General features: G+C 60.3%; 58 protein-coding genes (2 of these 58 cut by a window edge). 30 read left to right on the top strand and 28 right to left on the bottom strand.

All coding sequences use genetic code 11. The features are described 5' to 3' along the window. The 3 genes from alr to dadA all read right to left on the bottom strand — a co-directional run. On the bottom strand, nt 1-1,017 hold the 5' portion of the coding sequence (alr, locus tag AO388_RS04665; protein ID WP_046718808.1) for an alanine racemase. It extends 57 nt beyond the left edge of the window; only the first 1,017 of its 1,074 coding nucleotides appear in the window; the start codon lies at nt 1,015-1,017; the stop codon falls past the left edge of the window. A 74-nt stretch (nt 1,018-1,091) separates the two neighbouring features. Next, a complete protein-coding gene (locus AO388_RS04660) occupies nt 1,092-1,445 on the bottom strand; it encodes a RidA family protein (RefSeq protein WP_003432191.1) in 354 nt (117 codons plus the stop codon). Next, nucleotides 1,417-2,718, bottom strand: coding sequence for a D-amino acid dehydrogenase (gene dadA, locus AO388_RS04655; RefSeq protein WP_003367454.1), 1,302 nt, complete (start codon nt 2,716-2,718; stop codon nt 1,417-1,419). Before dadA ends, AO388_RS04660 begins: the two co-directional genes overlap by 29 nt. A 157-nt stretch (nt 2,719-2,875) precedes the next feature. Between dadA and dadR the strand changes: the two genes are divergently transcribed. Next, nucleotides 2,876-3,364, top strand: a complete 489-nt coding sequence (gene dadR, locus AO388_RS04650; protein WP_003314011.1) for a transcriptional regulator DadR — start codon at nt 2,876-2,878, stop codon at nt 3,362-3,364. A 7-nt stretch (nt 3,365-3,371) separates the two neighbouring features. Here dadR and AO388_RS04645 read toward each other — a convergent pair whose 3' ends face one another. Then, on the bottom strand, nt 3,372-3,725 hold the full coding sequence (locus tag AO388_RS04645; protein WP_003314010.1) for a YkgJ family cysteine cluster protein: 354 nt from the start codon (nt 3,723-3,725) through the stop codon (nt 3,372-3,374). A 105-nt stretch (nt 3,726-3,830) separates the two neighbouring features. Between AO388_RS04645 and AO388_RS04640 the strand changes: the two genes are divergently transcribed. Continuing rightward, nucleotides 3,831-5,144: an NAD(P)/FAD-dependent oxidoreductase gene (locus AO388_RS04640; RefSeq protein WP_058416120.1), complete on the top strand. Its 1,314-nt coding sequence runs from the start codon at nt 3,831-3,833 to the stop codon at nt 5,142-5,144. Between the two features lie 2 nt (nt 5,145-5,146). Here the strand turns inward: AO388_RS04640 and AO388_RS04635 are convergent, their stop codons facing one another. Beyond that, nucleotides 5,147-5,398 (bottom strand): DUF1127 domain-containing protein, encoded by a 252-nt coding sequence (locus AO388_RS04635; protein ID WP_058416119.1) that lies wholly within the window; start codon nt 5,396-5,398, stop codon nt 5,147-5,149. Nucleotides 5,399-5,573: 175 nt separating this feature from the next. Here AO388_RS04635 and AO388_RS04630 point away from each other — a divergent pair, with 175 nt between their 5' ends. After that, nucleotides 5,574-6,995 (top strand): aminotransferase-like domain-containing protein, encoded by a 1,422-nt coding sequence (locus AO388_RS04630; protein ID WP_003432187.1) that lies wholly within the window; start codon nt 5,574-5,576, stop codon nt 6,993-6,995. Between the two features lie 72 nt (nt 6,996-7,067). Next, nucleotides 7,068-8,648: a phospholipase D family protein gene (locus AO388_RS04625; RefSeq protein WP_003432186.1), complete on the top strand. Its 1,581-nt coding sequence runs from the start codon at nt 7,068-7,070 to the stop codon at nt 8,646-8,648. Here the strand turns inward: AO388_RS04625 and AO388_RS04620 are convergent. Together AO388_RS04620 and AO388_RS04615 are read right to left on the bottom strand one after the other, a co-directional pair. After that, nucleotides 8,645-9,793 carry an MFS transporter gene (locus AO388_RS04620; protein WP_003367465.1) on the bottom strand — a complete coding sequence of 383 codons (1,149 nt, stop codon included), beginning with the start codon at nt 9,791-9,793 and terminating at the stop codon, nt 8,645-8,647. The genes AO388_RS04625 and AO388_RS04620 overlap by 4 nt on opposite strands. A gap of 282 nt (nt 9,794-10,075) precedes the next feature. Then, nucleotides 10,076-11,569: an aldehyde dehydrogenase gene (locus AO388_RS04615; protein ID WP_044309715.1), complete on the bottom strand. Its 1,494-nt coding sequence runs from the start codon at nt 11,567-11,569 to the stop codon at nt 10,076-10,078. A 239-nt stretch (nt 11,570-11,808) separates the two neighbouring features. Between AO388_RS04615 and AO388_RS04610 the strand changes: the two genes are divergently transcribed. Beyond that, nucleotides 11,809-12,177: a cupin domain-containing protein gene (locus tag AO388_RS04610; protein WP_044309682.1), complete on the top strand. Its 369-nt coding sequence runs from the start codon at nt 11,809-11,811 to the stop codon at nt 12,175-12,177. Between the two features lie 77 nt (nt 12,178-12,254). Beyond that, on the top strand, nt 12,255-12,458 hold the full coding sequence (locus AO388_RS04605) for an I78 family peptidase inhibitor (RefSeq protein ID WP_003367470.1): 204 nt from the start codon (nt 12,255-12,257) through the stop codon (nt 12,456-12,458). 164 nt (nt 12,459-12,622) lie between these two features. On the opposite strand, the gene rpmG is transcribed toward AO388_RS04605, so the two are convergent. Next, nucleotides 12,623-12,778, bottom strand: a complete 156-nt coding sequence (gene rpmG / locus AO388_RS04600; RefSeq protein WP_002551515.1) for a 50S ribosomal protein L33 — start codon at nt 12,776-12,778, stop codon at nt 12,623-12,625. Between the two features lie 11 nt (nt 12,779-12,789). Continuing rightward, a complete protein-coding gene (gene rpmB, locus AO388_RS04595; RefSeq protein WP_002551514.1) occupies nt 12,790-13,023 on the bottom strand; it encodes a 50S ribosomal protein L28 in 234 nt (77 codons plus the stop codon). A gap of 364 nt (nt 13,024-13,387) precedes the next feature. Between rpmB and AO388_RS04590 the strand changes: the two genes are divergently transcribed. Next, on the top strand, nt 13,388-14,974 hold the full coding sequence (locus AO388_RS04590; RefSeq protein ID WP_044309681.1) for an ABC transporter substrate-binding protein: 1,587 nt from the start codon (nt 13,388-13,390) through the stop codon (nt 14,972-14,974). A 165-nt stretch (nt 14,975-15,139) separates the two neighbouring features. On the opposite strand, the gene radC is transcribed toward AO388_RS04590, so the two are convergent. Next, entirely contained in the window at nt 15,140-15,814 is a 675-nt protein-coding gene (radC, locus tag AO388_RS04585; protein ID WP_003432182.1) for a RadC family protein, read from the bottom strand. A 135-nt stretch (nt 15,815-15,949) separates the two neighbouring features. On the opposite strand from radC, the gene coaBC reads away from it, so the two are divergent. The 4 genes from coaBC to argB are packed head-to-tail and all read left to right on the top strand — an operon-like array spanning nt 15,950 to nt 21,191. Beyond that, on the top strand, nt 15,950-17,158 hold the full coding sequence (coaBC, locus tag AO388_RS04580) for a bifunctional phosphopantothenoylcysteine decarboxylase/phosphopantothenate--cysteine ligase CoaBC (RefSeq protein ID WP_003367473.1): 1,209 nt from the start codon (nt 15,950-15,952) through the stop codon (nt 17,156-17,158). A gap of 6 nt (nt 17,159-17,164) precedes the next feature. Then, nucleotides 17,165-17,620 carry a dUTP diphosphatase gene (gene dut, locus AO388_RS04575; RefSeq protein ID WP_003367474.1) on the top strand — a complete coding sequence of 152 codons (456 nt, stop codon included), beginning with the start codon at nt 17,165-17,167 and terminating at the stop codon, nt 17,618-17,620. Between the two features lie 51 nt (nt 17,621-17,671). Continuing rightward, nucleotides 17,672-20,257: a phosphomannomutase/phosphoglucomutase gene (locus tag AO388_RS30000; RefSeq protein ID WP_058416118.1), complete on the top strand. Its 2,586-nt coding sequence runs from the start codon at nt 17,672-17,674 to the stop codon at nt 20,255-20,257. Between the two features lie 28 nt (nt 20,258-20,285). Next, nucleotides 20,286-21,191 (top strand): acetylglutamate kinase, encoded by a 906-nt coding sequence (argB, locus tag AO388_RS04565; protein ID WP_058416117.1) that lies wholly within the window; start codon nt 20,286-20,288, stop codon nt 21,189-21,191. A gap of 350 nt (nt 21,192-21,541) precedes the next feature. On the opposite strand, the gene AO388_RS04560 is transcribed toward argB, so the two are convergent. Then, nucleotides 21,542-22,174 (bottom strand): hypothetical protein, encoded by a 633-nt coding sequence (locus AO388_RS04560; RefSeq protein WP_003367476.1) that lies wholly within the window; start codon nt 22,172-22,174, stop codon nt 21,542-21,544. A 10-nt stretch (nt 22,175-22,184) separates the two neighbouring features. Beyond that, nucleotides 22,185-22,826: an orotate phosphoribosyltransferase gene (gene pyrE / locus AO388_RS04555; protein WP_002551506.1), complete on the bottom strand. Its 642-nt coding sequence runs from the start codon at nt 22,824-22,826 to the stop codon at nt 22,185-22,187. Between the two features lie 82 nt (nt 22,827-22,908). Between pyrE and AO388_RS04550 the strand changes: the two genes are divergently transcribed. Then, nucleotides 22,909-23,688, top strand: coding sequence for an exodeoxyribonuclease III (locus AO388_RS04550; protein WP_002551505.1), 780 nt, complete (start codon nt 22,909-22,911; stop codon nt 23,686-23,688). Between the two features lie 68 nt (nt 23,689-23,756). Here the strand turns inward: AO388_RS04550 and AO388_RS04545 are convergent, their stop codons facing one another. Further along, nucleotides 23,757-24,125 carry a DUF4870 domain-containing protein gene (locus tag AO388_RS04545; protein WP_003367477.1) on the bottom strand — a complete coding sequence of 123 codons (369 nt, stop codon included), beginning with the start codon at nt 24,123-24,125 and terminating at the stop codon, nt 23,757-23,759. 20 nt (nt 24,126-24,145) lie between these two features. Beyond that, nucleotides 24,146-24,868, bottom strand: a complete 723-nt coding sequence (rph, locus tag AO388_RS04540) for a ribonuclease PH (RefSeq protein ID WP_058416131.1) — start codon at nt 24,866-24,868, stop codon at nt 24,146-24,148. 313 nt (nt 24,869-25,181) lie between these two features. Here rph and AO388_RS04535 point away from each other — a divergent pair, with 313 nt between their 5' ends. The 6 genes from AO388_RS04535 (at nt 25,182) to AO388_RS04510 (ending at nt 30,477) form a co-directional block, all read left to right on the top strand. Beyond that, nucleotides 25,182-26,045: a YicC/YloC family endoribonuclease gene (locus AO388_RS04535; RefSeq protein WP_003432173.1), complete on the top strand. Its 864-nt coding sequence runs from the start codon at nt 25,182-25,184 to the stop codon at nt 26,043-26,045. A 13-nt stretch (nt 26,046-26,058) separates the two neighbouring features. Beyond that, nucleotides 26,059-26,703 (top strand): guanylate kinase, encoded by a 645-nt coding sequence (gene gmk, locus AO388_RS04530; protein WP_003344442.1) that lies wholly within the window; start codon nt 26,059-26,061, stop codon nt 26,701-26,703. 147 nt (nt 26,704-26,850) lie between these two features. After that, entirely contained in the window at nt 26,851-27,114 is a 264-nt protein-coding gene (gene rpoZ, locus AO388_RS04525; protein WP_003320174.1) for a DNA-directed RNA polymerase subunit omega, read from the top strand. 60 nt (nt 27,115-27,174) lie between these two features. Continuing rightward, entirely contained in the window at nt 27,175-29,280 is a 2,106-nt protein-coding gene (gene spoT / locus AO388_RS04520) for a bifunctional GTP diphosphokinase/guanosine-3',5'-bis pyrophosphate 3'-pyrophosphohydrolase (RefSeq protein ID WP_003367484.1), read from the top strand. A gap of 24 nt (nt 29,281-29,304) precedes the next feature. Continuing rightward, the gene (locus tag AO388_RS04515; protein ID WP_003367486.1) at nt 29,305-29,685 is read left to right on the top strand and encodes a RidA family protein; all 381 of its coding nucleotides are present in this window, start codon (nt 29,305-29,307) and stop codon (nt 29,683-29,685) included. A 54-nt stretch (nt 29,686-29,739) separates the two neighbouring features. Continuing rightward, entirely contained in the window at nt 29,740-30,477 is a 738-nt protein-coding gene (locus AO388_RS04510) for a hypothetical protein (RefSeq protein WP_054081211.1), read from the top strand. A gap of 52 nt (nt 30,478-30,529) precedes the next feature. Here the strand turns inward: AO388_RS04510 and AO388_RS04505 are convergent, their stop codons facing one another. Further along, complete coding sequence (locus AO388_RS04505; RefSeq protein WP_054081210.1) at nt 30,530-31,378, bottom strand: NAD-dependent epimerase/dehydratase family protein; 849 nt, start codon at nt 31,376-31,378, stop codon at nt 30,530-30,532. A gap of 209 nt (nt 31,379-31,587) precedes the next feature. Here AO388_RS04505 and exbB point away from each other — a divergent pair, with 209 nt between their 5' ends. The 6 genes from exbB to AO388_RS04475 all read left to right on the top strand — a co-directional run bounded on the left by exbB (nt 31,588) and on the right by AO388_RS04475 (nt 38,300). Continuing rightward, nucleotides 31,588-32,541, top strand: a complete 954-nt coding sequence (exbB, locus tag AO388_RS04500) for a tonB-system energizer ExbB (RefSeq protein WP_003367491.1) — start codon at nt 31,588-31,590, stop codon at nt 32,539-32,541. 3 nt (nt 32,542-32,544) lie between these two features. Continuing rightward, a complete protein-coding gene (exbD, locus tag AO388_RS04495; protein ID WP_002551495.1) occupies nt 32,545-32,970 on the top strand; it encodes a TonB system transport protein ExbD in 426 nt (141 codons plus the stop codon). Continuing rightward, nucleotides 32,967-33,713, top strand: coding sequence for an energy transducer TonB (locus AO388_RS04490; RefSeq protein ID WP_054081208.1), 747 nt, complete (start codon nt 32,967-32,969; stop codon nt 33,711-33,713). Before exbD ends, AO388_RS04490 begins: the two co-directional genes overlap by 4 nt. Before the next feature lie 92 nt (nt 33,714-33,805). Continuing rightward, complete coding sequence (locus AO388_RS04485; RefSeq protein WP_002551493.1) at nt 33,806-34,729, top strand: hydrogen peroxide-inducible genes activator; 924 nt, start codon at nt 33,806-33,808, stop codon at nt 34,727-34,729. A gap of 11 nt (nt 34,730-34,740) precedes the next feature. Further along, complete coding sequence (recG, locus tag AO388_RS04480; RefSeq protein ID WP_003367498.1) at nt 34,741-36,816, top strand: ATP-dependent DNA helicase RecG; 2,076 nt, start codon at nt 34,741-34,743, stop codon at nt 36,814-36,816. Between the two features lie 86 nt (nt 36,817-36,902). Further along, the gene (locus tag AO388_RS04475) at nt 36,903-38,300 is read left to right on the top strand and encodes an aminoacyl-tRNA deacylase and HDOD domain-containing protein (RefSeq protein ID WP_003432160.1); all 1,398 of its coding nucleotides are present in this window, start codon (nt 36,903-36,905) and stop codon (nt 38,298-38,300) included. Nucleotides 38,301-38,362: 62 nt separating this feature from the next. Here the strand turns inward: AO388_RS04475 and AO388_RS04470 are convergent, their stop codons facing one another. Next, nucleotides 38,363-38,764 carry a GFA family protein gene (locus tag AO388_RS04470; protein WP_058416116.1) on the bottom strand — a complete coding sequence of 134 codons (402 nt, stop codon included), beginning with the start codon at nt 38,762-38,764 and terminating at the stop codon, nt 38,363-38,365. A gap of 296 nt (nt 38,765-39,060) precedes the next feature. Here AO388_RS04470 and AO388_RS04465 point away from each other — a divergent pair, with 296 nt between their 5' ends. Beyond that, the gene (locus AO388_RS04465) at nt 39,061-40,368 is read left to right on the top strand and encodes a CitMHS family transporter (protein ID WP_003432156.1); all 1,308 of its coding nucleotides are present in this window, start codon (nt 39,061-39,063) and stop codon (nt 40,366-40,368) included. 68 nt (nt 40,369-40,436) lie between these two features. Here AO388_RS04465 and AO388_RS04460 read toward each other — a convergent pair whose 3' ends face one another. Next, entirely contained in the window at nt 40,437-41,930 is a 1,494-nt protein-coding gene (locus tag AO388_RS04460; RefSeq protein ID WP_058416115.1) for a YifB family Mg chelatase-like AAA ATPase, read from the bottom strand. A gap of 178 nt (nt 41,931-42,108) precedes the next feature. On the opposite strand from AO388_RS04460, the gene AO388_RS04455 reads away from it, so the two are divergent. Further along, nucleotides 42,109-42,651, top strand: a complete 543-nt coding sequence (locus tag AO388_RS04455) for a GNAT family N-acetyltransferase (RefSeq protein ID WP_058416114.1) — start codon at nt 42,109-42,111, stop codon at nt 42,649-42,651. A gap of 13 nt (nt 42,652-42,664) precedes the next feature. On the opposite strand, the gene AO388_RS04450 is transcribed toward AO388_RS04455, so the two are convergent. Beyond that, nucleotides 42,665-43,399: an SDR family oxidoreductase gene (locus AO388_RS04450; RefSeq protein WP_058416113.1), complete on the bottom strand. Its 735-nt coding sequence runs from the start codon at nt 43,397-43,399 to the stop codon at nt 42,665-42,667. A gap of 235 nt (nt 43,400-43,634) precedes the next feature. Between AO388_RS04450 and AO388_RS04445 the strand changes: the two genes are divergently transcribed. Continuing rightward, a complete protein-coding gene (locus tag AO388_RS04445) occupies nt 43,635-44,552 on the top strand; it encodes an AraC family transcriptional regulator (protein ID WP_054082346.1) in 918 nt (305 codons plus the stop codon). A gap of 15 nt (nt 44,553-44,567) precedes the next feature. Here the strand turns inward: AO388_RS04445 and AO388_RS04440 are convergent, their stop codons facing one another. From AO388_RS04440 to AO388_RS04400, 9 genes are all read right to left on the bottom strand, one after another. Continuing rightward, nucleotides 44,568-45,185 (bottom strand): hypothetical protein, encoded by a 618-nt coding sequence (locus tag AO388_RS04440; protein WP_058416112.1) that lies wholly within the window; start codon nt 45,183-45,185, stop codon nt 44,568-44,570. 113 nt (nt 45,186-45,298) lie between these two features. Next, nucleotides 45,299-46,453 carry an acetylornithine deacetylase gene (argE, locus tag AO388_RS04435; protein ID WP_003367518.1) on the bottom strand — a complete coding sequence of 385 codons (1,155 nt, stop codon included), beginning with the start codon at nt 46,451-46,453 and terminating at the stop codon, nt 45,299-45,301. Continuing rightward, nucleotides 46,450-47,127 (bottom strand): DUF1028 domain-containing protein, encoded by a 678-nt coding sequence (locus AO388_RS04430; RefSeq protein WP_058416111.1) that lies wholly within the window; start codon nt 47,125-47,127, stop codon nt 46,450-46,452. The genes argE and AO388_RS04430 overlap by 4 nt, the downstream gene beginning before the upstream one ends. A 12-nt stretch (nt 47,128-47,139) precedes the next feature. Continuing rightward, on the bottom strand, nt 47,140-47,556 hold the full coding sequence (locus AO388_RS04425) for a RidA family protein (protein WP_003408344.1): 417 nt from the start codon (nt 47,554-47,556) through the stop codon (nt 47,140-47,142). Nucleotides 47,557-47,587: 31 nt separating this feature from the next. Further along, nucleotides 47,588-48,883 (bottom strand): flavin-containing monooxygenase, encoded by a 1,296-nt coding sequence (locus AO388_RS04420; RefSeq protein WP_058416110.1) that lies wholly within the window; start codon nt 48,881-48,883, stop codon nt 47,588-47,590. Between the two features lie 126 nt (nt 48,884-49,009). Continuing rightward, nucleotides 49,010-49,741: a class II aldolase and adducin N-terminal domain-containing protein gene (locus AO388_RS04415; protein WP_003367530.1), complete on the bottom strand. Its 732-nt coding sequence runs from the start codon at nt 49,739-49,741 to the stop codon at nt 49,010-49,012. Between the two features lie 58 nt (nt 49,742-49,799). Beyond that, nucleotides 49,800-50,633 carry a transporter substrate-binding domain-containing protein gene (locus AO388_RS04410; protein WP_003434993.1) on the bottom strand — a complete coding sequence of 278 codons (834 nt, stop codon included), beginning with the start codon at nt 50,631-50,633 and terminating at the stop codon, nt 49,800-49,802. A 26-nt stretch (nt 50,634-50,659) separates the two neighbouring features. Continuing rightward, on the bottom strand, nt 50,660-51,532 hold the full coding sequence (locus tag AO388_RS04405; protein WP_003434995.1) for a phytanoyl-CoA dioxygenase family protein: 873 nt from the start codon (nt 51,530-51,532) through the stop codon (nt 50,660-50,662). Between the two features lie 24 nt (nt 51,533-51,556). Then, nucleotides 51,557-53,077, bottom strand: coding sequence for an amino acid ABC transporter permease/ATP-binding protein (locus AO388_RS04400; protein WP_003435000.1), 1,521 nt, complete (start codon nt 53,075-53,077; stop codon nt 51,557-51,559). Nucleotides 53,078-53,603: 526 nt separating this feature from the next. Between AO388_RS04400 and AO388_RS04395 the strand changes: the two genes are divergently transcribed. Further along, nucleotides 53,604-54,467, top strand: coding sequence for a LysR family transcriptional regulator (locus AO388_RS04395; protein ID WP_044310527.1), 864 nt, complete (start codon nt 53,604-53,606; stop codon nt 54,465-54,467). A 171-nt stretch (nt 54,468-54,638) separates the two neighbouring features. Here AO388_RS04395 and AO388_RS04390 read toward each other — a convergent pair whose 3' ends face one another. Continuing rightward, complete coding sequence (locus AO388_RS04390; RefSeq protein WP_003437363.1) at nt 54,639-54,914, bottom strand: accessory factor UbiK family protein; 276 nt, start codon at nt 54,912-54,914, stop codon at nt 54,639-54,641. A 416-nt stretch (nt 54,915-55,330) separates the two neighbouring features. Here AO388_RS04390 and glnK point away from each other — a divergent pair, with 416 nt between their 5' ends. Together glnK and AO388_RS04380 are read left to right on the top strand one after the other, a co-directional pair. Next, the gene (gene glnK / locus AO388_RS04385) at nt 55,331-55,669 is read left to right on the top strand and encodes a P-II family nitrogen regulator (protein ID WP_002555808.1); all 339 of its coding nucleotides are present in this window, start codon (nt 55,331-55,333) and stop codon (nt 55,667-55,669) included. A 33-nt stretch (nt 55,670-55,702) separates the two neighbouring features. Beyond that, a protein-coding gene (locus AO388_RS04380) for an ammonium transporter (RefSeq protein ID WP_003435008.1) crosses the window boundary here: on the top strand, nt 55,703-55,776 show its 5' end (the start). 1,264 nt of this gene lie beyond the right edge of the window; 74 of the gene's 1,338 nt are visible here — the first part of the coding sequence; it begins with the start codon at nt 55,703-55,705; its stop codon lies beyond the right edge, outside the window.

The raw sequence follows: 55,776 nt of genomic DNA, 5'->3' as shown, positions 1-55,776 counted from the left end.
AATGGTTTCTGCACGCTGGGCCACTTCACTGGCGAGCACCTGCTTGCCCCACAGCTCGACACGGCTGCCGAGCCCGGCCTGCGGCACATCGGTGAGGTCGACGCTGAGCATGTCCATGGACACCCGTCCGAGCAGTCTGGACGGCTGGCCGTCGATCTGCACGGGCGTGCCGGTCGGCGCGTGACGCGGATAGCCGTCGGCGTAGCCCATCGCTACTACGCCGATACGCAAAGGCCGGTCACAGACAAATGTCGCGCCATAGCCCACGGGCTCACCAACGGGCAGTTCACGCACGCTGATGATCTTCGATTCCAGGGTCATCACCGGTTGCAGGCGATCCGCCAGCGGGTGCACCTGATCAAACGGCGTAGCACCGTAGAGCATGATGCCCGGACGCGACCAGTCGCTCGGGATCTGTGGCCAGCCCAGCACCGCCGGGGAGTTTTTCAGGCTGGTTTCCGCTGCCAGTCCCTTGCGAAAGGTCTCGAATACGGCGAGCTGCTCATCACTGCAGGCGCTGTTCAGCTCATCGGCGCGGGAGAAGTGGCTCATCAGAACGATTCTGGCCACTTTGCCGGTTGCCAGCAGACGCTGATAAGCCGCCTGGTACTCGTGAGGATGCAGGCCAACCCGGTGCATGCCGGTGTCGAGCTTGAGCCAGACGGTTATCGGCTTGCCCAGGCGCGCCTGCTCGATGGCCTCCAGTTGCCAGACTGCGTGCACAACAGTCCACAGGTCATGCTCGACAATCAGCGCCAGCTCGTCGGCCTCGAAAAAGCCTTCAAGCAGCAGGACCGGCGCACGAATGCCTGCCGCACGCAGCTCCAGAGCTTCTTCAATGCAAGCCACTGCAAAACCGTCGGCCTGTGACTCCAGTGCCTGTGCGACGCGCACCGCGCCGTGACCATAGGCATCGGCCTTGACGACGGCGAGCGCTTTGCCGCCGCTGTTTTCACGGGCCAATTGGTAGTTGTGACGCAGTGCCTGAAGATCGATAAAGGCGCGGGCTGGACGCATGATGACGTTACTTGCCTGAAAGGATGGAAAGGGAGAGGACGAACCCGACGCAGGAACGCGCCGGGCAAAAAGGCTCAAGGCAGCGCGGCGACCACCGACAGTTCAACAAGCATTTCGGGCTGGCACAGCTTGGCCTCGACCGTTGCGCGTGCAGGCGCGAAACCCTTGGGCAGCCATTTGTCCCAGACGCTGTTCATGCCGGCGAAGTGGGCATTGATGTCTTTCAGGTAAATGGTGACCGACAGGATACGCGTCTTGTCGGTGCCGGCCAGGTCAAGCAGGCGCTCGATGCTGTTCAGAACCTCTCGGGTCTGCTGCTCGACATCCGCAGTCATGTCATTGCCGACCTGGCCCGACAGATAGACGGTGCCATTGTGGACAACGACCTGACTCATGCGCTCATTGGTGAGCTGGCGCTGGATTGACATGCTGTGCATTCTCCTGAGTGTTGCCGTAACGAGAGATATCAAGGCCTTCAGCACTGATACGGGGTGTCTTGCGGGCAATGAGGTCTGCCAGCAAGCGACCGGAACCACACGCCATCGTCCAGCCCAGAGTGCCATGGCCGGTATTGAGGAACAGGTTACGGAACGGTGTTGCACCCACAATCGGTGTGCCATCGGGCGTGGTCGGACGCAACCCGGTCCAGAAATCGGCCTGGGTCAGGTCGCCGCCCTGAGGATAGAGGTCACCGACGATCATCTCCAGTGTTTCGCGTCGACGCGGATTGAGCGACAGGTCAAAACCGGCTATTTCCGCCATGCCACCGACGCGGATCCGGTTGTCGAAACGGGTGATCGCGACTTTATAGGTTTCATCGAGAATGGTCGAAGTCGGTGCCATGTCCGGGTTGGTGATCGGCACGGTCAGCGAGTAGCCCTTCAGCGGATAGACCGGTGCCTTGATGCCCAGCGGCTTGAGCAACTGCGGCGAGTAACTGCCCAGCGCCAGCACGTAACGATCGGCGGTTTCGAGCTTGCCGTCGATCCACACGCCATTGATGCGGTCGCCAGCGTGGTCGAGGCGTTCGATGTTTTGCCCGTAGCGAAACTCAACACCCAGTGCCACGGCCATTTCCGCCAGGCGCGTGGTGAACAACTGACAGTCACCCGTCTGGTCATTGGGCAGGCGCAATGCACCGCTGAGGATGCCGGTCACACCGGCCAGCGCGGGCTCGACACGGGCGATGCCTTCGCGATCCAGCAGTTCGTAAGGAACACCGGACTGCTCGAGCACAGCGATGTCCTTGGCGGCGTTGTCCAGCTGGGCCTGGGTCCGGAACAACTGCGTGGTGCCCAGGCTGCGCCCTTCGTAGGCGATGCCGGTCTCGAGGCGCAGTTCATCCAGGCAATCGCGACTGTATTCGGAGAGGCGTACCATGCGTTCTTTATTGACGGCGTAACGGCTGGCCGTGCAGTTGCGCAGCATTTGCGCCATCCACAGGTACTGATCGATATCCGCCGTCGCCTTGATCGCCAATGGCGCATGGCGCTGCAGCAGCCATTTGAGCGCTTTGAGCGGAACACCCGGCGCAGCCCATGGCGAGGCATAGCCCGGAGAAACCTGGCCGGCATTGGCAAAACTGGTTTCCATGGCGGCAGCAGGCTGACGGTCAACGACGGTCACCTGGAAACCGGCACGCGCCAGATAATAAGCACTGGTTGTACCGATAACGCCACTACCCAGGACCAGAACGCGCATGTCGATGACCTCATCGCGGATATCCGCTGATAATTCGAAGTTTTAAGCAAGGATGTGCGCAGTATATTGAGCAATGGGCAGTGCTTCTCACTGTATAAAGATCTATATTTGGTGTTTATTCGCGGCGATAAACGCTTTGCTAGAGGGGAAATGACCCGTGCGCACTCAACACCAGTCAAATCGTGAGCTGGACAAGATCGATCGCAATATTCTGCGCATCCTGCAGGCCGACGGGCGCATCTCGTTCACCGAGCTTGGCGAGCGGGTCGGCCTGTCAACTACGCCCTGTACAGAGCGGGTGCGCAGGCTGGAACGCGAGGGGATCATCATGGGCTACACCGCCCGGCTGAATCCGCAAAGCCTCAAGGCCAGCCTGCTGGTATTCGTCGAGATCAGCCTGGACTACAAGTCTGGCGACACCTTTGAAGAATTCCGCCGTGCCGTGCTGAAGCTTCCCCATGTGCTGGAGTGCCATCTGGTGTCCGGCGACTTCGACTACCTGGTCAAGGCGCGGATTTCCGAAATGGCGTCCTACCGCAAACTGCTGGGCGATATCCTGCTCAAACTGCCGCACGTGCGTGAGTCCAAGAGCTACATCGTCATGGAGGAAGTCAAAGAGAGCCTGAATCTGCCGATTCCCGACTGATTGCCTGCTATACGAGTACCTGGCGAGTCGAGGCCATGTACTCATGAATCTGCTTTTCGACCCGTGGATGGATCAACTCGACCGGCCGACGGCCATTCGGGCAGGGCAGGCTTGCGGTGGTGCCGAACAGGCGGCAGATCAGCGGGCGTTCGTCATACACGGTGCAGCCTTGCGGACCAAGGTGTACGCAATTGAGTTCGTCCAGTGCAGCGTCCTGTTCGGCGGCCGTCTTGCGCGGCAGACGCGACATTTCTTCGGGCGACGTGGTCACCGGCCCACAGCAGTCGTGGCAGCCGGGCACACACTCGAACGAAGGAATCTGGCGACGCAGATCCGCTATTTTCTGACGGTTGCAGCTCATTGACTCGACCACTCATACATAAGGCCGCAAGTTTGCCTCAGTTGGCAGGCTCATGACAGCGGCTTATCCTCCGGACACGCCATCCGCCACCAACAGGACACGCTCATGAACGCCCGCGTTCAGCACCCGACTCGTCACGATCAGTACCCTGCTTCCTACTACGCCGCCAGCAGTCATGCGCAAGCGGATCATCCTGCGCTGCAAGGTGAGGTGAAGGTGGATGTGTGCGTGGTAGGCGGTGGATTCTCTGGACTCAACACCGCCATCGAACTGGCCGAGCGCGGGTTCAGCGTGGCGCTGCTCGAAGCGCGCAAGATCGGTTGGGGGGCCAGCGGGCGCAATGGCGGTCAGTTGATTCGCGGGGTCGGTCATGGCGTCGAACAGTTCGCCAATGTCATCGGCAGCGAAGGCGTGCGGCAGCTCAAGCTGCTGGGCATCGAGGCCGTCGAGATCGTACGTCAGCGCATCGAACGGCATGCTATCGATTGCGACCTGAAATGGGGTTATTGCGATCTGGCCAACAAACCGCGCGACCTGCACAGCCTTGCCGAAGATGCAGAAGAGTTGCGCAGCCTGGGTTATCGCCATGCACTGCAGTTGCTGCAACCCGAAGAGATGCACAGCGTGGTGGGCTCCTCACGCTATGTCGGTGGCCTGATCGACATGGGCTCGGGGCATTTGCATCCGTTGAACCTTGCCTTGGGCGAGGCGGCTGTGGCGCAGTCGCTTGGCGTCCAGTTGTACGAACACTCAGCGGTGACGAACATCGATTATGGCCCGCAGGTCCGGGTGCATACAGCGGGCGGTTCGGTGCAGGCGCAGACCCTGGTGCTGGGTTGCAACGCCTACCTCAATGACTTGAATCCGGAAATCAGCGGCAAGGTGTTGCCTGCCGGAAGCTACATCATCGCCACCGAGCCATTGAGCGACGCGCAGGCCCGTGAAGTGTTGCCGCAGGACATGGCGGTCTGCGATCAGCGGGTGACGGTGGATTACTACAGGCTGTCTGCCGACCGCCGTTTGCTGTTCGGCGGCGCCTGCCATTACTCGGGGCGTGACCCTGAGGATATAGCCGCGTACATGCGACCGAAGATGCTCGATGTGTTTCCACAACTGGCCTCAGTGAAGATCGATTACCAGTGGGGCGGGATGATCGGCATCGGCGCCAATCGCCTGCCGCAAATTGGCCGGCTCAAGCAGCATCCCAACGTGTTTTATGCTCAGGCCTACTCGGGCCACGGTCTGAATGCCACGCATCTGGCAGGCCGACTGCTGGCCGAAGCCATCGCCGGACAACACAGCGATGGTTTCGAGTTGTTCGCCAAAGTGCCGCACATGACCTTTCCCGGCGGCAAGCACTTGCGCTCGCCTCTGCTGGCATTGGGCATGCTCTGGCACCGCCTTAAAGAGCTGCGCTAGGCTCAGGGCCTCCAGAACGGCTTCATCGCCTCGACCCGCGCCTGACGGAAATCCAGCCCGATGTCGCGCAACTGGTCGTCCGTCAGTGTCAGCAAGGTACGGCGTGACAACCAGCGATGGCGATACAGTGCCCAGCGCCCCATGCCTGCCAACAGATCGGCCTTGTTCGAGCGGAGCGTTTTGACCGCCGCTGGCCGATACTCATTCAATTCATGGCTGTGAAGCGCAAGGCGCACATCGCTGAACCCGTTCATGTCCTGCTCCCTCATCCTGGGTGGGTGTGGGTTCATGATGAAGCGAACAGCAAAACCAATACAGATTCAAAAGTCCTTTATATTTTCCATACAGAAGATTCAAAAACGCCACTGAATGCTATATTTTCCGCCAATCTGTATTGCTTTACCGCATTCGACTTTCTGAGAGTACGCCATGACGCTCTACGTCAACCTCGCCGAACTGCTCGGCTCGCGCATCGAAAACGGCTTCTATCGCCCCGGCGACCGCCTGCCCTCGGTGCGCGCGTTGAGCGTCGAACATGGCGTCAGCCTGAGTACCGTGCAGCAGGCGTACCGGGTGCTGGAAGACAATGGCCTGGCCGCGCCGAAACCCAAGTCCGGCTATTTCGTCTCGGTCAGCCGAAAAGCCCCTGCGCTGCCAGCGGTCGGCAGGCCTGTGCAGCGGCCTGTGGATATCTCTCAATGGGATCAGGTACTGGACCTGATTCGCGTGGCACCTCTTGAAGCCGTCACGCAACTGGGGCGCGGCATGCCCGATGTCACCAGCCCGACCCTGAAACCGCTGATGCGCGCGCTGAGTCAGTTGAGTCGCCATCAGGACATGCCGGGCCTGTATTACGACAACATCTACGGCGTGCGCAGGCTGCGCGAGCAGATTGCCAGGCTGATGCTCGACTCGGGCTGCAACCTGACCGCCAATGACCTGATCGTCACCAATGGCTGTCATGAAGCGCTGTCAGCGAGTGTCCGGGCCATCTGCTCGCCGGGGGACATCGTGGCGGTGGACTCGCCAAGCTTCTTCGGCGCCATGCAAACGCTCAAGGGCGTGGGCATGAAAGCCATGGAAATCCCTACCGACCCGTTGACCGGCATCAGCCTCGAAGCACTGGAACTGGCGCTGGAACAATGGCCGATCAAGGTCATTCAGCTGACGCCCAACTGCAACAACCCGCTGGGTTATGTCATGCCTGAAGCACGCAAGCGGGCACTGCTGACCCTGGCGCAGCGCTTCGACGTGGCGATCATCGAAGATGATGTGTATGGAGACCTGGCCTACAACTACCCTCGCCCGCGCACCATCAAATCCTTCGACGAGGACGGTCGCGTGCTGTTGTGCAGTTCGTTTTCCAAGACCCTGGCGCCCGGGCTGCGAATCGGCTGGGTAGCGCCGGGCCGCTATCTGGAGCAGGTGCTGCACATGAAATACATCGGCACCGGCTCGACCGCCCCGCAGCCACAATTGGCCATCGCCGACTTCATCGAAGGCGGCCATTACGAGCCACATGTGCGGCGCATGCGTAGCCAATATCAGCGCAGTCGCGACCAGATGATCGACTGGGTGATGCGCTACTTCCCTGAAGGCACCCGCGCCAGCCGGCCACAAGGCGGCTTCATGCTGTGGGTGGAACTGGCCGAAGGCTTCGACACCCTGCGCCTGAACCGCGCCTTGCTGGGCAAGGGTGTGCAGATCGCTGTGGGCAGTATCTTTTCGGCATCGGGCAAGTACCGCAACTGCATGCGCATGAACTTCGCGACCAAACCCAACCGCGAAATCGAGAGCGCTGTGCGTATCGTGGGCGAGACAATTGCACTACTGAATGCGCAAACTGACTGATGCGGGCAAATCTTTCCCGGTTTTGCGGGTCATATCGCCAAGTCGAGCCATGTCCAGACGCGGAAGATCAATTTGAATAACTCATGGGCCTTGCCCTTTTGCTTGCTGGTTGCGTTATGCGTCAGCGGTTGCGCGCATCAACAGGTCGCCAGTGAGCCAAGCCAGGCCATGCCGTCTTCAGGCTCCGCGTTCGGCCGTTCGATCCAGGCCATGGCCATGCCCCACGAGGGACGTTCTGGCTTTCGTCTGTTGCCTGACAGCAGTGACGCTTTCAAGGCTCGCGCCGAACTGATCCGCAATGCCAAAAGCAGCCTTGATCTGCAGTATTACATCGTCCACGACGGCCTGAGCACGCGCGCCCTGATCGATGAACTGCTCAAGGCGGCAGACCGTGGCGTACGCGTGCGTATCCTGCTGGACGACACCACCAGCGACGGTCTGGATCAGGCCATCGCCACCCTGGCCGCTCACCCGAACATTCAGATTCGCCTGTTCAACCCGCAAAACCTGGGGCGCGAGACCGGCATCACCCGCAGCCTCGGGCGCCTGATGAACCTGTCGCGCCAGCACCGGCGCATGCACAACAAGCTATGGCTGGCCGACAGCAGCGTGGCCATCGTCGGCGGGCGCAACCTGGGCGATGAATACTTCGATGCCGAGCCGAACCTGAATTTCACCGATATCGACATGCTCAGCGTGGGGCCGGTGGCCGAGCAGCTCGGCCACAGCTTCGACCAGTACTGGAACAGCACACTCAGCAAGCCTATCGATGAGTTCATCTATTTCCGGCCAGACGGAGAGGATCTGGCCGAGGCCCGGCGCAAGCTGGACGATTCTCTGGAGCAGGCGCACCAGCAGCACAAGGCGCTGTATGAGCGATTGATGGCCTACAAGACCCAGCCGCGCATGAAAACCTGGCTCAACGAGCTGGTCTGGGCGTACAACCAGGCGCTGTGGGATGCACCGACCAAGGTACTGGCGCAGGGCGAGCCTGATCCGCACCTGCTGCTGACCACGCAACTGGCGCCTGAACTGCTGAACACGCACAAGGAACTGATGCTGATCTCGGCCTACTTTGTGCCGGGCCAGGAAGGCTTGCTGTACCTGACCGGGCGGGCCGATGCCGGTGTCAATGTCAGCCTGCTGACCAACTCCCTGGAAGCCACCGACGTGCCTGCCGTGCATGGCGGCTATGCGCCGTACCGCAAGGCACTGCTGGAGCATGGCGTGAAGCTCTTCGAGCTGCGCCGACAGCCTGGCGATACCGAGACGATGCGCGGCAGCGGTCCGCATCTGTTCAAGAAAAGCCATTCTCTGGTCAGTTCCGAATCGAGCCTGCACAGCAAGGCGATGATCTTTGATCGGCAGAAGGTCTTTGTCGGCTCATTCAACTTCGATCCGCGCTCTGTGCTGTGGAATACCGAAGTGGGCGTATTGGTCGACAGCCCGCAACTGGCCGAACAACTGCGCGAACTGACCTTGCAGGGCATGGCCCCGTCGCTCACCTACGAAGCGCGGCTGGAGGACGGCAAAGTGGTGTGGGTGACCGAAGACAACGGGCAGATCCACACCCTGTATACCGAACCGGGCGACTGGTGGCGGCGTTTCAATGCGTGGATGAGCCGCGCCATCGGCCTGGAAAGAATGCTTTAAGCGGGCGCAGCCTGCGCATCGCCGAACGCGCCGCGTCGCCGGATCAGTATCAGCAGGCCCAAGGCACCTGCAGCCATCATCAGCGGCAAGGCCTCACCGCTGACCCACTGGCTGCCCGCGCCGGCTATCAAAGGGCCGAGCAGGCAGCCGATGCCCCACAGTTGAGCGACATGCGCGTTGGCGCGGACCAGCGAATCATCGCGATAGCGTTCGCCGATCAGAATCAGCGACAGGGTAAACAGCCCACCGGCACTGGCACCGAAGACGGTCCACAGCGGCCAGATCAGAACAGTGTCGATCAGCAATGGCACCAGCAGACTGGACGCCAGCAGCAAGGCGGCACAGCCGGTGAACATCGCGCGACGTGAAATGCGGTCGGCGAGCATGCCGATCGGCAGTTGCAGCAGCGCGTCACCGACCACCACCACGCTGACCATGATCAGGGCGATTTCCGGGGTGAAGCCGTGGCGTATGCAGTAAAGCGGCAACAGGGTGAGGATCAGCGCTTCGAACGCAGCAAACAGGGCGACCGCCCAGGCGATGGCAGGCATGCCGCGACAGAAGCCGGACAGGTCGGCAAACGTCACGTTGCAGGATTCGGTCGACGGCGCACCGGTGCGCCCCAGCAGCAGAAACGGTGAGCCGACCAGCAGCGCCACGCCAATCCAGAAACCGTAGTCGGCCTCGGTGCCGATCACGCCCAGCAGCAGCGGACCTGCCAGTTGGCTCAATGCGTAGGTGCTGCCATACAGCGCCACCAGACGCCCGCGCAGGCGCTCGATGACCAGCTGATTGATCCAGCTTTCACCCAGCACGAAGACGATGGTCAGAATGACCCCGAGGGTCAGGCGCAAGACCAGCCAGATCCAGTAATACGGTAGCAGCGCCAGCGCACCGACCGAAAACGCCCCGGCCCACAGACACAGGCGCATCAGATTGGCCGTGCCGAAGCGCGCCGCCAGACGACTGGCCAGCGCCGCGCCGAGCAGCACGCCCACCGCAGGCATCGCCGCCATGATGCCAATGGCGAACGAGCCATAGCCCCAGCCTGCCAGCCGCAATGAAACCAGCGGCATGCTGACGCCCATTGCCAGACCAACGCCCAGCACGGACGCCAGCACAGCAAAATAAGTACCCCAACGCATTTTCAAGCTCCTGCCTGCCCTCACTGCACAATCAAGACCGGACGCAGAGCGTCCAGAACGGCATGCGACGCGGAGCGTCGCACGATAGTTAAGGTTATCGTTCCTCACGCTCCAGCGTGGGAATGCCGTGCGTGACGCTCCGCGTCACAAATCTGCGCCGCGCCGCAAACGCAAGCCAGGACGCGGAGCGTCCANTCTGCGCCACGCCGCAAACGCGAGACCGGACGCGGAGCGTCCCAGAACTACACGCCCACGCAGAGCCTGGGAGCGATAGGCAAATGACTAAAGCTTGATCCAGGTCGCCTTTAGTTCGGTGTATTTGTCGAACGCATGCAGCGACTTGTCACGACCGTTGCCCGACTGCTTGAAGCCGCCGAACGGTGCGGTCATGTCGCCGCCGTCGTACTGGTTGACCCATACACTGCCTGCGCGCAAAGCCTTGGCGGTCAGATGTGCCTTGGAGATGTTCGCGGTCCATACGGCAGCCGCCAGGCCATACTGCGTGTCGTTGGCGATCTGAATCGCCTCTTCGGCAGTATCGAACGTCAGCACCGAAAGCACCGGACCAAAGATTTCTTCCTGAGCGATTTTCATCGCGTTGTTCACACCGTCGAAAATGGTCGGCTCGACATAGGTGCCGCCGGTCTCCTGCAGAATGCGCTTGCCGCCCGCAACCAGCTTGGCACCATCGGAGTGCCCCGCCTCGATGTAGGACAACACGGTATTCATCTGCTGGGTATCGACCAGCGCGCCCACGGTGGTCGCAGGGTCCAGCGGGTTGCCGGGCTTCCAGGCGCTCAGCGCCTCGATCACCATCGGCAGAAAGCGATCCTTGATGGAACGCTCGACCAGCAAGCGTGAACCGGCGGTGCAGACTTCGCCCTGGTTGAAGGCAATCGCGCTGGCGGCGGCGCTGGCGGCGGCCTGCAGATCAGGCGCGTCGGCGAAGACGATATTCGGGCTCTTGCCGCCGGCTTCCAGCCACACGCGCTTCATGTTCGATTCGCCCGCATAGATCATCAGCTGCTTGGCGATTTTGGTCGAGCCGGTGAAGACCACGGTGTCCACGTCCATATGCAGGGCAAGCGCCTTGCCGACGGTGTGGCCATAGCCAGGCAGCACGTTGAGTACGCCCGCAGGAATACCCGCCTCAATGGCCAGTTGTGCGATACGAATGGCCGTCAGCGGAGATTTTTCCGATGGCTTGAGGATGACCGAGTTGCCAGTGGACAGCGCAGGGCCCAGCTTCCAGCAGGCCATCATCAGCGGAAAATTCCACGGCACGATGGCGGCCACGACACCCACCGGCTCGCGCGTTACCAGACCCAGTTGGTCATGAGGCGTTGCCGCGACTTCGTCATACAGTTTATCGATGGCCTCGCCGCTCCAGCTCAGGGCTCTGGCGGCACCGGGAATGTCGACGCCGAACGAGTCGCCAATCGGCTTGCCCATGTCCAGGGTTTCAAGCAAAGCCAGTTCTTCGGCATTGTGCTTGAGCAGCTCGGCGAAACGGATCATCGTTTCCTTGCGCTTGGCCGGAGCCAGTCGCGACCAGGCACCGGAGTTGAAGGCGCTGCGCGCACTGTCGACCGCGCGTTGTGCGTCAGCGGTATCGCAGCTGGCAACCTTGGCAAGCATCCGGCCATCGACCGGGCTGATGCAGTCAAACGTCTCGCCGGAGGAGGCTGCGGTGTATTCACCTTGAATGAAGGCACGGCCTTCGATCTTCAAATTCTGGGCGCGTTGCTCCCAGTCAGCACGAGTCAGGGTGGTCATTTGCATGTCCTCCTCTTGTTGAATGTGGGTGTGTCATGGTTGATTAAAGACACAATCTGAAATTTTTCAGGACGGCCGTTACCCTAAACCAGCGGCCCGACAAAACCAATATATTTGACATAAATAGCCGCTACGGTGCCTTTATGTTGATTTTATTAAACAGCTCAGCACGCGCGCCGAGGCACTAACGCACTGCACGCACGTCAAACCTTCAACGCATTCAGGACAAGGGCCCCCTCATGAGCATCGAAAGCATCGTCGACTTCAGTGAAGCCAGCACCGCCGCCGAGCACTATCGCCCTGCACCGGAAAAGGTCTTCAAGGGCGATCCGGCACAAACCCTCTACAACCACTACAACAGCCCCTGCGGACAGATGAGCGCGGGCGTCTGGAATGGCGAGCCCGGGCAGTGGCAGGTGAGTTACTCGGAGCATGAGTATTGCGAGATTGTGCAGGGCGTTTCAGTCCTGCGCGACGAGCAGGGCAACGCGAAAACCCTGCGCGCAGGCGACCGCTTTGTGATTCCGGCCGGTTTCAAGGGCACCTGGGAGGTGCTGGAAACATGCCGCAAGATTTATGTGGTGTTTGAGGCGGCTCCAGATAAATAAGTACCGCATCACATCGGGTTTTCTGGAGGATTCTGAGCGCGTCCAGTGAGGACATTCACTCAAAAAGGATTTTGAAAATGACCAACGAAGTTATCGCCCAAGCGCTTCAGTACCTTGTAGGCAGCCGCTATGTGCCTACCGTCAAAGCCTATATCAGCGAAATTACCGGTCTTCAGAAGGTGATCGGCCCTGGCGACATCACGACCCAGGACCTCAACCCGAACCGTCTGTACGTCAATGTCGACAAGGACGGTCTGGTGGCCGGCTTCAGCTTCGGCTGATCAGGCGACCGTACCTTCGTCGCCCGACAGCAGCTTCACATGCTTGAAACGCCCGGCGCATCGCGTCGGGCGTTTTGCTGCCTGGATACTGCTGGCAGCTACGCCAGGAACGCAGGCACAAAAAAACCCGCCAAGGCGGGTTTTTTTGTAGCCGACAGAATCAATTACTTGATTTTGCCTTCTTTGTAGATCACGTGCTTGCGTACAACCGGATCGAATTTTTTGATTTCGATTTTATCCGGGGTAGTACGTTTGTTCTTGTCGGTGGTGTAGAAATGGCCTGTACCAGCGCTCGACACCAAACGGATCAATTCACGCATGATTTTCTCCCTTAAATTTTGCCGTCGCGACGCAGTTCAGCGAGCACAACTTCAATGCCACGCTTGTCGATGATACGCATGCCTTTAGCAGATACGCGCAGACGAACAAAACGCTTCTCGCCTTCAACCCAGAAGCGGTGATGCTGCAGGTTTGGCAGGAAACGACGACGGGTTTTGTTGTTTGCGTGGGAAATGTTATTCCCAGTCACCGGACCCTTACCGGTAACTTGACATACTCTCGACATGCCTCAGCCCTCTAAAACCACATGCCCAACCCGGCATGGGTTGGCCGCTTAATCTCTCAGTCATTTGGCGCCAGGCGCCGCGTTTCTTTAAGGGTCTTACCGGCTACACCTACAGTGAAGGAACCGGGCCCCTAGAAAAGAGCGCTGCTTTATACCAGAAAGCCTTTGGCACAACAACAGGCAAAGCACTTTGCCCCGAATGATCACGCCTCGCGCAGCGGCATGCTCAAGCACTGCGGGGGCACAGGCAAATCGACCGCTCGTCGCGCCGAGACGATTGTTCTGCGCCAGTACATGGTCTAGGGTTAGTCCCTCACCAGACTGCGCCGGCAGATGGGGCCCTTTCTGAACAGGAAATAACGCCATGCGCCTAGCTGCACTCCCATTTCTACTCGTTCCACTCCTGCTTCCCGTCGCTGCCCAGGCATCGAACCTTGTGGTCTGCACCGAAGCCAGCCCCGAGGGCTTCGACGTTGTACAGTACAACTCGCTGACCACCACCAACGCATCGGCCGACGTGCTGATGAACCGCCTTGTGGACTTCGATGCCAAGAGCGGCAAGCTGGTGCCGAGCCTGGCAGAAAGCTGGACCGTGTCCAAAGACGGCCTGACTTACGACTTCAAGCTGCGCGCCGGAGTGAAATTCCACACCACTGACTATTTCAAGCCGACTCGCGAGCTGAGCGCGGATGACGTGCTGTTCAGCTTCCAGCGCATGCTCGACCCGCAGAACCCGTGGCACAAGATCGCCCAGAGCGGTTTTCCGCATGCGCAATCCATGCAGTTGCCCGCGCTGATCAAGAGTATCGAAGCGCCCGATGCACACACCGTGCGCTTTACGCTCAACCATGCGGACTCGACCTTCCTGGCCACGCTGAGCATGGGTTTCGCCTCGATCTATTCAGCCGAATATACCGCGCAGCTGTTGAAGGCGGGCACGCCGGAAAAACTCAACAGCCAGCCGATCGGCACCGGGCCGTTCGTGTTCAAGCGCTTCCAGAAAGACGCCGCGGTGCGCTATGAGGCGTTCGACGATTACTTCGCCGGCAAGTCTGATATCGACACGCTGGTGTATGCCATCACGCCGGACGCCAATGTGCGCCTGCAGAAAATCCGTCAGGACGAATGCCAGATAGCGCTCTCGCCCAAGCCTCTGGATATTCAGGCAGCCAGCAAGGACGACTCGCTCAAGGTCGAGAAGACTGAAGCGTTCATGACCGCGTTTGTCGCGATCAACAGCCAGCACCCGCCGTTCGACAAGCCGGAAGTTCGCCAGGCCATCAACCTGGCGTTCGACAAGGATAATTACCTGAAAGCCGTGTTCGAAGGCACCGCTGAAAAAGCCAATGGTCCTTATCCGCCCAATACCTGGAGTTACGCCAAGGACCTGCCTGGCTATCAGCACGATGTTGCCAAGGCCAAGGCGCTGTTGGCCAAGGCCGGTGTAAAGGAAGGCTTCAAGACCACTATCTGGACGCGACCTTCCGGGAGCCTGCTGAACCCGAACCCGAGCCTGGGCGCTCAATTGTTGCAGGCTGACTTGAAGCAGGTCGGCATTGATGCCGAGATCAAGATCATTGAGTGGGGCGAACTGATTCGCCGCGCCAAGGCTGGCGAGCATGACCTGCTGTTCATGGGCTGGGCAGGCGACAATGGCGACCCGGATAACTTCCTGACCCCGCAGTTCTCGTGTGCAGCCGTGCAGTCGGGCACCAATTTCGCCCGTTATTGCGACAAGACACTGGACAAGCTGATCGCAGACGGTAAATCAGTCAGTGACCAGGCCGAACGCAGCAAGCTGTATCACCAGGCCCAGCAGCAGATTCAACAGCAGGCACTGTGGATCCCCCTCGCCCATCCGACGGCTGCAGCCCTGGTACGCAAGGACGTCACTGGCTATCAGGTCAGCCCGTTCGGCAGGCAGGATTTCTATAAAGTGCAGGTCAAGTAAGGCCCCTGGCTGACCTGAGGCTCTCTGGGTGACGTCGTGCCAATGCCTGCATTGGCACGACCCTCTGGAGACCGGACGCAGAGCGTCCAGAACGGCATTACCACGCAGAGCGTGGGAGCGATAATCCGGGTGCCCGCCCCATCGCGCGCATTGCTCGTCAGCTCTTTACATCAAACCGCGTTCCACCATCGACAGTGGCTCACCGTCTCCCACGATCACGTGGTCAAGCACATGAACATCCACCAGCATCAGCGCTTCCTTGAGGCGCTTGGTCAGGTCGATGTCGGAACGGCTGGGCGTAGTGATACCGGAAGGATGGTTGTGGCAGAGGATCAGACTCGCAGCGTTATGCGCCATCGCTCGTTTTACCACCTGGCGCGGGTGCACGTAGGACGCGTTGATCGTCCCGCGAAACAATATCTCGAAGGTCATGACCCGGTGTTTGTTATCGAGAAACAGGCAGCCGAAGACTTCGTGCGGCTCATGCCGCAGGAGGGCCTTGAGATAGCTGCGAACCTGGGTCGGATTTTCCAGCGCTGACTCACGGCGCAAGGACTCGGCCATATGCCGACGCGCCATTTCCATGACCGCCTGCAACTGAGCGAACTTGGCGGGCCCAAGCCCCAGTTGCGAGGTGAATGCCGACAGATCCGCATCCAGTAACGGTCTGAGCCCGTCAAATTGATTCAGCAGATGACGCGCAAGGTCTACGGCGCTTTTTCCAGCCACGCCGGTGCGTAAAAAGATAGCCAGCAACTCGGCGTCGGAAAGGCTTGCCGCCCCCAACTCCAACAAGCGTTCCCGGGGGCGTTCAGCCGCGGGCCAACTGCGAATACTCATAGCACCTCCATGTGATTGGGCACCGCTGTTCCGGTGCGGTCGCTGTGCTATCTTAGCCCATCTTTTTTGCACGACGATCTGGCCTGGGGAGGCGTCATGGCCGTTGTGTGTTCACTTGACCAAAAAGGCAGGTCTATGCAGCGGCTGTATCGAAAACGCATCGTTCTTGGCGTCGGCGGCGGCATCGCGGCCTACAAGGGCGCTGAGCTGGTCCGCCGCCTGCGCGATCAGGGCGCTGAAGTGCGTGTAGTCATGACCCGGGGCGGTGCAGAGTTCATCACCCCGCTGACCATGCAGGCCCTGTCCGGGCACCCGGTGCACCTGGACCTTCTCGACCCGGCCGCCGAGGCCGCGATGGGCCATATCGAACTGGCCAAGTGGGCCGATCTGATCCTCATCGCACCGGCCACCGCCGACCTCATCGCGCGCCTGGCGCAAGGCATCGCCAACGACCTGCTGACCACCATCGTGCTGGCCACCGACGCGACCGTCGCCATTGCCCCGGCGATGAACCAGGCAATGTGGCGTGACGCCTCGGTGCAGGCCAATACCCGTCTGCTCGAAGAACGCGATTTTCGTGTGTTCGGGCCGGCGTCCGGCAGTCAGGCGTGTGGCGATGTCGGCTTCGGGCGCATGCTGGAGGCCGACGACCTGGCCCAGTGCGCGGCCGACTGCTTCCAGCGCCTGACGCTGACCGGCAAGCATGTGCTGATCACCGCAGGCCCGACCCAGGAAAACATCGACCCGGTGCGCTACATCACCAACCACAGCTCGGGAAAAATGGGCTTTGCTCTGGCCGAAGCGGCTGTGGAGGCCGGCGCTCGCGTCACGTTGATCACCGGGCCGGTCAACCTGCCTACGCCTGATCGCGTCTCGCGCATCGATGTGGTCAGCGCCCGCGACATGCTGGCAGCGTGCGAGGCGGCCATTCCCTGCGACCTGTTCATCGCTTCTGCAGCCGTGGCTGACTACCGTCCGGAAGTCGTTGCCCCGCACAAATTGAAGAAAGATCCTTCGAACGGTGACGGCTTGCTGCTGCAGATGGTGCGCAATCCGGATATTCTGGCGACCATCGCAACCCGCCCTGATCGCCCCTTCAGTGTCGGCTTTGCCGCCGAGACCGAACACCTGCTCGACTACGCTGCCCGCAAGCTCAAGGACAAGAACCTGGACCTGATTGTCGCCAACGATGTCGCCAACCCGAGCATCGGCTTCAACAGTGAAGAGAACGCTTGCAGCGTGATTGACCGGGCGTTGCACGCAACGCTTTTTGCCCAGACCAGCAAGGCCAAGATTGCCCGCCAGCTGGTCACTTTTATCGCCGACCGCATGAATCAGGTTTAACTACGAATGCACGCTCTACAAGCCAAGATCCTCGACCCTCGCATTGGCAACGAATTCCCGCTGCCGGCCTACGCCACTGTCGGCTCGGCTGGCCTGGACCTGCGCGCCATGCTCAAGGAGGACACGGTCCTCGAACCGGGGCAGACCCTGCTGATCCCTACCGGCCTGTCGATTTACATTGGCGATCCGGGCCTTGCTGCGCTGATCCTGCCGCGCTCCGGCCTGGGCCACAAACACGGCATCGTGCTGGGCAATCTGGTGGGCCTGATCGACTCCGATTATCAGGGCGAACTGATGGTCTCCTGCTGGAACCGCGGCCAGGCTGCCTTCAACATCGCCGTCGGCGAGCGCATCGCCCAATTAGTCCTGGTGCCGGTCGTACAAGCGCATTTCGAGCTGGTTGAAGCGTTCGACGAAAGTCAGCGTGGCGCTGGCGGCTTCGGTCATTCCGGCAGTCATTGATCGCCATTCGGCACATAATCCGGGTTCGGGACAAGACTCAGGGAGAGGTCGGTGAAAGGTAGTCAGCACAGCGCTTCACAGCACGCCATACCCGCCGATAACTCGCCTCCGGCTGCGAGCCTCAAAGGACTCGCGCCTGGCCTGGTGCCTGCCGCCATCGGCCTGCTGATTGCTGCGGCACTGGTCTGGACAGCTCTGGCCACCGGTCCGCAGCAACAGGACCAGCTTGTTCAGGCCTGGGGCGGCAGTCAGGCAGCAGCGGTGGGTCTGGCGCTGCATCAGATCAACGCGGACACCCAGTCGGCAGCCTCCGGTGCAGCGCTTGTGCAGACGCTTCAGAGTAATGACGCCGCTGCCCTGCTGGCCGCTCAGGAGCGATTTACCCGTTGGGACGGCCTTGCAGGCGCTCGGCTGTACTCCAAGGGGCTGGCCGATGTGGACACGCAAGGCGCACTGCCCGTCAGTTTCGCCACCCTGGACATGCTCAACAAGGCCGCACAAGGTGAGACGGTCGCCCCGGAGGCGCGCAAGGTCGGCGAGCGCTGGTTGATCTACAGCGCCGCACCGGTGCGTGCCACTGCCACTCAGCCGGTGATGGGTACGTTGCTGCTGGCCTTTGACCTGCAGCGCTTGCTCAATGCCTTGCCGACGCTGCCTACCGATGCCGGGCAAGTGGTGCTCAGCCAGCAATTCGGCAGCGGGCCTGCTCAGGTTTTCCTGCAGCGCGGTCAGGCCGATGACGGCAAAGCCCAGGCCTTCGATACCGGTTATCCAGGCTGGAAACTCGAGTTCACGCCCGGTCCCGGGCTGAAAACCTCTCCGTCCGTGATGCTTCTGCTGCTGGCATTGATTATCGCTGCAGCGGGTGTGCTGCTTGGCTTGCACCGCAATGAACGGGCCCTGCAGAAGCGTATTTGCGCCGACGCACGGCAACTGGATCAGCTGCTCCAAGAACTCTCACGCGGAAAAGCCGTCAAACCCTTCGGTTTGAGCCTCCCGGCCCTTAGTGGTCTGGCTCAGGCCCTTGCTCGTGTCTCGCTTCGTAGTCAGCCTCAGGCAGTGCCTGTCCTGGCGGCGGGCGAGCAGCGCGATGCAGATATTGCCAAAGGCAGTGCTTCGTCCACCGTGGCTGCATCACGCACCGACTGGACCGATCCGCTGTTTCAAGATACCGATATCCTTGATATCGACCTTCTCGACGAAAACCAGGACTTCCTGAGATCGGAGCATAACCTCGCTATGAACAGCCCAGCATCCGTGGCACCCAACCTTCCCGAGACTATTTTCCGTGCCTACGACATTCGTGGCGTGGTCGGGGACACCCTCAACGCTGAAACGGCTTACTGGATCGGCCGCGCCATTGGCTCTGAAAGCCTGGCGCAGAACGAACCCAACGTCAGCGTTGGCCGCGACGGTCGCCTTTCCGGCCCTGAACTGGTAGAGCAACTGATTCAAGGTCTGCACGACAGCGGCTGCCACGTCAGCGATGTGGGCCTGGTGCCAACGCCTGCGCTGTATTACGCAGCCAACGTGCTGGCCGGCAAGACCGGCGTCATGCTGACCGGCAGCCACAACCCCAAGGACTACAACGGCTTCAAGATCGTCATCGCCGGCGACACCCTCGCCAACGAGCAGATCCAGGCACTGCACGAGCGCATCAAGACCAACAACCTGACGTCGCAGAAAGGCAGCATCACCAAAGTCGACATCCTTGATCGCTACTTCCAGCAGATCAAGAATGACATCGTCATGGCGCGCAAGCTGAAGGTCGTGGTCGACTGCGGCAATGGCGCGGCAGGCGTGATCGCTCCGCAACTGATCGAAGCGCTGGGCTGTGAAGTGATCTCGCTGTTCGCGGAAGTGGACGGCAACTTCCCCAACCATCACCCGGATCCGGGCAAGCTGGAAAACCTGCAGGACCTGATTGCCAAGGTCAAGGAAACCGGTGCCGACCTGGGCCTGGCCTTCGACGGTGACGGCGACCGTGTCGGTGTCGTGACCAACGCGGGCAACGTGGTGTACCCGGACCGCCTGTTGATGCTGTTCGCGCTGGACGTGCTCAAGCGCAATCCGGGTGCCGACATCATTTTCGACGTGAAATGCACACGCCGCCTCACTCCGCTGATCAGCGAACATGGCGGTCGTCCGGTGATGTGGAAAACCGGTCACTCGCTGATCAAAAAAGAAATGAAGAAAAGCGGTGCGCTGCTGGCAGGCGAAATGAGCGGCCACATCTTCTTCAAGGAACGCTGGTTCGGTTTCGATGACGGCATCTACAGCGCAGCACGCCTGCTGGAGATCCTCAGCCAGGAAAAGGCCAATGCCGAAGACCTGTTCGAGACCTTCCCGAACGATATTTCGACGCCTGAAATCAACATCAAGGTGACGGATGTCACCAAGTTCAGCATCATCAAGGCCCTTGAAACGGATGCGCAGTGGGGCGATGCCAAACTGACCACCATCGACGGTGTCCGTGTGGACTATCCGAAGGGCTGGGGTCTGGTTCGTGCTTCCAATACCACGCCGGTACTGGTGCTGCGTTTTGAAGCCGAAACCGAGGCCGAATTGCAGCGTATCAAGGACGTGTTCCACGCAGAACTCAAGAAAGTTGCGCCGGACCTCGACCTGCCATTTTGATTGTTTTTCCTTTTGACTGGAGCCCTGAATGACCCTTGAACGCGATGCCGCCTCTAATGTAGCCAAGGTCCTTTCCGAAGCGCTGCCTTACATTCGCCGCTTTGTCGGCAAGACGCTGGTTATCAAGTACGGCGGCAACGCCATGGAGAGCGAAGAGCTGAAAACCGGCTTTGCGCGCGACATCGTGTTGATGAAGGCGGTGGGCATCAACCCGGTGGTGGTTCACGGCGGCGGGCCGCAGATCGGTGATCTGCTCAAGCGTCTGTCCATCGAGAGCCACTTCATCGACGGCATGCGGGTTACCGATGCGCAAACCATGGATGTCGTGGAGATGGTACTGGGCGGCCAGGTCAACAAGGACATTGTCAACCTGATCAACCGTCACGGCGGCAGCGCGATCGGCCTGACCGGCAAGGACGCTGAGCTGATTCGTGCGAAGAAGCTCAGCGTCACGCGCCAGACGCCGGAAATGACCAAGCCCGAAATCATCGACATCGGTCAGGTCGGTGAAGTGGTCGGGGTCAACACCGGGCTGCTCAACATGCTGGTCAAAGGGGATTTCATTCCGGTCATCGCGCCTATCGGCGTGGGCCCGGACGGCGAGTCGTACAACATCAACGCCGACCTGGTCGCAGGCAAGGTTGCCGAAGCCCTCAAGGCCGAGAAGCTGATTCTGCTGACCAACATCGCCGGCCTGATGAACAAGCAGGGCGAAGTCCTGACCGGACTGACCACCGAGCAGGTCGACGGCCTGATCGCCGACGGCACCATCTACGGCGGCATGCTGCCGAAGATTCGTTGCGCGCTGGAAGCGGTTCAGGGCGGCGTCAACAGCTCGCACATCATTGACGGTCGAGTGCCCAACGCGGTCTTGCTGGAGATCTTCACCGACAGCGGTGTAGGTACTCAGATCACCAACCGCAAGCGGCACTGATTCAGACGCAACACAAAAAGGCCCCGTGAGCTAACCCTCACGGGGCCTTTTTGTTGGCTGATGATCGAGAACACTATTGTGTCCATGCTCCGCGCTCAGCGTTATACACAAGTCTGCTCTTGATTCTGGCCGCAGGCCGTGGGAGCGAGCTTGCTCGCGAAGAGGCCAGTAGAGCCCCTGAAAATGGGGCGTCTGAACCCTGCTATTCGTGAGCCATGCGGATCGCCGCCCGGTCACTCTCACGCACTTAGGTCAGAAGCCCGAAAGTCACGTTTCCCGGGCTCTTCAAGACTTATGTATAACATTGAGTGCTCCGCGCGGGCACGCCGCTCTGGACGCTCTGCGTCCGGTCATTGAGTCAGGCGCTGGACGCGGGCGCGGTCGACGGCGAAGTCTGCTTCGGCCTTTACGCGTGCGGCCTGATACCCGGCGATGTCGGCTTGCAGTTTCTGCTGCTGATCGCGCAAGTCGTTCAGTTGATCGACAAGTGCCTGCTGGACCGGTCGTCCTGCGCGCTCAAGGTCGGCGGCCTGGCCTTGCAGACTGCGCTGCTGCGCCGCCAGCCCCTGAATGTTGCCCTGGGCAACGCCAACCAGCGCGTCCAGCTCGGCCAGTTTGCGGGCCTTCATGCGGTCCACTTCAGCGACGCTGCTGTACAGGCTCAGCAGTTGTGCATCGGCGGCGGCCTGGCGTTTGTCTGCCTCGGACTGGCGAATCTGCTCGGCCGTTGGCGCAGGCGGTACGACCTGAACCACCCGACCACGACTGTTGAGCACTTCATAGCCTTTGGCAACGTAGTCGGGCGGCACGCCTTGCGTGTCGATCACCGTCACCCCGCGGCTGTCGACGTAGCGATAAAGCCGTGGCTCAGGTGCGTCGGCCGCTTGGGCGAGCATGGGCGCAAGCATGACCACAGCCAGCAAGGCCCGAAAACCGCTCAGCGCGCCTGAAACCGATCGCCAAGACCTGCCGCCGACTGCCATAGGCACGTCCTCAGATTCCGAATTGCGCGCGATAGGCTTCGACAGCAGGCAGATGCTGCTTGAGTTGCGGATCGTCGGCTAGGAACTCGAGCACCTGATTCAGCGACACGATACTCACCACCGGAATCCCGAAGTCACGCTCGACTTCCTGAATCGCCGACAGCTCGCCATTGCCACGCTCCTGACGATTGAGCGCGATCAGCACGCCCGCAGCTGTCGCGTCCTGGTCCTTGATGATCTGCATGACCTCACGGATCGCAGTGCCCGCAGTGATCACGTCGTCGATGATCAGCACGTTACCGGTCAGCGGGGAACCCACCAGACTGCCGCCTTCGCCGTGCGCCTTGGCTTCCTTGCGGTTGAAACACCACGGCAGATCACGGTCATGATGCTCGGCCAGCGCCACAGCAGTGGCCGATGCGAGCGGAATGCCCTTGTAGGCCGGACCGAAAAGAACGTCGAAGGCAATACCGCTTTCAACCACGGCTGCCGCGTAGAAACGCCCCAGCTGTGCCAGTGCGGAGCCGGTGTTGAACAGACCCGCATTGAAGAAGTACGGGCTGGTGCGCCCGGACTTGAGAGTGAACTCACCGAAGCGCAGAACACCGCGATCGATGGCAAAACGAATGAAATCGCGTTGATACGCTTGCATGAAAAAAGCTCCGAATACCACGGATTTAGCTAATTAGGTAGAGCTCGGGTATCATACACGCACGTGATTTTTGGGGCCATTTATGCGGATCATCAGTGTGAACGTAAATGGCATTCAGGCTGCGGTCGAGCGTGGTTTGCTCAGCTGGCTGCAAGCTCAGAATGCCGACGTCATCTGCTTACAGGACACCCGCGCCTCCACCTTTGAACTGGACGATCCAGCCTTTCAGCTGGATGGCTACTTCCTCTATGCCTGCGAAGCCGAGGTTCCCGCTCAGGGTGGTGTGGCGCTGTATTCGCGGTTGCAGCCGAAGGCGGTAATCAGCGGCCTCGGCTTCGAGACAGCCGACCGCTACGGGCGCTACCTGCAAGCAGATTTCGACAAGGTCAGTATCGCTACCCTGCTCTTTCCGTCGGGGATGAATGGCGATGAAGACCTGAATCAGAAATTCAAGCTCATGGACGATTTCGGCAAGTACATGGACAAGCAGCGCCGCAAGCGTCGCGAATACATCTACTGCGGATCGCTCTATGTGGCGCAGCAGAAGCTCGATATCAAAAACTGGCGCGACAGCCAGCAGTCGCCGGGCTTTCTCGCGCCCGAGCGCGCCTGGATGGACGAGATCGTCGGCACCATGGGCTACGTCGATGCCCTGCGTGAAGTCAGCCGTGAAGGTGACCAGTACAGCTGGTGGCCGGACAACGAGCAGGCCGAGATGCTGAATCTGGGTTGGCGCTTCGATTATCAGATCCTGACCCCAGGCCTGCGCCGCTTCGTGCGCAGCGCCCGTTTGCCACGCCAGCCGCGCTTCTCGCAGCACGCGCCGCTGATCGTGGATTACGACTGGACCCTGACTATCTGATAGCCAGGCAGACAGCGAACACGAAAAAGCCGACTTGAAGTCGGCTTTTTGCGTTGCCTGAAGTGATGCTACTTGATCAGGCGCAAGGTGAACGGATAGCGATAATCGACGCCGTCATTGGCTTTTATCCCGGCAATGATCGCAAGCACTGCGGCTCCGATCCCCACCAGCGTCAGTAACGCAAAGCCGATGATCAGCAGCACCAGCAACATGCTGACGGTGGCCGCAATGGCGACCGTGATCTGAAAGTTCAGCGCTTCCTTGCCTTGCGCGTCGATAAACGGATCGGCATCTTTCTTCAACTGCCAGATAATCAGCGGGCCCAGCAGATTGCCGAACGGAAACATCAGCCCGGCAAACGCCGACAAGTGACAGAACATCGCCCACTGGCGAGCGCTTTGCGGTGGTTTGCTGAACGGTTGCAAGCTGTCACTCATTATCGGACCCCTTCTGGCTATCAGTCGGCCAACGCGGCGCGCTGCAATTCAAACAGCTCGGTCATGCCTTTTTGCGCCAGCGCCAGCATCGCGTTCAGCTCTTCAGGCTGGAATGGCGCGCCTTCGGCAGTGCCCTGAACTTCAATGAAACCGCCTGCACTGGTCATGACCACGTTCAGGTCGGTTTCGGCAGCCGAGTCTTCGAGGTAGTCCAGGTCGAGCACTGGCTCACCCTGATACATGCCGACCGAAACGGCCGCGATCATCTGCTTGAGCGGGTCGCCGCCTTTCAGGCCGCCGCGCTTCTTGATCATCTTCAGCGCATCCGCCAGAGCAACCATCGCACCGGTAATAGAAGCCGTACGAGTGCCGCCATCTGCCTGAATGACATCGCAATCGACGTACAGGGTAACGTCGCCCAGCTTGGACATGTCCAGCGCAGCGCGCAGCGAACGACCGATCAGGCGCTGGATTTCGAGTGTACGACCACCCTGCTTGCCGCGGCTGGCTTCACGCTGATTACGCTCGCCGGTAGCGCGTGGCAGCATGCCGTATTCGGCAGTCAGCCAACCCTGGCCCTGCCCTTTGAGAAAGCGTGGTACGCCGTTTTCGACGCTGACGGTGCAAATCACCTTGGTATCACCAAACTCGACCAGTACAGAACCCTCGGCGTGTTTGGTGTAGTTGCGGGTGATGCGGATCGAGCGGAGCTGATCGGCGGCGCGACCACTTGGACGTTTCATCTGGGATACCTGTACTGAGACGGAAAACTGCTGGGCATTATAGAGGTCACAGCTGCCGCTGGGCATCTCTAAAAGCCGCCAATGCCGATCCAGCGACAATTGAAGGCCCTGGACCAAGGCTTTCGACGCGCAGATGTCGGTTAAAACAACGCCTTGCGTCACTTGTCACACTGTCGGATTGGGAGCCTGCGCCGCACTGCGCTACAATCCTGCGCCTCTACAGCCAGCTGGCTTTCACGACGCCCATGACCGCCACTTCTGCGCGCTCATGAACCGAACCACGCTTTTGAAAGCGAACCAAGAGGTATTTCCCATGGTGCACAGTATGACTGCCTTTGCCCGAGTAGAGCGGGCCGGTGCCCAGGGCACACTGAGCTGGGAACTGCGCTCGGTCAACCACCGCTATCTTGAGCCGCACCTGCGCCTGCCGGAGTCGTTCCGCGATCTGGAAGGCGCGATTCGCGAAGCATTGCGTCAGGGCCTGTCGCGCGGCAAGGTCGAGTGCACACTGCGCTTTGTCGAGGAAACCGCCGGCAAGCCGCTGCAGGTGGATCTTGAACGCGCAGGCCAATTGATCGCCGCAGCCGAGTCGGTTGCCGGCTTGATCAAACAGCCTGCTGCATTGAACCCGCTCGAGGTGTTGGCATGGCCGGGCGTGCTGGTCGCCGATGCCAACGATCCGCAGGTGTTGAACACCGAGGCCCTGAAGCTGTTCAATGATGCGCTGACCGAATTGAAACGCGGCCGCGGGCGCGAAGGTGCAGACCTGGCGCGGCTGCTCGACGAGCGCTTGTCTTCCATCGTCGAAGAAGTCGCCACCTTGCGCACGCTGGTGCCACAGATGCTCGCAACCCAGCGTCAGAAGGTGCTGGATCGCTTTGCCGACATGAAAGCCGAACTCGACCCTCAGCGTCTGGAGCAGGAAATGGTCCTGCTGGCACAGAAAAGCGACGTCGCCGAAGAACTGGACCGCCTCAGCACACACGTCACCGAAGTGCGTCGCGTACTCAAGGCTGGCGGCCAGGCAGGACGCCGCCTTGATTTCCTGATGCAAGAGCTTAACCGCGAAGCTAATACACTGGGCTCCAAGGCCTTTGACCCACGCAGCACGCAGGCCGCCGTCAACCTTAAAGTGTTGATCGAGCAGATGCGTGAGCAAGTGCAGAATATTGAGTAAGGCTGAACCTGACATGACCCATATCACTGGCACCCTGTACATCATTTCCGCTCCGTCCGGTGCGGGCAAGACCAGTCTGGTCAAGGCGCTGATGGACGCTCAGCAAGAGCCTCAGCACGGCGCGCAGGCAAAGATTCGCGTCTCTGTCTCGCACACCACACGCGCCATGCGCCCCGGTGAAGTGGACGGCGTGAACTACAACTTCGTCGATCGTGCCACGTTCCTGAGCATGATCGAGCACGGCGACTTTCTCGAGCAGGCCGAGGTCTTCGGCAACCTGTACGGCACGTCGCAGAGCCACCTGCAGCAGACGCTGGACGAAGGCCACGACCTGATTCTGGAAATCGACTGGCAGGGTGCGCGTCAGGTTCGTGCGCAGATGCCCCAGGCCCGCTCCATCTTCATTTTGCCGCCGACTCAGCAGGCCTTGCGCCAGCGCCTGACCAATCGCGGCCAGGACAGCGACGAGATCATCGAAGCCCGGATGCGTGAAGCGGTCAGCGAAATGAGCCACTACAACGAGTATGAGTACGTCGTGGTCAATGATGACTTCGCCGGCGCACTGGAAGACCTCAAGGCGATTTTCCGCGCCAATCGCCTCACTCAACAGCATCAGCAAGAGCAATACAGCGAGCTTTTTCAGGAGTTGCTGGCTTGATCAAAACGTTTCCAGCCATCAGGCAACAGGTTAAAAGCATGCCGTTGGTGGCATGCCGCTTGATGACTGGTGCTGTCCGCTTGTAAACTACCGAGTCCGCTCGCCCATCCGGGCATCGCGCATCCGCATTTGCTACGAGGAATACCCATGGCCCGCGTAACCGTTGAAGACTGCCTAGAACACGTGGATAACCGCTTTGAGCTGGTCATGCTCTCTACCAAGCGTGCCCGTCAACTGGCAACCGGCGGCAAAGAACCAAAGCTGGCCTGGGAAAACGACAAGCCTACCGTTATGGCCCTGCGTGAAATCGCCGCTGGCGTAATGGATTACTCTGTAATCGCAGAAGCTGAAATCGTTGAAGATGAGCCATTGTTCGCAGCGTTCGAGGACGAGTCCAACGAGGCCGTCTAAGCCTATGCCAGGTCGACGTAGTACGGCGCAGGGTAAAAGCCATTGGCAAGGGGTAGCGCCTTGCCGAGCATAGACGCCCTCGCCGACAGACTGTCGGCCTACCTCGGCAAGGACCAGGTCAATCTGGTCCGCCGAGCGTATTTCTACGCCGAACAAGCCCACGATGGCCAACGCCGTCGCAGCGGTGAAGCCTACGTCACCCATCCCCTTGCGGTGGCGAACATTCTTGCCGACATGCACATGGACCATCAGAGCCTGATGGCTGCGATGCTGCATGACGTCATCGAAGACACCGGGATTGCCAAGGAAGCGCTCAGCGCCCAATTTGGCGAGACCGTCGCGGAACTGGTCGACGGGGTCAGCAAACTGACCCAGATGAATTTCGAGACCAAGGCCGAAGCCCAGGCGGAAAACTTCCAGAAAATGGCCATGGCCATGGCGCGCGACATTCGCGTCATTCTGGTCAAGCTCGCCGACCGCCTGCACAACATGCGCACGCTGGAAGTCCTGTCTGGCGAAAAGCGTCGGCGCATCGCCAAGGAAACCCTCGAAATCTATGCGCCCATCGCCAATCGGCTGGGCATGCACAGTGTGCGTATCGAATTCGAAGACCTGGGTTTCAAGGCGATGTACCCGATGCGCTCCTCGCGAATCAACCAGGCGGTCAAGCGCGCCAGGGGCAATCGCAAGGAACTGGTCAACAAGATCGAAGAGTCCCTGAGTCATTGTCTGGCCGTCGATGGCATCGAAGGCGACGTCAGTGGGCGGCAGAAACATTTGTATGGCATCTACAAGAAGATGCGCGGCAAGCGTCGCGCCTTCAACGAGATCATGGATGTCTACGCGTTCCGCATCATCGTCGACAAGGTCGACACCTGCTATCGCGTGCTTGGCGCTGTACATAATTTGTACAAGCCGCTGCCCGGCCGATTCAAGGATTACATCGCGATCCCCAAGGCCAACGGCTATCAGTCCCTGCACACGACGTTGTTCGGAATGCATGGCGTGCCTATCGAGATCCAGATTCGCACCCGCGAAATGGAAGAAATGGCCAACAACGGCATCGCGGCGCACTGGCTGTACAAGTCCAGTGACGATGAGCAGCCCAAGGGCACTCACGCTCGTGCCCGACAGTGGGTCAAGGGCGTACTGGAAATGCAGCAGCGCGCCGGCAACTCTCTGGAATTCATCGAAAGCGTCAAGATCGACCTGTTCCCGGACGAAGTCTACGTTTTCACCCCCAAAGGCCGGATCATGGAGCTGCCCAAAGGCTCTACGGCAGTGGATTTCGCCTACGCGGTACACACCGATGTCGGCAACAGCTGCATTGCCTGCCGGATCAACCGCCGCTTGGCACCGCTTTCCGAACCGCTGCAAAGCGGCTCGACGGTCGAGATTGTCAGCGCACCCGGCGCACGTCCGAATCCGGCCTGGCTGAACTTCGTCGTCACCGGCAAGGCGCGCACCCATATTCGTCACGCACTCAAGCTGCAACGCCGCTCCGAGTCGATCAATCTGGGCGAGCGACTGCTGAACAAGGTCCTCAACGGCTTTGAATGCAGCCTCGACAAGATCAGCCAGGAACGCATTCAACTGGTGCTCAACGAATACCGTGTCGAAGTGCTGGAAGACCTGCTCGAAGACATTGGCCTGGGTAACCGCATGGCTTATGTCGTTGCCCGCCGCCTGCTGGGCGAAGGCGATCAGTTGCCCAGCCCTGAAGGTCCGCTGGCGATTCGTGGCACCGAAGGCCTGGTGCTCAGCTACGCCAAGTGCTGCACACCGATCCCGGGCGACCCGATTGTCGGCCACCTGTCTGCAGGCAAGGGCATGGTTGTGCACTTGGACAACTGCCGCAACATCAGCGAAATCCGCCACAACCCGGAAAAATGCATCCAGTTGTCCTGGGCCAAGGATGTGACTGGCGAATTCAACGTCGAGCTGCGTGTCGAACTTGAGCATCAGCGCGGCCTGATCGCGCTGCTGGCCAGCAGCGTCAACGCGGCGGACGGCAATATCGAAAAAATCAGCATGGACGAACGCGATGGTCGCATCAGCGTGGTCCAACTGGTGGTCAGCGTGCACGACCGCGTGCACCTGGCTCGTGTGATCAAGAAACTGCGCGCCCTGACCGGTGTCACACGCATCACCCGGATGCGCGCGTAGGCCATCCCACTATCAGGAGTTCTCATGACCAAGACTGTCATCACCAGCGATAAAGCCCCTGCGGCCATCGGCCCTTACTCACAGGCCATCAAAGCTGGCAATACCGTCTACATGTCTGGACAGATCCCTTTGGACCCGAGCACCATGGAACTGGTTGAAGGCATCGAAGCCCAGATCACTCAGGTTTTCGAAAACCTCAAGTCGGTTGCCGAAGCGGCGGGCGGATCGTTCAAGGACATCGTCAAATTGAACATCTTTCTGACCGATCTGGGCCACTTCGCCAAGGTCAACGAGCTCATGAGCACCTATTTCACTCAGCCTTACCCGGCCCGTGCGGCCATCGGCGTTGCGGCATTGCCGCGTGGCGCCCAGGTTGAAATGGACGCGATTCTCGTCATCGAATAAATCCCCGACGGAGCGTGCCTTGCGCTCCGTTCTCCCTGAAGGAAGGAATCCGTTATGCGCTCCGCGCTCGCCATCTCGCTGCTCGCCGTCATTATGGGCGGCTGCGCCAGCCACGCCGACCGCAATCCGGACGGCACCTGGATCAACCAGACCGCCATCGACGCCGCCGTCAAGCAAGGCAACTTGCGCCAGGCCCTGCTCGCCAATGGCCCCAACCTGGAGTGGAAAATCAACTCCAAGGCCAATCAGGCCATTTACTCCAATGGCTTCGAGCTCGGCGAAGGCAAGATCGTCAGCGCTGCCGAAGGCAAGCTGCATGTCGATTTCTACGGCAACTTCTTCGAAGACCTGAGCGTCAAGGGTGACGAACTGGTCCAGGCGGCCAGCGAGTCAGGCCCTGAACAGCACTTCCAGAAACCCGAAGATCCGGCTCCGGACGGCGCTCAGCCAGGCAGCAGCTTCGAGAAAGCGCTGTATGGCGCCTACATGGGCGGCAAATGGACGGTCGTAGAGGGCGATGGCCAGGGCGGCACCGTGCAATTCATGCCTGACGGCAGTGTGCAGGGGCTTCCGGAAAACGATCGTTACGCGCTCTGCCTGGCAGGCGATTGTGCAGCCATGAGCGGCGAATACGACAGCATGTGGCTGGAGAAAGCCGAGAAAGGCAACCCGTGGATTTTCGCCCGCAAAGGCAAGCAGCTGGAGATATTCCAGGCGGTGAACAACGCTGGCGCCGACCAGATGCCCGAGCTGCGTCCCGGCCCACGTCGCTGGTTGCTCGAACAGCAGTAAGCGATTCAGGTATCAGGAGCGCTCTTCACGGCGCTCCTGATCAACCACCGTTCTAGCCCAGCAACGCCGCATAGCCCGCCCGATAATCCGGGTACATCGGCGCCCATCCCAATGCTCGCGCCCTGGCATTACTGCAACGCTTGCTGCCCACGCGCTGCACGCTGACCTCCTCCGACCACTCGGTCACCCCCAGATACTCACGTATCCACGCCACCACATCGGCCAGCGCGGCCGGATCGTCGTCGACGCCCAGATAGCAACTCTCCAGCGCAACGCCGCGTTGATCCGCCAGCAGCAGGTGCCCGAGCAGACCGGCCGCATCGTCGGCATGAATGCGATTGGCGTAGACCGGCGGATCGATCCTCACGCTGTGCCCCTGACGAACGCGGTTCGACAGGTCACTGCGGCCTGGGCCGTAAATACCGGTCAATCTCACCGCCGTGGCCGGCAGTCCGCTGTTCAGCGCGACCTGCTCGGCTTCCAGCATCACCGTGCCGGTGTAGTTGCCGGGCTCGGTGGCGGAGGTTTCATCCACCCACTCACCATTCTGCTGACCATAAACACCGCTGCTTGAAACAAAGATCAAGCGCTTTGGCCGCTGCCCGGTCTGCTCGAGCCAGCTCAATACGTTACGCAGCCCCTCGACGTAAGCCATCCGGTAACCCGCTTCGTCACGCTGCGAGGGGGTCGCGCAATACACCACATAATCCAGTGCCGCAGCTGGCCAGTGCGCAGGTTTTGGCGTCTCGAACAGATCGCCCGCCACACCGTGAACACCGGCAGGAAGCTCGGAAACAGTGCGCCGCAGCCCATGCACGGTCCAGCCGTGAGGCAGCAGGCGGTTAGCGAGTCGCGAACCAATGTCGCCACAGCCGGCGATCAGAAGTGAGGGAGCTGTCATTCGGTATCTCCAGAAAAGGCAGTGTCAGTATCGTTAAAAACGCTCATCGACAGGCAAGCGTTCGGGCGAATATGTAAAAAAAGATACTGTATTACTTTTGTTAACAAGAACGATTTGCAATAATGGCGGCCCATTCGTTCCCCGTAAGCGCCGACAGCATCACGCGACGCACTGGAACCATCCCCTTTTTCCTCTCAGGTCCGGCCAGCATGAAACGCATTCAATCAATCGCTTCGCCTACCCAGATGCCTCGCCTGCCTCGTGCATGGCGCGGTATCGCAGCCCTTGTCTTGAGCCTGATGTTCGTCCCCATGGCACTTGCGGATCAGTCGGCTCCGACCGCGGCCCCTGCGACCTCAAGCGCACCTGCGGCAACGGCACCTGCTGCACCTGACGCAGCAGCCCCGGTGCAGGCCATGGAGCCTGTCGCCGAAGACAACAGCCTGGGCATGGCGCATGACCTGTCGCCGTGGGGCATGTATCAGAATGCCGACGTCGTGGTCAAAGCGGTCATGATCGGTCTGGCCATTGCCTCGATCATTACGTGGACCATCTGGATCTCCAAGGGTTTCGAGCTGCTGGGTGCCAAGCGCCGGTTGCGCGGCGAAATCGTTAATCTGAAAAAAGCCCGCTCCCTGACTGAAGCGAGCGCCACCGCCAGCAAGGAAGGCACCCTCGCCCACCTGCTGGTGCATGACGCCCTCGAGGAGATGCGCCTTTCGGCCAACAGCCGTGAGCGTGAAGGGATCAAGGAGCGTGTCAGCTTCCGTCTCGAGCGCCTGGTCGCCGCCTGTGGCCGCAACATGAGCATGGGCACCGGCGTGCTGGCGACCATCGGTTCGACTGCGCCGTTCGTGGGCCTGTTCGGTACGGTATGGGGCATCATGAACAGCTTCATCGGCATCGCCAAGACCCAGACCACCAACCTCGCCGTGGTCGCCCCCGGCATCGCCGAAGCCCTTCTGGCCACTGCCCTGGGCCTGGTCGCTGCGATCCCTGCAGTGGTGATCTACAACGTCTTCGCCCGCTCCATCGCCGGTTACAAGGCTCAGGTGTCCGATGCCTCGGCACACGTTCTGCTGCTGGTCAGCCGCGATCTGGATCATCTGCCTGAGCCGTCCGAGCGCAATCAACAACAACCGCACATGGTCAAGGTGGGCTAACACGTGGGCCTGCATCTTAATGAAGGCGGAGACGATCTCGCCGAGAACCATGAAATCAACGTGACGCCGTTCATCGACGTCATGCTGGTGCTGTTGATCATCTTCATGGTGGCTGCGCCGCTGGCGACCGTAGACATCAAGGTTGATCTACCGGCGTCTACCGCCACACCGCAGCCCAGACCCGAGAAGCCGATCTTTCTCAGCGTGAAAACCGACAAGAGCCTGTACCTGGGCGAAGAGAAGGTTGCCCGCGAGCAGATCGGTCAGGTGCTGGACGCCCGCACCAAGGGCAAGAAAGACACCACGATCTTCTTCCAGGCCGACAAGGGCGTGGATTACGGCGATCTGATGGAGGTCATGAACACGCTTCGGGGTGCGGGTTACCTGAAGGTCGGTCTGGTAGGTCTCGAGACGGCTGGTAAGAAATGATCAGTACGCGCCAAAAACTGACGCGCTATAGCGGTAGTCTGTTGTTGGTGCTGGCCGTGCACGCCATCGCAATCATCATTGCCGTTCGCTGGCCCGCCTCTCAGGCGATCGAGCTGCCACCGGCAGCCATGATGGTCGAGCTTGCGCCTCTGCCAGAGCCCGCACCGCCGCCACCACCGAAGGTCGTTCAGCCGCCCCCGCCGCCAGCACCGGAGGAGCCGACACCGGTGCCGGAAGTCGTGCAGGCGCCGAAGCCGGAAATCGTGGTGCCCAAGAAGGTCGAGAAGCCCAAGCCCAAACCGCAGCCGCCAAAGCCGCAGAAGAAGCCTGAGCCGCCCAAGGAGAAGCCTGCTGACGAAAAGCCGGTCGATACACCGCCGACCACGGCGCAACCGGAAAAGCCGGTGGCTCCCAAGCCTGCTCCTGCACCTTCGCCACCCAGCAACGCATTGCCGAACTGGCAGGGCGATTTGCTCGGTCATCTGAGCAAGTACAAGAAGTACCCTGAGGATGCACGCCGTCGTGGCATGCAGGGTGTCGCTCGCTTGCGCTTTGTGGTGGACGCTGACGGCAACGTGCTTTCCTACTCGATTGCCAATAGTTCAGGCAGCCCTTCGCTGGATCGAGCGACCATGGAAATGATCCGTCGCGCTCAGCCTTTGCCCAAGCCGCCGAAGGAAATTCTCAACAACGGCACCATTGAAATCCTCGCACCGTTCGTTTATTCGCTGGATAAACGCTGAATTGTACTTTTGTTACCCATAAGTACTTCTGATAACGTGCGTCTATCGATCGCACCCGCTATGCTGGGGTCGCAACTTCATGGACGCACGTTATGACTCTTACAGAATTGCGCTACATCGTTACGCTCGCCCAGGAGCAGCACTTTGGCCATGCGGCGGAACGCTGCCATGTCAGCCAGCCAACGCTGTCGGTGGGTGTCAAAAAACTCGAAGACGAACTCGGCGTGCTCATTTTCGAGCGCAGCAAGAGCGCTGTGCGCCTGACACCGGTCGGTGAAGGCATCGTTGCGCAGGCGCAGAAAGTGCTGGAGCAGGCCCAGGGTATTCGCGAGCTGGCCCAAGCCGGCAAGAACCAGCTGACCGCCCCGCTGAAAGTCGGCGCGATCTACACCGTCGGTCCCTACCTGTTTCCTCACCTGATCCCGCAACTGCACCGGGTCGCCCCGCAGATGCCGTTGTACATCGAGGAAAACTTCACGCATGTGCTGCGCGACAAGCTGCGTAACGGTGAGCTGGATGCCGTCATCATTGCCTTGCCGTTCAACGAAGCCGACGTACTGACCCTGCCGCTTTACGACGAACCGTTCTCTGTCCTGATGCCGGCCGACCATCCCTGGACTCAGAAAGAGACCATCGATGCCTCGGCGCTCAACGACAAGAGCCTGCTATTGCTGGGCGAAGGTCACTGCTTCCGTGATCAGGTTCTGGAGGCCTGCCCGACGCTGGGCAAAGGCAACGAAGGTGCCAAGCACACGACAGTAGAGTCCAGCTCGCTGGAAACCATTCGGCACATGGTCGCCTCCGGGCTGGGCATTTCGATCCTGCCGCTGTCGGCAGTCGACAGCCATCACTACGCGCCCGGCGTGATCGAAGTGCGCCCACTGACGCCGCCCGTGCCTTTCCGCACGGTCGCCATCGCCTGGCGTGCAAGCTTCCCGAGGCCCAAAGCCATCGAAATCCTCGCTGACTCTGCACGCCTGTGCTCGGTGGCACGTCCGAAAACAGTCGCTAGCTAGGCAGAACAGAAATGAGCGAGCTTTCCAGGGTCTCGGTCACGGCGCTCAAGGGTGTCGGCGAAGCGATGGCAGAAAAGCTGGCCAAGGTCGGGCTGGAAACCCTGCAGGACGTGCTGTTCCATCTGCCGCTGCGTTATCAGGACCGCACGCGCATCGTACCGATCGGTGCGTTGCGTCCTGGTCAGGATGCCGTCATCGAAGGCGTGGTCAGCGGTGCCGATGTGGTGATGGGCAAGCGTCGCAGTCTGCTGGTACGGCTGGGCGACGGCACCGGGGTCGTCAGCCTGCGCTTCTACCACTTCAGCAACGCCCAGAAAGAAAGCATGAAGCGTGGCACGCACCTGCGTTGCTTCGGCGAAGCGCGTCCCGGTGCTTCCGGACTGGAAATCTATCACCCGGAATATCGGGCGATTACCGGTGATGAGCCCGCGCCTGTCGAACAGACCCTCACGCCGATCTACCCGACGACCGAAGGCCTGACCCAACAGCGTCTGCGCCAGTTGTGCCAGCAGAGCCTGGCGATGCTCGGCCCCAAAAGTCTGCCGGACTGGCTGCCTGACGAGCTGGCCCGCGATTATCAGCTGGCGCCGCTGGACGATGCGATCCGTTACCTGCATCACCCACCCGCCGATGCCGACGTGGAGGAGCTCGCCCTCGGGCATCACTGGGCGCAGCACCGGCTGGCGTTCGAAGAACTGCTGACTCACCAGCTTTCCCAGCAGCGCCTGCGTGAAAGCCTGCGTTCACAGCGCGCACCGGCATTGCCCGTTGCGAAAAAGCTGCCGAAACAGTTTCTCGCCAACCTCGGCTTTGCCCCCACCGGCGCGCAGCAGCGTGTCGGCAAGGAAGTGGCCTATGACCTGAGTCAGCCCGAGCCGATGCTGCGGCTTATTCAGGGCGATGTGGGGTCGGGCAAGACCGTGGTCGCCGCGCTGGCAGCCTTGCAAGCACTGGAAGCAGGTTATCAAGTGGCGCTGATGGCGCCCACCGAGATTCTCGCCGAGCAGCACTACATCAACTTCCAGCGCTGGCTCGAGCCCTTGGGCGTGGGCGTGGCATGGCTGGCGGGCAAGCTCAAGGGCAAGGCGCGCGTCGCGTCTCTGGAGCAGATCGCCGGTGGCACACCCATGGTGGTCGGCACCCATGCGCTGTTTCAGGACGAAGTGCAGTTCAAGAACCTGGCGCTGGTGATCATCGACGAGCAACACCGGTTCGGCGTGCAGCAACGCCTGGCGCTGCGCAAAAAAGGGGTTGGCGGTCTGATGTGCCCGCATCAGCTGATCATGACTGCCACACCGATCCCGCGCACGCTGGCCATGAGCGCCTACGCCGATCTGGACACGTCGATCCTCGACGAACTGCCGCCGGGCCGGACGCCAGTCAATACCGTGCTGGTTGCCGATAGCCGCCGCCTGGAAGTCGTTGAGCGGGTGCGCGCCGCGTGCGCAGAAGGTCGCCAGGCCTATTGGGTGTGCACGCTGATCGAAGAATCCGAAGAGCTGACCTGCAAGGCCGCTGAAACCACGTACGAAGAATTGAGCAGTGCGTTGGGTGACGTGCGCGTCGGACTGATTCACGGGCGTATGAAGCCCGCAGAAAAAGCCGCGATCATGGCCGAGTTCAAGCAGGGTGCACTGCAATTGCTGGTGGCCACGACGGTCATCGAAGTCGGTGTCGACGTGCCGAACTCCAGCCTGATGATCATCGAGAACCCCGAGCGCCTCGGCTTGGCGCAACTGCACCAGCTACGCGGCCGCGTCGGGCGCGGCAGCGCGGTGAGTCATTGTGTGCTGCTCTACCATCCGCCGCTTTCACAGATCGGACGGCAACGACTGGGCATCATGCGCGAAACCAACGATGGTTTCGTCATCGCCGAAAAAGACCTCGAACTGCGTGGCCCCGGTGAGATGCTCGGCACCCGACAAACGGGCCTTCTGCAATTCAAGGTCGCCGACCTGATGCGTGATGCGGATCTGCTGCCGGCCGTACGCGACGCGGCTCAGGCCCTGTTGGAGCGCTGGCCCCAACATGTCAGCCCCCTGCTCGACAGATGGCTGCGTCATGGCCAACAGTATGGCCAGGTGTGATGCAGGCTACGCTTTATAAACCGCGTGCGACCCAAATCGAATAACGTGGTTATACTTCAGAAAATGTAGGAATTTGGACATAGCTCATGACAGAAGTCGCCCACGTCAATGATCCGCACCATGCGCCGCCGGTAATCCGACAGCTGCTTGAAAAATTGGCTATCAGCTACAACGAAGTCGTGGACGAAAAGACCCTCCCTCCAGCGCGCAAGGTGCAGGCCGTGCTGGTCGAGGATGCTGTCGGTGCGTTGCTTATCCTGTTTCCGCAAAGCCAGTTGCTCGACCTCTCCCGCATCACCGAGCTGACCGGCCGCCAACTGACCGCTGTGCCGCATGATCGTTTGCAGCGCATGCTCACCAAGCACAACCTGCAAGTGCTGCCGGGGGTCCCGGCACTGACTAGCTCACCGTGCCTTTACGACAAACATCTGCTGGACGAGCCCATGCTGCTGGTGGGCTCGGGCGAGCCAGGCGTGCTGCTGGAAATCAGCAATGATGCGTTCAAAGTCATGGTGAACAAGGCCAGTGCGGCGAACTTCGGCGAGCCGCTGGCGAAGATTCATCCCAATCTTGATCGTCCTCACGACGATCCGGCAGAAATCACTCAGGCCATGCATGTCTTCACGGCGCGCCGCATCCAGCAGCGCCTGGAAGCGACTCTGGAGATTCCACCGCTGGCCGGCACTGCGCAGAAAATCATCAAACTGCGTGTCGACCCTGACGCAACCATCGATGACATCACCGGCGTCGTCGAAACCGATCCTGCGCTGGCCGCTCAGGTCGTCAGCTGGGCCGCTTCGCCGTATTACGCGTCGACTGGCAAGATTCGCTCTGTCGAAGACGCAATCGTCCGTGTACTGGGCTTCGATCTGGTGATCAATCTGGCGCTGGGCCTTGCATTGGGTAAAACCCTGAGCCTGCCCAAGGATCAGCCGCAACAGACCACGCCGTACTGGCAGCAATCCATTTACACCGCTGCCGTCATCGAAGGCCTGACCCGCGCCATTCCGCGCGCCAGCCGTCCGGAGGGTGGCCTGAGCTACCTCGCCGGTTTGCTGCACAACTTCGGTTACCTGCTGCTGGCGCACGTGTTTCCACCGCACTTCACCCTGATTTGCCGCCAACTGGAAGTGAACCCGCATTTGCACCACAGCTTTATCGAGCAGCACCTGCTGGGCATCAGCCGCGAGCAGATCGGTGCGTGGCTGATGCGCTACTGGGACATGCCGGATGAGCTCGCCATCGCGCTGCGCTTCCAGCACGACCCGCACTACAAGGGTGAGCATCACGTCTATGCCAACCTGGTCTATCTGGCGGTGCGACTGCTGCGAGCCAACGGTATCGGCTCCGGTCCCGAACAGGATATCCCGGACGAACTGTTCGAACGCCTGGGCCTGACCCGCGACAAGGCCAACGAATCGGTGAAAAAGGTGCTCGAGGCCGAGGTGCTTCTGCGCGAACTGGCGTCACAGTTCAGCAAGTAACCTGCGGATGTAACGTACGAATAGTGCCGAAGGCTCCGGCCTTGGCACTCTCCCCTCGAACCTTAGAAAGGCTCGCCTTCAACCCCCGGCAGGTGCTCATCCAGGCGTAGCCATGGAAGCCGGTTCTCTATCCAGATGTGTCGAGAGGGCGCAGCCAGCTCAGGTTGGTCAAGCGTCGCAATGGTGACGTCGATCTCGTCCGGGCTGTTGCGCGTGAACAACGCCAGCTGAGCGCCGCACTTGCTGCAGAAATAGCGGACGCAGCTGGATGCAGAGTCATAAGCGCAGGGGCTGCCCGTCAGCCACGTGAACGACGCCAGCGGCACACTTATCCAGGTGACGACCGTTGCACCCGAGGTGCGTCGACAGATGGAGCAATGACAGTGAGCGATGTCCCGCAACGGCGCATCGAACTGATAACGCAGCCCGCCGCAATGGCAGCCACCCGAGTGTATCTCGCTCATCCGTGCTTCTCCCGTTCATGCCCATAATCCCTGTGACAATAAAATTCCGGCAACTGCCGAATGAAAGCTCGGTGAAAGCTTGGCCAATTAGCATCAGCTCACTTCCGGCAAAAAGACCGGTTAGCCAGGAACGGACTCCAAGGTGTTTCAGGCCCAATTAACAACAATAATGGTGATTCCGATGCTTGCTGACTTCTCGCTCCACACTCTCCTTGCGCCCCCACTCCACGTACCGATCTGCTGAGCTGACTCGTTCATTTCACGTTCTGTAGCCGTATGACGTCTGGAGTATTCCCATGCTGACTTTCCTTGGCTTTGCCATGGTTATTGCGTTCATGTACCTGATCATGAGCAAGCGCCTGACTGCGCTGATCGCCCTGATCCTGGTTCCGATCATCTTCGCCCTGTTCGGTGGCTTCGCGTCGCAGATCGGTCCGATGATGCTGGCAGGTATCACCAAGCTGGCGCCGACCGGCGTGATGCTGATGTTCGCCATTCTGTACTTTGCGCTGATGATCGACTCAGGCCTGTTCGACCCGGCCGTGCGCAAGATCCTGAAAATGGTCAAGGGCGACCCGATGCGCATTTCGGTCGGCACCGCCGTGCTGGCGCTGGTGGTGTCCCTCGACGGTGACGGCGCGACCACCTACATGATCTGCGTTGCCGCCATGCTGCCGCTGTACAGCCGCGTGGGCATGAGCCCGCGCATCATGGCCGGCCTGATCATTCTCGCCGGCGGCGTGATGAACATGACCCCTTGGGGCGGCCCGACCGCTCGTGCGGCCAGCGCCCTGCACGTCGATGCCTCCGACATCTTTGTACCGATGATCCCGGCCATGCTGGCAGGTGTGATCGCGATCCTGGCGATTGCCTACTTCTACGGCAAACGCGAACGTGCCCGACTGGGTGAACTGCACCTGCAGGGTGATGAAGTCGACCACAGCGAAATCAGCGTCTCGCAATTCCCTGACGCGCGCCGTCCAAAGCTGATCTGGTTCAACGCCGCCCTGACCCTGGCACTGATGGTCGCCCTGATCATGGGCCTGCTGCCGCTGCCGGTCCTGTTCATGATCGCGTTCAGTATCGCGATGATCATCAACTACCCGAACCTGCAGGACCAGAAGGACCGCGTATCGGCCCACGCCGGTAGCGTACTGGCGGTGGTCGGCCTGATCTTCGCCGCGGGGATCTTCACCGGCATCCTGTCCGGCACCGGCATGGTCGACGCGATGTCGAAAAGCCTGCTGGCCGTGATCCCGGATGCGCTGGGCCCGTACCTCGCCGTGATCACCGCGCTGGTGAGCATGCCGTTCACCTTCTTCATGTCCAACGACGCGTTCTACTACGGCGTACTGCCAGTGCTGTCCGAAGCCGCTGCCCACTACGGCATCAGCCCGGTGGAAATGGCCCGCGCCTCGATCGTCGGTCAGCCGGTCCACCTGCTCAGCCCGCTGGTGCCTTCGACCTACCTGCTGGTGGCTCTGGCCGGTATCGAGTTCGGCGACCACCAGCGCTTCACCCTCAAATGGGCGATTCTGGTGTGCATGTGCATTCTGGTTGCCGCGCTGCTGATGGGGATCTTCCCGCTTTATAGCAGCATGTAAGCTTCTTTGGCTGACCCAAGGCTCGCCGTCGACTTGATCGTTGACGGCGAGTTTTTGCGTTTGGACGGTCAATTGGTTGAGGGCCGATACTGCAACGCCTCGGCCAGATGGCTGCGGTTGATCGCATCCACCTGCTCCAGGTCCGCCAAAGTCCGCGCCACCTTCAGCAATCGATGCGCCGAGCGCAACGACAGGGTCAGACGCTCGCACGCCGTCTCCAGCCAGCTTTCATCGACACTGGACAGCGCGCAGTACTCACGCAGCCCCGGCAGATCGAGAAACGCATTGGCACAGCCCTGACGACGTTGCTGACGGTGTCTCGCCTCAGCGACCACAGCTGCGGCACTGGCGGTGTTTTCACTGGTGGTCGGGTCAGGGTTGAGGGCGGTAGCTTCGCGGGCGACGGTCAGGTGCAGGTCGATCCGGTCCAGCAGCGGGCCGGACAACTTGTTGCGATAGCGCTGCACCTGCTCAGTGGAACAGCGGCAGCGCCCGGTCGGCTCACCGAGATAGCCACAGGGACACGGGTTCATCGCCGCCACCAACTGGAACCTCGCCGGAAAGCGCACGCGATCCCGCGCCCGGGAAATCACGATATGCCCGGACTCCAGCGGCTCGCGCAAAACCTCCAGCACGCGGCGGTCGAACTCCGGCAGCTCATCAAGGAATAGAACGCCGTGATGCGCCAACGTGATTTCGCCAGGTTGCGGACGACTGCCACCGCCTACCAACGCCGGCCCGGACGCCGAGTGATGCGGCTGGCGAAACGGCCGCTGCGGCCAACTGGTCAGCGGCACCTGGCTGGCAACCGACTGAATCGCCGCCACCTCCAGCGCTTCGTGCTCGTCCAGCGGTGGCAACAAACCCGGCAGGCGACTGGCGAGCAGTGTCTTGCCGGTGCCAGGCGGCCCGCTGAACAGCAGGTTATGCGCACCGGCAGCGGCGATTACCAAGGCACGCTTCGCTGCGGTCTGGCCCTGCACTTCGCTTAAGTCCGGATATGGCTTGGGCTGATGCAGCAAGCCGCTGGACTGATACGGCGCAATCACCGTGCGCCCGTTGAAATGCGCAACCAGCTCCAGCAAGTGACTCACCGCAATCACCCGCAACCCCGACGCCAAACATGCTTCCTCGGCGTTCACCGCCGGAATGATCAGCGTCCGCTCCGCCGCACGTGCCGCCAGCGCAGCAGGCAGCACACCCTGAATCGGCCGAATCGCCCCCGACAACGCCAACTCGCCCAGGCATTCAACATCCTGCAACGCAACCAACGGCACCTGCCCGCTGGCGGCCAGCAAACCCAGCGCAATCGCCAGATCAAACCGCCCGCCATCCTTGGGCAAATCAGCCGGGGCAAGGTTGAGCGTGATCCGCCGCGCCGGAAAATCCAGCCCGGAATTGAGAATGGCGCTGCGCACCCGGTCCTTGCTCTCCTTCACCGCCCCCTCCGGCAACCCCACCAGCGTCAGGGCCGGCAGGCCGTTGGCCAGATGCGCTTCAACAGTAACCGCCGGGGCTTCCACCCCGACCTGGGCACGACTATGGACGATAGCCAGCGACATGGATCATTCCTTGATATGAGCGATGGGCGGGTATCGTGCTTTATTTGTGGGATGGGGGTGAGGGGGGAATGGATACAGGGTGTGAGTGGGGCGAGAACGACGGATATATATTTGGGTTGCGTAGAAATGCCATAAACATTGCTTTAAATGCTGAAACACACCTAGCAGGAGCATTGATATGAGCATCCGCCTTGCCCTTCTCGAGGACTCGCTGCAGATAGCGACGATTCATCTGGAGTCATGGAGAAGTGTCTATGAGGGCATCATTCCCTCTGCCTATATCAATCGGATAACGCTTGAGGCGAGGCTGTCTCATTGGACCAAGGAGATCGCTTCGGGCGAATCGGACCTGTACGTCAAAGTCGACAGGTTAGACCGGGTCTTGGGCTGGATGGCCACGGGGGCTGACAGGGAACATCCCGAAGACCGCGGCGTCGCGGAAATACAGGCCATCTATATCAGCCCAACGCACACACGCCAGGGCATTGGGCGAGAGCTGTTCGACCATGTGATGCCTCTCTTTCAATCCGCTGGCCGCACCAGAGTTGTCGTCTGGGTGCTGGAGAGCAATGTCCCTGCCATTGATTTCTACCATCAGCGAGGGTTCGCAAAAGAGCCGATCAACACCAAGACGATCGAACGAGACAATGCCAGGTTGGTCGAGATCAAACTTGAACAGCTCATCACGACACCGTCCTCAACGGTGCCCTGCTCACCTTAGTCAAGCCTGCCCCTCAATAAGCACTCCCCGTAGGCCGCACCACAATCTCGCTCACATCCACACCATCCGGCTGCTCGATCGCGTAAACAAGCGCACGTGCGATCGCATCCGGCTCCAGCGCAACCTTTCGAAATGCTTTCATCGCTTCGCGCGCGGTCTCGTCGGAAATCGAGTCGGCCAGCTCTGATTCGACCACGCCGGGGCAGACGACGGTGACGCGGATCTTGTCGGTTTCCTGCCGAAGACCATCGGAGATGGCTCTGACGGCAAACTTGGTAGCGCAATACACCGCCGCGGTCGGGGAAACGGCGAGGCCGCCGATGGACGAGATGTTGATGATCTGGCCGTGCCCTTGCGCTTGCATACTTGGCAGCACGGCGGCGATGCCGTGCAGTACGCCGCGCACGTTGACGTCGAGCATCTGGTTCCACTCTGCGATGTTCAGTGCGGCGAGCGGCGACAGGGGCATGACGCCGGCGTTGTTGATGATCACGTCGATCTTGCCGAACGCGTGTTTGGCGAAGTCGGCAAAGGCTTGCATGTCGAGCGCATCGGTCACGTCCAGCGCGCGGAAGCCTGCCGAGCCGCCCTGCGCTTCGATGTCTGCCGCCAACGTCTGCAGACGCTCGATGCGCCGAGCGCCCAGCACCACGTGTGCGCCCTTGGCGGAGATGAGTCGGGCGGCAGCTTCGCCAATGCCGCTGCTGGCACCTGTGATCAGTACGACCTTGCCTTGAATGTTCGACATGACTGGCTTTCCTCGTGAGTCATCGTTGGCTCAGTTTCAGCACGCGGCTCAAACTGATTGCGATGGCCATGCTACGAGTCGCTCATCACTGCGCGCATGCCGATACCTGCGCGACACTTGCCTATTCCTGTCTGTGGGTCTGCCTTACGCTGAATCGCCGCGCAATGGCCGCTATGATGGCGTTCGATGCAAAGGAAAGGCGTGCAGCAACACTGACTTTGGGACGGGGTTCTTCATGGATACACACAATGCCGCGAGCGCTCCGGGCACCGATGTTTGCCGGGCTGAAATCATCCAGTTGCTGACGCAGCGCTTTGCGGCTCCCGGTGTTTATGAAACCGCTATTGCACCGCTGCACGTTATCCGCTGCGACGCGCCGTCCGAGCTGATTCATGCGCTGCATCGGCCAGCCCTTTGCGTGATCGTTCAAGGTCGCAAGGAGGTTGCGCTGGGCGATGAGCAGTATGTGTACGACCCGCTCAACTACCTGGTCGTCGCGGTGACTGTGCCGGTCGCCGGACGCGTGCTTGAAGCGAGTGGCGAAGCTCCCTATCTGTGTATTCGTCTGGATTTCGAGCCTGCGCACATCGCCCAGCTCATTGCGGAGGCGCCCCTGAACGGCGTTCCGGACGAGCCGCAGCGGGGCCTGTTTCTTGAGCCGATGGATCAGCCATTGCTGGAGACGGTGTTGAGGCTGGTGCGCCTGCTCGACACCCCTCGCGACATCGGCATGCTCGCGCCCCTTGCACTTAGGGAGCTCTACTACCGGCTGCTACGCGGCAACAATGGGCGGCGACTCTACGAAATCGCGGTCGGGGATTCGCAGACGCATCGCGTTACGCGGGCGGTCGACTGGCTGAACAGTCATTACACAGAGCCGCTGCGCATCGACGAGCTGGCGCGCATGGCCAACCTGGGGAATTCGACGCTGCACCACCGATTCAAGGCGTTGACGGCCATGAGCCCGTTGCAGTATCAGAAAAAGCTGCGCCTGCAAGAAGCTCGACGGCTGATCATCAATGAAGGCCTGGACGCCTCCAGCGCCTGCTATCGCGTCGGCTATGAAAGCCCTTCGCAATTCAGCAGGGAGTACAGCCGCCAGTTTGGCTGCCCGCCCTCAACAGATCTCAGTAGAGTGCGGCAGATCGGCTGACCTCCCCGTCCGGCATCAGCGACCGGGCGCGGCCAACCGCGCATATTGGTCCTGACTGATCCACCCGGTAAACGAGCGATCATTGGCACTGATGAACTCGACCTGAGCCGCGCCATCCTTGAATGCCAGAACCCCGACTACGTCATCCTTGACGATATAAGCGCCTCGGGTGGCCTTGGCATTCGGCGTTTTCTGCAGCCAGGCCTTGTCCGCGGTGACGGTCACCAGACCGACCCACTGTTTGCTGGCGGTCCGGGTCAGATCCATGCCGGTGACGATGTCCGGTACCAACACGTTCATACAGCCAGGATGCTGCTGGCCTTGCTCTATCGTCAGAACCACGCCATCAGCCGAGGCCTTTAGTGTTCCTGGGTAGACGTCATCAAGCCAGGACGACACCGCTGCGCCCTTCCCGGCCTCGACCTTGCCTTGCAGATAGAACGCACAGCTGAATGCCTCGCCGCGCGTCTCCGAGTAATAACCCTCGACTTGATGATCAGGCGTCACGGCCAGCATCAACTGCTCGTATTTGCCGGAATGCAGTGCCGAGTCCTGAGCGAAAACCGACGTGCCAACACACAGCAATAGAGTTGCGGCCAGAGACCAGCGAGTAAGGGGACGTTTGTCAGTCATGCTTCCATCCATAGAACGTTCGAGTAGCCGGGAAGAGTGGCCAGTCCATGACTGGCGCGCCGAGTCGTTAGCGTATTTCGGCGCGCAACTGTATCACTGAAATCAGGGGCGATTCATGGCTGCGACGCGAAGGCCAGTACACGTTTGAGCATCTCGTCACAGGCGTCAAGTTGCGCGACGCTGATGAACTCGTCCGGCTTGTGCCCCTGCTCCATGCTGCCCGGCCCGCAGACCACTGCCGGGATGCCTGACTGGTCGAACAACCCGCCTTCGGTTCCGAACGCCACCGTGCCGAACGCCCGGGAGCCGCAAAAACCGGCAATCAATTCCGCCGCATGGCTGTGCTGGGGAATATCCAGTCCCGGATAGCTCGACAATTCAGTGAAGCGAATCTCGCTCCGGGCACTGACCGCCTGCATGGCCGGCAACAGTTTTTGCGCGGCGTAGGTGTGCATAGAAGTGACGATCTGCTGCGGGTCCAGGGTGGGGAGCGCACGCACTTCGAAATCGAAACGACACTGTTCGGGCACAATGTTCAACGCCGTGCCGCCGCTGATTACGCCGGTCTGAATGGTCGAAAACGGCGGATCAAAGCGCTCGTCAAGGGCATCAGCTGCCCGTAATGCTTCGCCCAGGCGACCCAGTTCACCGATCAACTGCGCCGCATACTCAATGGCGTTGACGCCACTGGGCGCGTGGGCCGAGTGGCAGGCAGCACCCTGTACATCGCAGCGCACCGCGACCTTGCCTTTGTGGCCGAGTACCGGCTTCAGCTCCGTGGGTTCGCCAATCACGCATAGCATCGGCTTCACCGGCCGCGACCGCAGCGATGCCAGTAACGAGCGTACGCCCAGGCAACCCACTTCCTCGTCGTAGGACAGCGCGATATGCACCGGCATGTGCAGCGATGCCTGGGTCAGCGCCGGAACCAGCGCCAGCACGCAGGCAATGTAGCCTTTCATGTCCGCAGTGCCACGGCCGTAGAGTTTGCCATCCGCTTCGCTCAGTTCGAACGGCGGGAACGTCCATGGCTGGCCGTCGACCGGCACCACATCAGTGTGGCCGGACAATACGATGCCTGGCACGTCAGCCGGGCCGATGGTGGCGAACAGATTGGCCTTGGTTTTCTGCGCGTTGTAGATCAACTCGCAGGAGACGCCGAAGCGCTCGAGGTATTCACCCACAAAGTCGATCAGGGCCAGATTCGATTCGCGACTGGTGGTGTCGAAGGCCACCAGCCGCGCCAACAGCTCGCGGCTGGAGCTCATCGCTCGTCTCCCGGTACGCCGTAGCCTGGTGCGCCAGCCGGGTTCAGCGCGCGGTCGAGGTAATCCTGCATTTGCGGCTGGTAGGCCTGCCAAAGACTTTTCAGCTCGCCTAGCGGGTCGTGCTCGGCCCAGTCGACGCGCAGATCGACGATGGGCCAGGACTGCTCGCCCACGACTTTCAGCGCCGCCGAATGGACCGGCCCTGCTTCGCCGCCTGCTGCCAGACCGGCCTGCATCGCCTGTAGCAGACGCTCGGCCAGGTGCCCGGTTGCCTGCTCGAAGCACTGAATCATCGCGTCGATGACTGCCTGGCTCGCCAGCATGTTGCCAGCCACCACGCACTGATCGCCGCTGCCCGCGTTGTTGATGCCCAGTGTTTCGCTACCACTGAAATGCGCGACTCGCCCCTGATGATCAATCGCCGTGATCTGCCGATACTCGCTGAACGGGCTGGCGTTCATGACCTGGTCCAGCGCTTGAGAGGCAGACATGCCCTGCTCCATCAGGTCCAGCGTTTGCGGTCCCAGGGCCGGCAGTGTGATGTTCTGCGACGACACCGCGCCGACACCCGCACGCAGCCAGGGGCAACGCGCGCCTACGGCAATGCTCGACGAGCTGATGGCAATGCCCAGCTGGCCGGTTTTGGCACAGCGGGCGGCAATGGAAAAAGTCATGGGCAACAGTCCTTATTCAGGGATCACGGCGATCACGTCGATTTCCATCAGCCATTGCGGCTGCCCCAGCGCCGACACCACCAGCCCGGTGGAGATCGGGAACACGCCTTTCAGCCACTTGCCCACTTCGTGATAGACCGGCTCGCGGTAGCGCGGGTCGGTGATGTAAGTGGTGGTCTTGACGATGTGCGACAAGTCACTGCCCGCCTCTTCGAGCAATTGTTTGACGTTTTTCATCGCCTGCTGCGCCTGTGCAGCCGGATCACCGAGGCCGACCAGATTACCGTCGAAATCGGTGCCGACCTGGCCCCTGACGTACACGGTATTGCCCGCGCGCACCGCCTGACACAGGTCGTTGTTCAGGCTTTGATTGGGGTAGGTGTCCTTGGTGTTGAACATGCGGATACGAGTATGAGTCGGCGTAGTCATGGGTAACTCCTGTGGGCATTGAGCGCGATGATCAACCGTTGACGTTGCGCAACGGCACGACGGGGGCCGCACGTTTGCCGGCGTCATAGGAACGGTATTTGTGCTGCGTGGCGATCTGATCGGCGACGTGTTTGGCGTCGTGCCATACGCCCCAGATAAACGCGGAGCCGCGGCGCGACAGCCATGGCAGGCCGACGAAGTACAGGCCTTGCTCGCAGGACACGCCGCGCTGGTGACGAGGTTTGCCTTTGCTGTCGAAGGCATCGACCTGCAGCCAGCTGTAATCCAGGGCATAGCCGGTGGCCCAGATGATCGACGTGACGCCTGACTCGATCAGGTCCAGCTCGCTGAGCGGATGGGTGATGCACGGCGCATCCGCCACGCGTTCACGGGCCGACGGCTCCAGCGGCAGGTCCAGGCCGTTGCGTGCGGCGTAGGCATCAGCGGCATCGAGCAGCGACAGGTAGTTCGCGTCGCCACTGTCGAGGTTGCTCACCAGATCGTTCTGGAAGTGCACCTTGTTGCCGACGAAGCTTTCGGTCAGGCCCACGAGGTTCATTCCGGCCTGAGCCAGCCGGCGGAAGTCGACCGTGTAGCCGCCCCTTGCACCACTGACCGCAATGGTCACGTGTTCCTTGCCGGGCTGCATGGTTTCGCTGTCCCACAACCCCAGCACACCCATCCACCAGCAGAAGTCCCGGCCGCGATAGGCGCGCGGCGGACGGTCGTGAGGGCCGACCGACAAGTACACTTTGCGACCCGAGAGCAGCAGCTCCTCGGCGATTTGCACACCCGAGGAACCAGCGCCGACCACCAGTACGCCGCCCTCGGGCAGTTGTTGCGGATTGAAATAGTGCGCCGAGTGGATCTGATGAAGCGCCTCGTTAACCGGCGCAATCGGCGGGATGACCGGTTTCTGGAACGGCCCTGTCGCCGAGATCAGATGATTGACCACATAGGTGCCGGCACTGGTTTCGACGGTAAAGCCTGCACGCCCGGTATTGCGGGTAACGCGCTTGACCTCGACGCCGGTCTTGATCGGCGCATTGAATTTGCGGGCATAGCGCTCGAAGTACTCGGCCACTTGCTCCTTGCCCGCAAACCCGTCCTGATCCATGGCGAATTCAAGGCCGGGAAACCGGTCATGCCAGGCCGGACCGTTGGCTACCAGCGAGTCCCAGCGGCCACTGCGCCACGCCTCGGCAACGCGGTGTTTTTCAAGCACCAGGTGCTCGATGCCAAGACGGCTCAGGTGTTCGCTGGTGGCCACTCCGGCCTGTCCTGCACCTACGACGAGCGTATCGATTTCTATGATTTTTTCTGTCATCTCGGCATCCCTCGACAGGTGGCTTACGACCTGTTGGACGTAATGAAAAGTGTTGAAACGTCGATGCGCGGGCGCAAAAAGCCCTACGCCATCCGCAGACGCGCATCCAGTCAGTAGCAGGGGCGATCAGTCGACCAAAGAGGGGTCAGCCTGAATCATCAGCAGTTTCATTTCCTCGAAGTGCTGATGAGAGAAATCCGTAATCTTCTGCCAGTCACGGGCGGTCTTCTCGGCGACATCGTCCGCCAGCACCTTGAGCGGCTGGCCGGTGGACCAGGCCGTCACCAGAATCTGGCAAGCGCGCTCCAGGGTCCAGATGTCATCGAAGGCTTCGCCAACGGTGGGCGCGGTGACGATCACACCGTGGTTGCCCATCAACAAGCGGCTCTTGTCCTCCAGCAAACCGGCCAGTCGAGCGCCCTCGGCGGTCGTGTCGGCCATGCCGCCGTAAAGCTCGTCTACCGCGATGCGGTTGAAGTAGCGCGCAGTGTTCTGATCGATGGGCGGAATATGCGGCTTGGCCAGGCACGCCACGGCTGTGGTGTAGACCGGGTGCAAGTGCAGCACCACGCGCGCATCGGGCAGACGCTGGTGGACCTGGCCGTGAATGGACCATGCCGTCGCATCGACATCAGGGCGATGCGCCGCGTCGGCATCATCGGCGTCGAGCAGCAACAGATCGCTGGCACGTATGCGTGAAAAATGTTTCCACTTCGGGTTGAGCAAAAACTGTTTGCCATCCGCCGAAATGGCCGCGCTGAAGTGGTTGGCGACCGCTTCATGCATACCCAGATGGGCGATGATGCGGAACGTCGCGGCCAGGTCTATGCGCGTCTGCTCTTCGAAATTAAGGGCCATGCTAATTGCTCTCCGGTCGAGCGTGCCTGCCGAACCTGCCAGGCACGTCCTTTGGTTGTCAGGGCTTGGGCATCAGGGCGGCGATGTCATCGGCTGTCGGTGCCTGGAACTTGTATTTCTCCAGCAACGCGGCGTATTCCGGGGTCTTGCTGTACTTCTCAAGGCCGTCTTCCAGGGCCTTGCGGACCTCGTCGTTGCCCTTCTTCACGCCAAAGCCGTTGAGCACCGGGTAAATCAGGGTTTCGGAAGAAATCACCACCCGGCTACCCAGTTTTTCGACCACGCCGCGGGCGACGGCTGCGTCAGTGATCTGCGCTTCGACGGCATGGGCCAGCATGGCCTGGGTGGTCTGTGGGTCGGTGCCGTACTCGCTGATGGCGATTGGTTGCAGGCCGTTCTTCACGCAGTAGTCGGTCGAGAGTTTCTGCAGTTGTTGCAGCCAGGAAGTGGCCGCCATGGAGCCGATCTTGTGGCCACAGAAGTCCTCTGGCGTCTTGGGCTGATAGTCGCTGCCCTTGACCGACAGAATCGCCTCGCCGCTTTTCAGGTAAGGAATCATGTCGATGACTTTCAGGCGGTCGACGGTGATGTACATCGACGAGTTGGTGATGTCGAAACGTCCGCCCTGCAGCCCGCCGATCAGATTGGGAAAGCGCGTGTCGATGTTCTCGGCCTTGAGCCCCATGACCTTTGCCAGGCCGTCGAGAAACTCGATGTCGAAACCGGCGGGACGGTTCTTGTCCATGTATTCATAGGGGAAGAACGTCATGTCCGAGCCGGCGATGATCTTGCCGGGCTGCTGGAAAGCCGAAGCGGCAGACGAGGACATGGCAACCACCGCGCCCAGCAAAGCCAGGGCTACGGGACGAACAATCAGAGCTGACAGCTTCATAGGTATTCCTCGTGGAGTCATGGAGATCAGGCAACGGCGGCGTCTTTTCCGGCTTGCTGCACGAAAAATGAAGCACCCTTGGGTTTCTGCGGCAGGCGGATATGGTTCTCGGTGCTGCGTACCAGACCGCTCTCCTGGCCAGCGACCATCAACCCGGCATGCTCGCTGGGCAAGGGGTTCTCACCGAACGGCAATGCGTCTTCAGCCGCATAGACGCTGATGAACAGCGTGCGCGGGAACTCGGTTTCGTTGGGGCTTGAAGCATGCAGCAGGCGTGTGTGCATGAAGCACACCGAGCCCGACGGGCCATAGCAGGCGACCGGTTGCTGGCAATGCTGTTCAACCACCGCATCTTCCACGGCACCGGTGAAACGCTCGTTCTGCCAATGCGACCAAAGCGCCTGCTTATGGCTGCCCGGCGCGACGTTCAGCGGGCCGTTTTCGGGGGTCACATCGCTGATCATCAGCAACGCGGTAACCAAGTCATCGTTGCTGTGCGGTGTGAAGAGGAAGTCCTGATGCCACTTCACCTGAGTCGCGGTGTGCGGCAGCTTGGAGTTGATCTTGCTGTGATGAAAACGGGTGCCATTGCCGCCGATCAGCTGCGCCGCGATGGCTGCCATCCGTGACTGGAATGCTGCGTGCTGGTAGGCCGGCGAGATCTCCGTGGGCGAAGCCACGCGGCGCAGCGACGGGTGATCCGGCCGATGATCGCTTTCGATGTCGAAGCGCGGACGTCCGTCCTGAGTCTGCCCCCAGGCCTGACTCTGACTGCGGCTGTCGTCGACCCACTGGTCGAAGTCCTGCTGAAGCGCTGCCACTTCATCGGCTGCCAGCACGCCCTCCACTACCAGAAAACCCTGCTCGTGAAACTGGTCAATCTGCCATTGCTCGATCATGTTCTTCTCCTTTTCAACAAGGCCTCAGGCCAGTGAGACATCTTTAAGAAAGGCTTCAACGCGGGGGTGCTGGCCGTCGCGTAGCGCCTGGGGTTTGTCATCGCAGATCACGCGTCCCTTCTCCATAAAGACGATGCGGTCAGAGACCTTGAAGGCGAAGTTCATTTCATGGGTCACGATGACCATCGTGATGCCTTCCTGGGCCAGGGTTTCAATGACCTGCAACACCTCGTTGACCTTCTCCGGGTCAAGCGCCGAGGTGGGCTCGTCGAACAGCATGATTTGCGGGCGCATCATCAGGGCGCGAGCGATGGCGACACGTTGCTGCTGGCCACCCGACAACTGATGCGGGTATTTCCAGGCGTGCTCCAGCATCCCGACCTTGTTCAGCAATTCGTAGGCCTGCTGCTTGAGCTCGGGGACCGGCGCCAGGCGGTGATAACGCGGGGCCAGCAGCAGGTTGTTCAACACCGTCAGGTGCGGAAACAGGTTGAAGCTCTGAAACACCATGCCGATGTTCAGGCGGTAGGCGGCGTTCTCCACGTAACGCGGCTTTTGCGCGCCCTGGCGAACCAGGTGAATGAATGGCTGGCCGTTGATCTTGATGTCGCCGTTGTCGATCTGCTCAAGGCCATTGAGCAGCCGGATCAGCGTGGTTTTGCCCGAGCCTGATGGGCCGATCACCGACACCACCTCGCCGGAATTGATCTGCAGGCTGACCGCACCGAGCACCTCGATGTCGTTGTACGCTTTGTGCAGTCGCGTCGCTTGCAGTGCCGGCCCTTCGAAGTCGATGACAGGACGAGCGACAACCGCCGATTTGCGGCTGGCCAGCTCAAGCATTTCGGCGTCCGGCGTGCGGGTCACCTTGTGCTGCGTGACGTCCAGATAGCGCTCCAGGCGTTTGAGCAGGAAGTCGAATACGGTCACGATCAGCACGTAATAGAACGCCACGGCCGCCATGGTTTCCATCACCAGAAAGTTCTGCGAATACAGGCGCTGACCGACCATCAGGATCTCGGTCAGCGAGATCACTGAAACCAGTGAACTGAGTTTGACGATGGAGATGTATTCGTTGGTCAGCGACGGCAGCGCCACACGCAGCGCCTGCGGGATCACGATCCGCCATTGCGTGCCCACGAAACGCAGGCCCAGTGCCCGGGCAGCTTCGGTCTGGCCCTTGGCGATGGACAGCAGGCCGCCGCGATGAATTTCCGCGACGTAGGCCGTTTCACACATCACCATGGCAATCAGGCCGGCCCAGAACGGATTGGCCAGCACCGCCGAGGTAGCGGGTACTGCCTGTGGCAAGTTGTAGACAAAGATCAGCAGTACCAGTAACGGTAAACTGCGAAATAACCAGATATAGGCTTTGGCCGGCAAGTTGATCAGCGGCAAAGATGATTGTTTGGCCAGCGCGAGAACAAAACCCAGAACAATACTGATGACCCAGGTCAGTACACTGAGTTGAATGACCGTCCAGGTGGCCATCCAGAATTCCGTATCGCTGAACAGGCCAAACATGTATTTCCAATCAAACGTCATTGTCGGCTCGCTCGGCAAATTGAATAGTGATGGGCGACGTCCTGTTGAAGTTGAAACGGGACGCTGTCCGTTTGCCCTTCTGAAGCCATCATGATTGATGCCAGGTCCGGTAGCCAAATAGTAAGTTTTGGCCCGCAGCATAGGAAAATCCTAAGCAGAGATGCCTGTATTCATCTTCAGGGTGGCAGCGCGTTAAAAAGGCTTAGTGATGCTTTAGTGTCACACCGAGTGGATTGCACACTTTTAGGGCGATTGAATAAAGACGCCGCGATAATCGCTCGTAATAGGTGCGCCGCCCGCATTTGCGGGCTTGTCTGGCAAGCGCCTATTATTTAGGGATGCTGCTGAATGACCATGGCCAGCGGCGGGCTCAACTAATACCGCAAGACGCAAGCGGCTGGCACGCTCCTCGCTAAGCATAGGTAAAAGCTATTCAAGTGCAGCCGTCCAGGGTCTGCTCAGCACGAGGTAACACGTGGCTCACTTCACCTTGAAACAGCTCAAGTATTTCGTGACAGCGGTCGAAATGGACAGCATTGCCGAGGCCTCGCGACAGTTGCATATTTCGCAGCCGTCTATTTCCGTCGCCATCAAAAACCTCGAAGAAGCCTTCAATCAGCCGCTGTTTGTCCGTCACCACGCTCAAGGTGTTTCGCTAACTTCCGGTGGCGGGAAAGTGTATGAGAAAGCCAAAGAGTTGCTGCGACTTTCCGAAGAGCTCGAACAAAACTCCCGGGCTGAAAACAAACATGTTTCCGGCACTATCGCCATTGGCTGTTTTGAATCGGCCGCCCCGCTTTACATGCCCAGACTGGTGGCCGGTTTCAAGCGCTTATACCCGGACGTCACCATTCAGCTCTATGACGGCGAGCAACATGAACTGATGCACGGGCTGCACCGTGGGCGCTTCGATCTGGCGTTTCTGTACGACCTGGAACTGGGAACCACGATCAACAAGGAGGAATTGAATGCACCGCACAAGCCCTATGCGCTGCTGCCGGCAGCCCACCCTCTGGCGAAGAAAAAAACCGTGACCTTGCTGGAGCTGAGCCACGAACCGATGATCCTGCTCGACGCCGTACCCAGCAGGACCTACTTCATCGATATCTTCACGGAAAAGGGCTACGCGCCGGTGGTCGCGTACAGTTCACCATCGATCGAAATGGTGCGCTGTATGGTCGGCCAGGGTCTGGGGTTTTCGGTGCTGGTCACACGGCCCAGAACCAACATGACCTACGACGGCGAGCTGCTGGTGCAGCTCGATATCGAAGACGACATGCCCGCCTCCACCCTGGTCATGGCCTACCTGCGCAACAACCAGCCAACCCGTGCGACACGCCTGTTCATGGATTACTGCCGGACCATCGAGCTGGCACCGCCTGCAGCCTGAAGGCGCTTGCGAATCGTGCAACGAATGCTGGCTGAACCTGCAACTTACTCACCACCTGAGCAAGACAGAAATGGAAAAGGCCGTTCAGATTCGCGAGCAGGTCAGGTGCCTGGCTCGCTGTGCATGACAATGTTCAGCGCTGCAGCGCACTGACTGCAAAACAAGGAAAGCTTATTCGGCTTTTTCAGTCCCTGCCGCCCCGCCAGCCTTCTCTTCCAGCTCGGCCATCTTGGCCTCCAGCGCTTCCAGACGGGCGCGGGTGCGGGCGAGGACGGCCATCTGGCTGTCGAACTCTTCACGGCTGACCAGATCCAGTTTGCTGAAGCCACTTTGCAGCAGGGCCTTGAACTGGGTTTCGAATTCGCTGCGCGGTACAGGCGTTTCGCCATTGAACAGGCGAGAGGCGTGGCCGCTGAGAGCGTCAAGAAAGGCTTTGGGCGCGAGCATGGTGATTTTCCTGAATCAGAGGGCGGCAGTGTAACACGCAGTGTCTATAGTCACTTCCAGGTGCGCGATGCACGCTTATGGAGCGCGATGACGGGCACATGAGCACCATTGCTGTGCATTCGCTCCTTGATGGACCCTGCAAGGTCGTGCAAAACCAGCCCAAGAGCCTGTATTCAATGAATATTCGCGAGATGGCAAGCTTTCTGCTTAGTGGCTTATGACCCATGCACTGATGCAGTCGCTGTGACGAATGCAGTGCGGCAGGCGGAGCGGGGAAGTGTTTCGTCAGAAGCGGTTTTCTGGAGTTGGTCTGGCCTGATCAGGCGGCCAGCACGTTACAAAGCCAGACACTGCGCTTAGACTTGAGTCGGGTTTGTTTTCCTGGGGCAAGTCCACCAAATTCGGGAGAAAGTTTCATGAAGCTAGTCACTGCCATCATCAAGCCGTTCAAACTGGATGACGTGCGCGAGTCGTTGTCTGAAATCGGCGTGCAGGGCATCACCGTCACTGAAGTCAAAGGCTTCGGGCGTCAGAAGGGTCACACTGAGCTTTATCGCGGTGCTGAATACGTCGTCGACTTCCTTCCCAAAGTGAAGATCGATGTCGCCATCGATGACAAGGATCTGGATCGTGTCATCGAAGCCATAACCAAGGCTGCCAACACTGGCAAGATCGGTGACGGCAAGATTTTCGTGGTCAATCTGGAACAGGCCATCCGCATCCGTACCGGCGAGACCGATACAGACGCTATTTAAGCCGCCAAACCCAACGCCCCAGGAGAAAACAATATGACTCTGCGTCAATTCGCAGGGCTCGGTGCCCTGTTGTCCCTCGCATTACCTGGTCTTGCCCTGGCGGCTGA

The organism is Pseudomonas sp. ICMP 10191, from assembly GCF_001467335.1.
Lineage (GTDB): Bacteria > Pseudomonadota > Gammaproteobacteria > Pseudomonadales > Pseudomonadaceae > Aquipseudomonas > Aquipseudomonas cerasi.
Note: the sequence above shows the minus strand (reverse complement) of the source record. Positions and strands in the feature narration are given on the sequence as shown.

Excerpts from the sequence above, each read along its gene's own strand:
- argE (WP_003367518.1), bottom strand. The coding sequence starts at position 46,453 with ATGAGCTCCAGCCGCGAGCTGTTGGCGCGGCTGGTGGCCTTCGACACC.
- AO388_RS04475 (WP_003432160.1), top strand. The coding sequence starts at position 36,903 with ATGACAGAAGTCGCCCACGTCAATGATCCGCACCATGCGCCGCCGGTA.
- AO388_RS04535 (WP_003432173.1), top strand. The coding sequence starts at position 25,182 with ATGGTGCACAGTATGACTGCCTTTGCCCGAGTAGAGCGGGCCGGTGCC.
- AO388_RS04645 (WP_003314010.1), bottom strand. The coding sequence starts at position 3,725 with ATGAGCTGCAACCGTCAGAAAATAGCGGATCTGCGTCGCCAGATTCCT.
- AO388_RS04490 (WP_054081208.1), top strand. The coding sequence starts at position 32,967 with ATGATCAGTACGCGCCAAAAACTGACGCGCTATAGCGGTAGTCTGTTG.
- AO388_RS04440 (WP_058416112.1), bottom strand. The coding sequence starts at position 45,185 with ATGACTGACAAACGTCCCCTTACTCGCTGGTCTCTGGCCGCAACTCTA.
- AO388_RS04610 (WP_044309682.1), top strand. The coding sequence starts at position 11,809 with ATGAGCATCGAAAGCATCGTCGACTTCAGTGAAGCCAGCACCGCCGCC.
- AO388_RS04635 (WP_058416119.1), bottom strand. The coding sequence starts at position 5,398 with ATGAACGGGTTCAGCGATGTGCGCCTTGCGCTTCACAGCCATGAATTG.
- AO388_RS04395 (WP_044310527.1), top strand. The coding sequence starts at position 53,604 with ATGGACAGCATTGCCGAGGCCTCGCGACAGTTGCATATTTCGCAGCCG.
- AO388_RS04550 (WP_002551505.1), top strand. The coding sequence starts at position 22,909 with ATGCGGATCATCAGTGTGAACGTAAATGGCATTCAGGCTGCGGTCGAG.
- AO388_RS04470 (WP_058416116.1), bottom strand. The coding sequence starts at position 38,764 with ATGAGCGAGATACACTCGGGTGGCTGCCATTGCGGCGGGCTGCGTTAT.
- AO388_RS04420 (WP_058416110.1), bottom strand. The coding sequence starts at position 48,883 with ATGACAGAAAAAATCATAGAAATCGATACGCTCGTCGTAGGTGCAGGA.
- AO388_RS04415 (WP_003367530.1), bottom strand. The coding sequence starts at position 49,741 with ATGGCCCTTAATTTCGAAGAGCAGACGCGCATAGACCTGGCCGCGACG.
- rpoZ (WP_003320174.1), top strand. The coding sequence starts at position 26,851 with ATGGCCCGCGTAACCGTTGAAGACTGCCTAGAACACGTGGATAACCGC.
- AO388_RS04460 (WP_058416115.1), bottom strand. The coding sequence starts at position 41,930 with ATGTCGCTGGCTATCGTCCATAGTCGTGCCCAGGTCGGGGTGGAAGCC.
- rpmG (WP_002551515.1), bottom strand. The coding sequence starts at position 12,778 with ATGCGTGAATTGATCCGTTTGGTGTCGAGCGCTGGTACAGGCCATTTC.
- AO388_RS04450 (WP_058416113.1), bottom strand. The coding sequence starts at position 43,399 with ATGTCGAACATTCAAGGCAAGGTCGTACTGATCACAGGTGCCAGCAGC.
- AO388_RS04560 (WP_003367476.1), bottom strand. The coding sequence starts at position 22,174 with ATGGCAGTCGGCGGCAGGTCTTGGCGATCGGTTTCAGGCGCGCTGAGC.
- exbB (WP_003367491.1), top strand. The coding sequence starts at position 31,588 with ATGAAACGCATTCAATCAATCGCTTCGCCTACCCAGATGCCTCGCCTG.
- AO388_RS04390 (WP_003437363.1), bottom strand. The coding sequence starts at position 54,914 with ATGCTCGCGCCCAAAGCCTTTCTTGACGCTCTCAGCGGCCACGCCTCT.
- dut (WP_003367474.1), top strand. The coding sequence starts at position 17,165 with ATGCACGCTCTACAAGCCAAGATCCTCGACCCTCGCATTGGCAACGAA.
- AO388_RS04660 (WP_003432191.1), bottom strand. The coding sequence starts at position 1,445 with ATGTCAATCCAGCGCCAGCTCACCAATGAGCGCATGAGTCAGGTCGTT.
- AO388_RS04515 (WP_003367486.1), top strand. The coding sequence starts at position 29,305 with ATGACCAAGACTGTCATCACCAGCGATAAAGCCCCTGCGGCCATCGGC.
- radC (WP_003432182.1), bottom strand. The coding sequence starts at position 15,814 with ATGAGTATTCGCAGTTGGCCCGCGGCTGAACGCCCCCGGGAACGCTTG.
- AO388_RS04620 (WP_003367465.1), bottom strand. The coding sequence starts at position 9,793 with ATGCGTTGGGGTACTTATTTTGCTGTGCTGGCGTCCGTGCTGGGCGTT.
- AO388_RS04485 (WP_002551493.1), top strand. The coding sequence starts at position 33,806 with ATGACTCTTACAGAATTGCGCTACATCGTTACGCTCGCCCAGGAGCAG.
- AO388_RS04465 (WP_003432156.1), top strand. The coding sequence starts at position 39,061 with ATGCTGACTTTCCTTGGCTTTGCCATGGTTATTGCGTTCATGTACCTG.
- AO388_RS04430 (WP_058416111.1), bottom strand. The coding sequence starts at position 47,127 with ATGACTTTTTCCATTGCCGCCCGCTGTGCCAAAACCGGCCAGCTGGGC.
- recG (WP_003367498.1), top strand. The coding sequence starts at position 34,741 with ATGAGCGAGCTTTCCAGGGTCTCGGTCACGGCGCTCAAGGGTGTCGGC.
- coaBC (WP_003367473.1), top strand. The coding sequence starts at position 15,950 with ATGCAGCGGCTGTATCGAAAACGCATCGTTCTTGGCGTCGGCGGCGGC.
- AO388_RS04400 (WP_003435000.1), bottom strand. The coding sequence starts at position 53,077 with ATGACGTTTGATTGGAAATACATGTTTGGCCTGTTCAGCGATACGGAA.
- AO388_RS04425 (WP_003408344.1), bottom strand. The coding sequence starts at position 47,556 with ATGACTACGCCGACTCATACTCGTATCCGCATGTTCAACACCAAGGAC.
- gmk (WP_003344442.1), top strand. The coding sequence starts at position 26,059 with ATGACCCATATCACTGGCACCCTGTACATCATTTCCGCTCCGTCCGGT.
- AO388_RS04505 (WP_054081210.1), bottom strand. The coding sequence starts at position 31,378 with ATGACAGCTCCCTCACTTCTGATCGCCGGCTGTGGCGACATTGGTTCG.
- rph (WP_058416131.1), bottom strand. The coding sequence starts at position 24,868 with ATGAAACGTCCAAGTGGTCGCGCCGCCGATCAGCTCCGCTCGATCCGC.
- AO388_RS04605 (WP_003367470.1), top strand. The coding sequence starts at position 12,255 with ATGACCAACGAAGTTATCGCCCAAGCGCTTCAGTACCTTGTAGGCAGC.
- AO388_RS04590 (WP_044309681.1), top strand. The coding sequence starts at position 13,388 with ATGCGCCTAGCTGCACTCCCATTTCTACTCGTTCCACTCCTGCTTCCC.
- AO388_RS04510 (WP_054081211.1), top strand. The coding sequence starts at position 29,740 with ATGCGCTCCGCGCTCGCCATCTCGCTGCTCGCCGTCATTATGGGCGGC.
- AO388_RS04445 (WP_054082346.1), top strand. The coding sequence starts at position 43,635 with ATGGATACACACAATGCCGCGAGCGCTCCGGGCACCGATGTTTGCCGG.
- AO388_RS04640 (WP_058416120.1), top strand. The coding sequence starts at position 3,831 with ATGAACGCCCGCGTTCAGCACCCGACTCGTCACGATCAGTACCCTGCT.
- AO388_RS04410 (WP_003434993.1), bottom strand. The coding sequence starts at position 50,633 with ATGAAGCTGTCAGCTCTGATTGTTCGTCCCGTAGCCCTGGCTTTGCTG.
- AO388_RS04630 (WP_003432187.1), top strand. The coding sequence starts at position 5,574 with ATGACGCTCTACGTCAACCTCGCCGAACTGCTCGGCTCGCGCATCGAA.
- AO388_RS04405 (WP_003434995.1), bottom strand. The coding sequence starts at position 51,532 with ATGATCGAGCAATGGCAGATTGACCAGTTTCACGAGCAGGGTTTTCTG.
- argB (WP_058416117.1), top strand. The coding sequence starts at position 20,286 with ATGACCCTTGAACGCGATGCCGCCTCTAATGTAGCCAAGGTCCTTTCC.
- AO388_RS04455 (WP_058416114.1), top strand. The coding sequence starts at position 42,109 with ATGAGCATCCGCCTTGCCCTTCTCGAGGACTCGCTGCAGATAGCGACG.
- rpmB (WP_002551514.1), bottom strand. The coding sequence starts at position 13,023 with ATGTCGAGAGTATGTCAAGTTACCGGTAAGGGTCCGGTGACTGGGAAT.
- AO388_RS04615 (WP_044309715.1), bottom strand. The coding sequence starts at position 11,569 with ATGACCACCCTGACTCGTGCTGACTGGGAGCAACGCGCCCAGAATTTG.
- AO388_RS04545 (WP_003367477.1), bottom strand. The coding sequence starts at position 24,125 with ATGAGTGACAGCTTGCAACCGTTCAGCAAACCACCGCAAAGCGCTCGC.
- pyrE (WP_002551506.1), bottom strand. The coding sequence starts at position 22,826 with ATGCAAGCGTATCAACGCGATTTCATTCGTTTTGCCATCGATCGCGGT.
- dadA (WP_003367454.1), bottom strand. The coding sequence starts at position 2,718 with ATGCGCGTTCTGGTCCTGGGTAGTGGCGTTATCGGTACAACCAGTGCT.
- glnK (WP_002555808.1), top strand. The coding sequence starts at position 55,331 with ATGAAGCTAGTCACTGCCATCATCAAGCCGTTCAAACTGGATGACGTG.